Annotated in this window: 40 protein-coding genes and 5 pseudogenes (2 of these 45 cut by a window edge); 28 read left to right on the forward strand and 17 right to left on the reverse strand. The window is 40.4% G+C overall.

Features of this window, described 5'->3' with window-relative positions; translation table 11 throughout:
* Window positions 1–789 carry the 5' portion of a site-specific integrase gene (locus EL087_RS00725; protein WP_037606589.1) on the reverse strand. The gene continues 354 nt to the left of window position 1, outside the view, so the window shows 789 of its 1,143 coding nt (coding positions 1–789); its start codon is at window positions 787–789; its stop codon lies off the left edge, out of view.
* Window positions 790–842: 53 nt separating this feature from the next.
* Window positions 843–1,183 (reverse strand): annotated as a pseudogene (locus EL087_RS00730) (DUF771 domain-containing protein).
* A gap of 177 nt (window positions 1,184–1,360) precedes the next feature.
* Between EL087_RS00730 and EL087_RS09310 the strand changes: the two are divergent.
* Window positions 1,361–1,465 (forward strand): annotated as a pseudogene (locus EL087_RS09310) (IS982 family transposase); the annotation flags it as partial.
* 3 nt (window positions 1,466–1,468) lie between these two features.
* Here EL087_RS09310 and EL087_RS09275 read toward each other — a convergent pair.
* Both EL087_RS09275 and EL087_RS00750 read right to left on the reverse strand, forming a co-directional pair.
* A pseudogene (locus EL087_RS09275) lies at window positions 1,469–1,726 on the reverse strand (IS3 family transposase); the annotation flags it as partial.
* A gap of 79 nt (window positions 1,727–1,805) precedes the next feature.
* Window positions 1,806–1,916 (reverse strand): annotated as a pseudogene (locus EL087_RS00750) (type II toxin-antitoxin system prevent-host-death family antitoxin); the annotation flags it as partial.
* 512 nt (window positions 1,917–2,428) lie between these two features.
* Here EL087_RS00750 and EL087_RS00755 point away from each other — a divergent pair.
* Together EL087_RS00755 and EL087_RS00760 are read left to right on the forward strand one after the other, a co-directional pair.
* Window positions 2,429–3,856, forward strand: a complete 1,428-nt coding sequence (locus EL087_RS00755; protein WP_126406153.1) for a MucBP domain-containing protein — start codon at window positions 2,429–2,431, stop codon at window positions 3,854–3,856.
* Window positions 3,857–3,881: 25 nt separating this feature from the next.
* Window positions 3,882–10,229, forward strand: a complete 6,348-nt coding sequence (locus EL087_RS00760; protein ID WP_126406156.1) for an SspB-related isopeptide-forming adhesin — start codon at window positions 3,882–3,884, stop codon at window positions 10,227–10,229.
* Window positions 10,230–10,607: 378 nt separating this feature from the next.
* Here EL087_RS00760 and EL087_RS00765 read toward each other — a convergent pair whose 3' ends face one another.
* Both EL087_RS00765 and EL087_RS00770 read right to left on the reverse strand, forming a co-directional pair.
* A complete protein-coding gene (locus EL087_RS00765; RefSeq protein WP_126406158.1) occupies window positions 10,608–11,339 on the reverse strand; it encodes a hypothetical protein in 732 nt (243 codons plus the stop codon).
* 12 nt (window positions 11,340–11,351) lie between these two features.
* Window positions 11,352–12,026, reverse strand: coding sequence for a hypothetical protein (locus tag EL087_RS00770; protein ID WP_126406160.1), 675 nt, complete (start codon window positions 12,024–12,026; stop codon window positions 11,352–11,354).
* A 606-nt stretch (window positions 12,027–12,632) separates the two neighbouring features.
* On the opposite strand from EL087_RS00770, the gene EL087_RS00775 reads away from it, so the two are divergent.
* A complete protein-coding gene (locus EL087_RS00775; protein ID WP_126406163.1) occupies window positions 12,633–13,364 on the forward strand; it encodes a MerR family transcriptional regulator in 732 nt (243 codons plus the stop codon).
* 53 nt (window positions 13,365–13,417) lie between these two features.
* On the opposite strand, the gene EL087_RS00780 is transcribed toward EL087_RS00775, so the two are convergent.
* Entirely contained in the window at window positions 13,418–14,590 is a 1,173-nt protein-coding gene (locus EL087_RS00780; protein WP_126406165.1) for an NAD(P)/FAD-dependent oxidoreductase, read from the reverse strand.
* A gap of 144 nt (window positions 14,591–14,734) precedes the next feature.
* Between EL087_RS00780 and EL087_RS00785 the strand changes: the two genes are divergently transcribed.
* The 3 genes from EL087_RS00785 to EL087_RS00795 all read left to right on the forward strand — a co-directional run bounded on the left by EL087_RS00785 (window position 14,735) and on the right by EL087_RS00795 (window position 17,311).
* Entirely contained in the window at window positions 14,735–15,229 is a 495-nt protein-coding gene (locus EL087_RS00785) for a DUF536 domain-containing protein (RefSeq protein ID WP_003032083.1), read from the forward strand.
* Between the two features lie 48 nt (window positions 15,230–15,277).
* On the forward strand, window positions 15,278–15,466 hold the full coding sequence (locus tag EL087_RS00790) for a hypothetical protein (RefSeq protein ID WP_003041651.1): 189 nt from the start codon (window positions 15,278–15,280) through the stop codon (window positions 15,464–15,466).
* An 87-nt stretch (window positions 15,467–15,553) separates the two neighbouring features.
* Window positions 15,554–17,311 carry a glycerophosphoryl diester phosphodiesterase membrane domain-containing protein gene (locus EL087_RS00795; RefSeq protein WP_126408107.1) on the forward strand — a complete coding sequence of 586 codons (1,758 nt, stop codon included), beginning with the start codon at window positions 15,554–15,556 and terminating at the stop codon, window positions 17,309–17,311.
* Window positions 17,312–17,367: 56 nt separating this feature from the next.
* Here EL087_RS00795 and EL087_RS00800 read toward each other — a convergent pair whose 3' ends face one another.
* Together EL087_RS00800 and EL087_RS00805 are read right to left on the reverse strand one after the other, a co-directional pair.
* On the reverse strand, window positions 17,368–17,667 hold the full coding sequence (locus tag EL087_RS00800; RefSeq protein ID WP_021001211.1) for a YbaB/EbfC family nucleoid-associated protein: 300 nt from the start codon (window positions 17,665–17,667) through the stop codon (window positions 17,368–17,370).
* Between the two features lie 36 nt (window positions 17,668–17,703).
* The gene (locus EL087_RS00805; protein WP_126406167.1) at window positions 17,704–19,983 is read right to left on the reverse strand and encodes a Xaa-Pro dipeptidyl-peptidase; all 2,280 of its coding nucleotides are present in this window, start codon (window positions 19,981–19,983) and stop codon (window positions 17,704–17,706) included.
* Window positions 19,984–20,092: 109 nt separating this feature from the next.
* On the opposite strand from EL087_RS00805, the gene gla reads away from it, so the two are divergent.
* The 8 genes from gla to fni all read left to right on the forward strand — a co-directional run bounded on the left by gla (window position 20,093) and on the right by fni (window position 28,156).
* Window positions 20,093–20,944 (forward strand): aquaglyceroporin Gla, encoded by an 852-nt coding sequence (gene gla, locus EL087_RS00810; RefSeq protein ID WP_126406169.1) that lies wholly within the window; start codon window positions 20,093–20,095, stop codon window positions 20,942–20,944.
* Between the two features lie 216 nt (window positions 20,945–21,160).
* A complete protein-coding gene (locus EL087_RS00815) occupies window positions 21,161–22,426 on the forward strand; it encodes a DUF308 domain-containing protein (protein ID WP_126406171.1) in 1,266 nt (421 codons plus the stop codon).
* 81 nt (window positions 22,427–22,507) lie between these two features.
* On the forward strand, window positions 22,508–23,248 hold the full coding sequence (locus EL087_RS00820; RefSeq protein ID WP_126406173.1) for a CppA N-terminal domain-containing protein: 741 nt from the start codon (window positions 22,508–22,510) through the stop codon (window positions 23,246–23,248).
* Window positions 23,245–24,180, forward strand: coding sequence for a serine hydrolase domain-containing protein (locus tag EL087_RS00825; protein WP_021001215.1), 936 nt, complete (start codon window positions 23,245–23,247; stop codon window positions 24,178–24,180). The genes EL087_RS00820 and EL087_RS00825 overlap by 4 nt, the downstream gene beginning before the upstream one ends.
* A 165-nt stretch (window positions 24,181–24,345) precedes the next feature.
* Window positions 24,346–25,224 carry a mevalonate kinase gene (gene mvk / locus EL087_RS00830; RefSeq protein WP_126406175.1) on the forward strand — a complete coding sequence of 293 codons (879 nt, stop codon included), beginning with the start codon at window positions 24,346–24,348 and terminating at the stop codon, window positions 25,222–25,224.
* A complete protein-coding gene (gene mvaD, locus EL087_RS00835) occupies window positions 25,206–26,150 on the forward strand; it encodes a diphosphomevalonate decarboxylase (RefSeq protein WP_126406177.1) in 945 nt (314 codons plus the stop codon). The genes mvk and mvaD overlap by 19 nt, the downstream gene beginning before the upstream one ends.
* Window positions 26,143–27,147 (forward strand): phosphomevalonate kinase, encoded by a 1,005-nt coding sequence (locus EL087_RS00840; protein ID WP_126406179.1) that lies wholly within the window; start codon window positions 26,143–26,145, stop codon window positions 27,145–27,147. Before mvaD ends, EL087_RS00840 begins: the two co-directional genes overlap by 8 nt.
* Entirely contained in the window at window positions 27,140–28,156 is a 1,017-nt protein-coding gene (gene fni, locus EL087_RS00845; RefSeq protein ID WP_126406181.1) for a type 2 isopentenyl-diphosphate Delta-isomerase, read from the forward strand. The genes EL087_RS00840 and fni overlap by 8 nt, the downstream gene beginning before the upstream one ends.
* Before the next feature lie 28 nt (window positions 28,157–28,184).
* On the opposite strand, the gene EL087_RS00850 is transcribed toward fni, so the two are convergent.
* From EL087_RS00850 to pflB, 5 genes are all read right to left on the reverse strand, one after another.
* A complete protein-coding gene (locus EL087_RS00850) occupies window positions 28,185–29,465 on the reverse strand; it encodes a hydroxymethylglutaryl-CoA reductase, degradative (protein WP_126406183.1) in 1,281 nt (426 codons plus the stop codon).
* Between the two features lies 1 nt (window position 29,466).
* Entirely contained in the window at window positions 29,467–30,639 is a 1,173-nt protein-coding gene (locus tag EL087_RS00855) for a hydroxymethylglutaryl-CoA synthase (protein WP_126408109.1), read from the reverse strand.
* Window positions 30,640–30,772: 133 nt separating this feature from the next.
* Window positions 30,773–31,222: a threonine/serine exporter family protein gene (locus tag EL087_RS00860; RefSeq protein ID WP_106382352.1), complete on the reverse strand. Its 450-nt coding sequence runs from the start codon at window positions 31,220–31,222 to the stop codon at window positions 30,773–30,775.
* 3 nt (window positions 31,223–31,225) lie between these two features.
* The gene (locus EL087_RS00865; protein ID WP_126406185.1) at window positions 31,226–32,002 is read right to left on the reverse strand and encodes a threonine/serine exporter family protein; all 777 of its coding nucleotides are present in this window, start codon (window positions 32,000–32,002) and stop codon (window positions 31,226–31,228) included.
* Window positions 32,003–32,102: 100 nt separating this feature from the next.
* A complete protein-coding gene (pflB, locus tag EL087_RS00870) occupies window positions 32,103–34,418 on the reverse strand; it encodes a formate C-acetyltransferase (protein ID WP_126406187.1) in 2,316 nt (771 codons plus the stop codon).
* A gap of 229 nt (window positions 34,419–34,647) precedes the next feature.
* Here pflB and EL087_RS00875 point away from each other — a divergent pair, with 229 nt between their 5' ends.
* Both EL087_RS00875 and dinB read left to right on the forward strand, forming a co-directional pair.
* A complete protein-coding gene (locus EL087_RS00875; RefSeq protein ID WP_126406188.1) occupies window positions 34,648–35,307 on the forward strand; it encodes a hypothetical protein in 660 nt (219 codons plus the stop codon).
* An 18-nt stretch (window positions 35,308–35,325) separates the two neighbouring features.
* A complete protein-coding gene (gene dinB, locus EL087_RS00880) occupies window positions 35,326–36,393 on the forward strand; it encodes a DNA polymerase IV (protein WP_126406190.1) in 1,068 nt (355 codons plus the stop codon).
* A 265-nt stretch (window positions 36,394–36,658) separates the two neighbouring features.
* Here dinB and EL087_RS00885 read toward each other — a convergent pair.
* Window positions 36,659–37,760 (reverse strand): annotated as a pseudogene (locus EL087_RS00885) (IS110 family transposase).
* 332 nt (window positions 37,761–38,092) lie between these two features.
* On the opposite strand from EL087_RS00885, the gene EL087_RS00895 reads away from it, so the two are divergent.
* The 8 genes from EL087_RS00895 to EL087_RS00930 all read left to right on the forward strand — a co-directional run bounded on the left by EL087_RS00895 (window position 38,093) and on the right by EL087_RS00930 (window position 45,937).
* The gene (locus EL087_RS00895) at window positions 38,093–39,127 is read left to right on the forward strand and encodes a S66 family peptidase (protein WP_126406192.1); all 1,035 of its coding nucleotides are present in this window, start codon (window positions 38,093–38,095) and stop codon (window positions 39,125–39,127) included.
* 93 nt (window positions 39,128–39,220) lie between these two features.
* Window positions 39,221–39,664: a dUTP diphosphatase gene (locus EL087_RS00900; protein WP_126406194.1), complete on the forward strand. Its 444-nt coding sequence runs from the start codon at window positions 39,221–39,223 to the stop codon at window positions 39,662–39,664.
* Window positions 39,645–41,042 carry a DNA repair protein RadA gene (radA, locus tag EL087_RS00905; RefSeq protein ID WP_126408110.1) on the forward strand — a complete coding sequence of 466 codons (1,398 nt, stop codon included), beginning with the start codon at window positions 39,645–39,647 and terminating at the stop codon, window positions 41,040–41,042. The genes EL087_RS00900 and radA overlap by 20 nt, the downstream gene beginning before the upstream one ends.
* A gap of 237 nt (window positions 41,043–41,279) precedes the next feature.
* Window positions 41,280–42,737 carry a glutamate--tRNA ligase gene (gene gltX, locus EL087_RS00910; protein ID WP_126406196.1) on the forward strand — a complete coding sequence of 486 codons (1,458 nt, stop codon included), beginning with the start codon at window positions 41,280–41,282 and terminating at the stop codon, window positions 42,735–42,737.
* Window positions 42,738–42,850: 113 nt separating this feature from the next.
* Window positions 42,851–43,549 (forward strand): 2,3,4,5-tetrahydropyridine-2,6-dicarboxylate N-acetyltransferase, encoded by a 699-nt coding sequence (gene dapD, locus EL087_RS00915; protein ID WP_003039207.1) that lies wholly within the window; start codon window positions 42,851–42,853, stop codon window positions 43,547–43,549.
* Between the two features lie 12 nt (window positions 43,550–43,561).
* Window positions 43,562–44,692: an N-acetyldiaminopimelate deacetylase gene (locus EL087_RS00920; protein WP_126406199.1), complete on the forward strand. Its 1,131-nt coding sequence runs from the start codon at window positions 43,562–43,564 to the stop codon at window positions 44,690–44,692.
* 44 nt (window positions 44,693–44,736) lie between these two features.
* Window positions 44,737–45,264 carry a 5-formyltetrahydrofolate cyclo-ligase gene (locus EL087_RS00925; RefSeq protein ID WP_126406202.1) on the forward strand — a complete coding sequence of 176 codons (528 nt, stop codon included), beginning with the start codon at window positions 44,737–44,739 and terminating at the stop codon, window positions 45,262–45,264.
* A complete protein-coding gene (locus EL087_RS00930) occupies window positions 45,257–45,937 on the forward strand; it encodes a rhomboid family intramembrane serine protease (protein ID WP_003039281.1) in 681 nt (226 codons plus the stop codon). Before EL087_RS00925 ends, EL087_RS00930 begins: the two co-directional genes overlap by 8 nt.
* A gap of 57 nt (window positions 45,938–45,994) precedes the next feature.
* Here the strand turns inward: EL087_RS00930 and EL087_RS00935 are convergent, their stop codons facing one another.
* Window positions 45,995–46,831, reverse strand: coding sequence for a putative RNA methyltransferase (locus EL087_RS00935; RefSeq protein ID WP_126406205.1), 837 nt, complete (start codon window positions 46,829–46,831; stop codon window positions 45,995–45,997).
* A 245-nt stretch (window positions 46,832–47,076) separates the two neighbouring features.
* Window positions 47,077–48,333: a tyrosine--tRNA ligase gene (gene tyrS, locus EL087_RS00945; protein WP_126406212.1), complete on the reverse strand. Its 1,257-nt coding sequence runs from the start codon at window positions 48,331–48,333 to the stop codon at window positions 47,077–47,079.
* Between the two features lie 182 nt (window positions 48,334–48,515).
* Here tyrS and pbp1b point away from each other — a divergent pair, with 182 nt between their 5' ends.
* The 3 genes from pbp1b to rpoC form a co-directional block, all read left to right on the forward strand.
* Window positions 48,516–50,855, forward strand: coding sequence for a penicillin-binding protein PBP1B (gene pbp1b / locus EL087_RS00950; protein ID WP_126406215.1), 2,340 nt, complete (start codon window positions 48,516–48,518; stop codon window positions 50,853–50,855).
* 297 nt (window positions 50,856–51,152) lie between these two features.
* A complete protein-coding gene (rpoB, locus tag EL087_RS00955) occupies window positions 51,153–54,719 on the forward strand; it encodes a DNA-directed RNA polymerase subunit beta (RefSeq protein WP_126406219.1) in 3,567 nt (1,188 codons plus the stop codon).
* A gap of 38 nt (window positions 54,720–54,757) precedes the next feature.
* Window positions 54,758–57,671 carry the 5' portion of a DNA-directed RNA polymerase subunit beta' gene (rpoC, locus tag EL087_RS00960; RefSeq protein WP_003032220.1) on the forward strand. The gene runs 725 nt beyond the window's last position, so only the first 2,914 of its 3,639 coding nucleotides appear in the window; it begins with the start codon at window positions 54,758–54,760; its stop codon lies beyond the right edge, outside the window.

Genomic DNA, 57,671 nt, shown 5'->3' on the forward strand with positions numbered 1-57,671 from the left:
TTGTAAAATAGAGACTGTAGTATCGTCAATCGGGACGTCACGGATAGAAGTTTCTGTTTTAGCTTTTGTCCAGCGTTTTCTTGTGCAATCATAGCGTCTATATGTTTTAATGGTCTTATTTTCAATATTGATACAATCCCAAGTTAAGCCAAGAACTTCTCCAAACCGCATACCTGTTTTTAGTTGGATATATAAGAGGTATGGAATGACGGATTCTTGATAATCAAGGAGATATTCTAGGTACTGACAAAGTTTTTTATAATCTTCTAAGCTATGGATATATCTTTCATTCTTAGACTTTGGTGATTCTCTGCCAGATAGTACAACCCCTTCTGTGAATAAATCTATACTAAGCTTATCTTGTCTAGCAAAAATAAGGACACTTCGTATCTCTGCATTTAGGCGGCTGACATTATCACGACAATTTGTTTCAGCGTATTTATTGATAAATGCTTGATATTGGCTGGATGTGATGGATACAGCAGGTGAATCTCCAAAGTATTTTTGAATAAACTTTCCACGCAAGCGATGCTTGTTTTGTGTAGAATCCATTTTATTGAGTGGGATGATTTTTAAATGGTACCATTTTTCCCACAATTGGAAGAGACTGATGTTTTTATCAATGACCTTTCCTTGATGTAATTTAATTTCTTGGGTCAAACCTTCAATTTCAGCTTCTTTTTTGGTTTTAAATCCTGATTTTGATGTAATATAGTTCCCTTTTTTGTCAGTGATCCGATAAGACCACTTCCCTTTTTTCCCTCCGCGTTGCGTAATGTATAGTGACATGGTTACCTCTTTTCTAAGAAATCGATAACCAAGGTTTTATCTTGGTTATCTTGTCATAATTCAAAAATTTTTGCAAAATGATCCTCGAAAAATTCTTTGGTTTTGCTTGCCAGAAAGTAATAGCGTCCGCCTTGGCTATCTGGGTATTTCACAAAGCCATTGCTATTTTTATCAATGTCAATTTGCTTACGAATTTCAGGCTTATAAAGCACGTTTTCGAGTAACCATGGACGAGAGACGGAAAGAAGTTCTAAAACCTCAGAGAGCGTCAGATAACGCCCTTTTGAGGAGATTTTTTGAGTTCTTCATACTCGGAACGGTCAACGATAATTTTATCGGGTGGGAGTTGTATCGTAATATTTTTTAAGTCAATTTGTAGGGTGGTTGGTTTCATAGGTAGTTAGTCTGTATCCATTTCTTGGTCAATGATGGTCACATCTTTGATGTGTCTGCTTTCGCGATAGCGTTTTGATTTTATAAATTTTACCCGTGGTGCTAGTTCACTTCAAAATACCATAAAAACCCATTTGGACTGTACTGTAAGTGACAAAATCAACAGGAGGTCATCCAAATGAGTCATTTACAGAATACCGCTAATTCTCATTACTTGGAATGGAACATAGGTCAATTATCAAAAATTTGTCAGATGCTCTGTCGAAACTATTGCCCAGATTCGATACTTTTTTAGCAATTCCACCTGTAGGCGTAGTTGTTCCACTTCAGATAGCTGTTCCATTCCTTTACCGTAGGTATATTGTTTCCCCACGGGTTGATGGAAACGGTGCAGTTCATCATTCTGATACCATCGCCACCAGGTTTTGACCTGACTAACATTTTTGATGTCCAGGGTCTCCATGATAACCTTATTGGGCTTACCTGCTTTCTTCATTTCGATACAGGCTAACTTAGTTTCTACCGAATACGCTTTTTTGACCATAACAAAACCCTCCTGTTTCTAGTTTACTAGATTTCAACAGGAGGGTTTTTCTTGTGTCTCATTTTATGGGGCTAGTGCCGTTTTCATCAGGATTTTTATTGACAACCATTAGAGGTTCATATTCATCGTTGACTTTTTTCATGTAATTCTTCAAATTGTTTCTAAAATTTGAATAGACGACAGCTTCCATTTTATATCACCTCACTTTAAGACTATTCTTATTAGAACACTTGACAGGAACTTGTACAAGTATTATCAACTAGTTCTAAGACTATTATTTTAAAGAGTTGAAAATAAAAAAGATAGTTTACCGCTGTTGCATAACTATTCGTTACAGATATACCATTATCATTTTATACACCATTATTGAAGTGAAAAATAGTTGGATTTTGGCGCAAAAGCCCCGTATATATGCAAAATGTTGATTCATTCGATTGTCTAGACCAATTGGAATTTAAAAGTTATCAGCGCTTTAGATTACTTTTTATTAGACATCTGTAATTTATCTGTAATCAATCTACATTTATTTACAAAATGTTAAGAAATGTAGAATACCTCTGTAATGGGATTAAATAAATTTGTGAAAACCATGTAATTGGCTTGACATTCAAAAAAAAAATTACTATCATGAAAGTGAATAGTTTTTTTTAAAACTAGGACTTAACATATCCAATATGTTAAAATATTGAGAGGATATTTAGAATGAAAAAAAGCAGGTTCTTTTTAGCGTCAACGGCTGTATTGTTATCAGCCTTAGGTGCAAATCCTGTGTTGGCTAGGGATGTTGAGCGCTCTATCTCCACAACGATTGTTACACCGACTGTTGACAGCAATAAAAAGGCTTCTACTGAAACGCCAGAGTCTAAGCAAGGAAATGCAGGTGTCTCCGCGGATGTACAAAAATCGTCTGCTCCTGTGACTTCTGGTCAGGCTACATCGACTCTTCCTGATAAGGATAATCCGAGTATGCCAAGTGCGTCGGACAAGGTAGAGCCCTCAAGGGCGACACCGACAACACCAATTGTACCAGACAAGACTAAAACTGACTCACCAGATACCTCAAGTAAGGTAGAACCGACTAAACCGAAGATAGAACCAGTACCTCCAGCTATGCCAGAAAAGGATCAGTCTGGAACAGCAGGAACTGAGTCTTCAAAGCCAAAACAATCGGAACCAGAAAAGAAATACGGTGACGTAACGGTTGAGTATAAGAGTAAAGATGGTGCTTTGATTGCTCCAAAAGAGCTAGACACGCCGACTTCTGTGGTGGGGACGGATTATGATACGACTGACTACCGAAGAGAGACCATTATCAGCTCAGAGGGTAAGAAATATCGTCTTGATCTGAAAGCTACTCAGGGTTATGAAAAAGGGAAAGTTCTTGAGGGCAATACCAATATTACTTACTACTATGATCTGGTCACAGAAACGCCAGACTCTAATAAGGTAGTGCCACCGAAGCCGGAGCCAGATACCCCAGATAAGACTAAACCGAGTACATCGGATTCATCCGATAAAGGGGCAACTCCACAGGACAAACCACCAATTCCAAATCCTTCGGAGGATTCATCGGTTAGTCCAGATAGCTCCATAGCAGATACTGTGACGCCGATGGATACAATTCCTAGTGATGGGATGTTGGATACTCAGCTTGAACAGACGAATAGTTTAGAGGAGGGTATCAATCCGTCTATATTGACTGAAAAAAGTAAGGATGAACCGACAACTTCTGATGTGGACTTGAAAAAGGATGAAACATTCAGTCTTGACAATGCTTCATCTGTGACTACTAAAAAAGGTGACACGATTGACAATCCAATCAAATCAATCATCTCACCAGCTGATCCGCTTTTGACGGATAAGGGCTTTGAGATTATTGGTAATGATCAAGGAGAAGTCACTATCAAAAACGCAGATGGTTCTAAAACATCTGTACCAGCTGCGCAAGTAGGTGCTAGGGTAAATTCTGACGGAACGGTCACTGTCAAATCAAGTAATGGTAAGTTTACATTGTTGCCAGATACGGGGGAAGCAACCACGATTCTTGCAACGATTGGTTTATTTATCTTGGCTCTATTAGGCTTCAAAAAAGTCAAGCCTTTTGAGAAAGATAATTGGTTAATTGGGTAATTATTAAAAAGAAAAGAGGAATTTTATGTTTCATAATAGCAAAACGAAGGGTCATGGTTCGATCCGGAAAAACAAAGTTTATGGCACCATTGGTATCTTGACGCTTGGAACAATTGCAATCCTTAGCGCTCACCAAGGTGTAGCTGCTGATGAAGTAAAGGCAACGAAGCCAACAACGCCAGCTCCAGTGGCGGAAGCTTCTGATACAAGTCTTGCTGCACAATCAAAAGCAGCAGCAACTGAAGCAGCTAGCAGCTCTACAGCAGCAATAACCACTGCAAAAGCTGAAACAACAGCACCAGCAGGAGCTACTTCAACAGCTGACACTACAACAGCGTCAGCGACTACAACAACTGAAAGTGCAGCTACGCAACCAGCCACAGCACCAGTAGCGAGTACAACGCCAGCAGCAACAACTGCAACGCCTGAAACAACGCCCGCTCCTGCTACAACAGCAAAAGCTGAAGCAACTACTCCTGCGCCAGCAGGAGCAGTATCAACCTCAGACCCAGTAGCTACTCCGGTAGATCGTACGGAAGGTTCAAAAGTAACTGTCGAAAACCAAAAACTAAAAGATGCGATTTCTGAAGCAAATGGTTATAACATTGATGTTAAGCAAAATCAAAATGACAACATTGGAACAGCGAACAACCAAGTAGAGTCAGATGCTAAAAAGGACCTTGCCAACACTCTTGAGGAAACACAAGCAACTCGTATCAAGACGGGGGTAGATGCCTATAAACGCGACCTAAAAAAAGCGCAAGCAAACACCGGCACTCCAGGCTATCTAAGTGAAGTTGTCAGCCAAGGCTTGAAATTTGAACGGGAGCCTAATGCTAAATTGTCTATCACTGGTACCACTGAATTTGGTCAAAAAGATATGAATAATATGTCATATGAGGAGTATGTGAAATCTGGTGGAACGTTTGCAAACAATCCAATCCCAGCATTTACAACGAAACTGTCAGCTGGTGGAAGCCGGTTTGTCATCCCTAAAATTAAAAGCGGACAAACCATTACGGCTACTTATACGGGCCTCCAAAATTCTAAATATAATGGAGTAAGTATTTCAAAGGTTACTTATGAGGTAACGAATTTAAACCCTAAAACAGGTATCGTTGGTTTTGCTGAGAAGGATCCGACGAGAGGGATTTACACTTTTTATGACATAAATGTACCTTCTAGATATAAAGTTGTTGCTCGCTTCTATGATGCTGATGGCAATGTTATAAACTTTAAAAAAGATAACCCTGCAATTTTGGCTCTAACAAGTTTAACCAAAACAGAACCTAAGACTGGAAAATTGGCTGGTCTGAAGCACGAAGAAAGCATAACAGATTATAATTTCCGACCAGTAAAGATTACCGGTTCTTTGGTTGAAAAACAAACCGATGGACGTTTGGCAGCAAATATTGTCACTGACGGCATTAAAGACGACTATGATGATCCAAATTTCTATAAAATGGGGATTGCGGGTGTGGCAGAAAGCGGAGATTCAATTTCCTTTGTGATGCAGCGGACTACACAATGGGATAGAGGTTATTGGTTAGCTATTACAAGCAAATTACCATCTCGCTTTACTCTTGTAAAACCAGATCTTGAATACAATCTGGTTGAATACAATCTTGCAGGGAATGTCTTGCTGGATAACTATATTCAAGGGACTACTACTAAACTAACAAATACTCAAACAGTTAAACCTACAGGAACTCCTGTTGGTGAAGACTACACAACAACACACCAAGACAGAATCACAACAGCGGATGGCAAAATCTATAAATATGTGTCATCAACTAATAATACAACAGGTAAAGTTAAATTAGGTACAACAAATGTAGCAAACTACTATGCAGAAGTAAAAGGTAATGTTGTTGTTGACTACCAAGATAAGCAAGGCAACACTATTTCTCCACGTATTGTAGATACACCGGATACATCAGTAGGAACGGCCTACGATACAACTGACCACAAACCGTCTACGATTACAACAGCCGATGGAGTGAGTTACCGAATTGATCCTACAGCTACACAAGGTAAAGAAAGTGGTAGAGTTGTTGAAGGAACAACCCGCGTTATCTATGTTTATGATAAACTTGAAAAACCAGTAGAGAAATATGGTAACGTGGTTGTCGATTACCAAGACAAGCAAGGGAACACCATCTCTCCACGTATCGTAGATACACCAACTTCACGAGTTGGTACTTATTATGATACAACTGACCACAAACCAACTACAATTACGACGGATGATGGCACAACTTATCGTATTGATACCAATGCTACACAAGGTCACGAGAGTGGTCAGGTTGTAGAAGGAACCACCCGCGTTGTCTATGTTTATGACAAAGTTGAAAAACCAGTGGAAAAATATGGTAACGTAGTTGTCGATTACCAAGATAAGCAAGGGAACACCATTGCGGAACGTGTTGTTGATACTCCGACTTCAAAAGTTGGTACAGCGTATGACACTACAGACCATAAGCCAGCCACCATCACAACAGCAGACGGAACAACGTATCGAATTGACAGAAGCGCGACCAAAGGTAAAGAAAGTGGTCAGGTTGTAGAAGGAACCACTCAAGTTGTCTATGTCTATGACAAAGTTGAAAAACCAGTGGAAAAATATGGTAACGTAGTTGTCGATTACCAAGATAAGCAAGGGAACACCATTGCGGAACGTGTTGTTGATACTCCGACTTCAAAAGTTGGTACAGCGTATGACACTACAGACCATAAGCCAGCCACCATCACAACAGCAGACGGAACAACGTATCGAATTGACAGAAGCGCGACCAAAGGTAAAGAAAGTGGTCAGGTTGTAGAAGGAACCACTCAAGTTGTCTATGTCTATGACAAAGTTGAAAAACCAGTGGAAAAATATGGTAACGTAGTTGTCGATTACCAAGATAAGCAAGGGAACACCATTGCGGAACGTGTTGTTGATACTCCGACTTCAAAAGTTGGTACAGCGTATGACACTACAGACCATAAGCCAGCCACCATCACAACAGCAGACGGAACAACGTATCGAATTGACAGAAGCGCGACCAAAGGTAAAGAAAGTGGTCAGGTTGTAGAAGGAACCACTCAAGTTGTCTATGTTTATGACAAAGTTGAAAAACCAGCAGAAGAATATGGTAACGTAGTTGTCGATTACCAAGATAAGAAGGGCAATACTATCGCACCACGTGTTGTTGATACACCAGATAGCAAAGTTGGTACGAACTACGATACAACAGATCACAAACCAACTAGAATTACTACAGCTGATGGTAAGGTTTATCGCATTGATCCAAAAGCAACTCAAGGTCAAGAAAGTGGTAAGATTGTTAAAGGCACTACTCGTGTTGTCTATGTTTATGACGAAGTACTTGGAGATGTAACCGTTCATTATAAAGATGAAGACGGAAAAGTCATCAAAGAACCTGAAAAAGATACAACTGGTGCTCCAATCAATACTGTTTATGACACTCGTGATCACGCTCATAAGACAATTACCACAAAAGATGGTCGTACCTATGAAATTGTTCCTGAAAAGACTCAAGGACTTGAACAAGGTAGAGTTGTTGAAGGAAATACAGATGTTACTTATATTTATAAGCAAGTATTCGGTGATGTAGTCGTTCACTATGAAGACGAATCTGGCAAGAAGATCAAAGAAGATGTAACGGACACTTCTCATGCTAAAGTTGGTGAAAACTACGATACAACAGACCACAAGACAACAGCAATTAAGTCTGGTGATAAAGTGTACAATCTTGTTCCTGAAAAGACAAAAGGTAATGAAAAAGGTAAAGTTACAAAAGGCGTTACCGAAGTTACTTATGTCTACAAGGAAGTGAAAGCAGAGCCGACTAAGAAAGGTACAAATGCCAAAGGTGAAGATGTCAATGGTAAGACAATGTTGGCTGGTTCAACAGAAATCTACACTATCAACATCGACAACGACCAATACAAAGGTCTTACAGGCGTAACCGAAAAAGACAAGCAAGCTGGCTTGATGTTGGTTGAAAAATACTCTGGTAAGTATGTCACTCCTAACTTGGCAGGTGTTCGTGTAACAACAGAAGACGGTAAAGTTCAAAGTGGCTTCACAACCAAGATTTACAAATCTCTAGCAGAAGCTCCACAAAAAGTTCAAGATTACATCAAGGCAAAAGGATTGCAAATCGATGGTGAATTTGCCGTAACCACTTCAGACGATCCGGTTGCTTACACAAACAATTATGTCTTGAAAGGTATCAACCTCAAACTAATCTTCCCAACTACAGTTAAGAAAGACATCAAGGACGCTAGCAAGTACGATAACAAGGCTTATCAAATTGACTTTACTGGTATCCATGATACAAACCTTGTGACCAACAACATTCCGAAGATCAATCCGAAGAAAGATGTTGTAGCAACTGTTGAAGATGGTCAAAAAGACCAGAATTCATTGAGTGGTAAGACAGTTAAGGTTGGACAAGTTTACAACTTTGAATTGGAAACCTCTTACTTGCCAGCTAACCGTGGTCAAGCGATTGAAAAGATGGAAGTGAAGGACACTTACTCTCCATTAGTAGAATACAACGGTGTTCACAAATGGTTTGCGAAGACAGACCTTCTCTTGAAAGACGGTACAAGATTAGCTAAAGGTACTGACTTGACGCAATATGTCAGCCAAACGATTGATCACAAGTCAAGAACAGTTGTGTATTCATTCTCTAGTGACTTCTTGAGCAAGATTTCAGATAATAGTGAATTCCAAGCTACAGGTTACATGCAAGTGAAACAACTGAATACTGGTACCGTGAAGAACACCTTTACTGAAATTATCAACAATGTTGAACGTGATTCTAATACGGTAACAGTAGACTCACCTCAAGATTATGGTGATGTTGTGGTTCACTATGTAGATGAATCTGGTAAGAAAATTAAAGAAGATGTAACGGATACTTCTCATTCTAAGGTTGGTGAAAACTACGATACAACAGACCACAAGACGACAGCGATTAAGTCTGGTGATAAAGTGTACAACCTTGTTCCTGAAAAGACAAAAGGTAATGAAAAAGGTAAAGTTACAAAAGGCGTTACCGAAGTTACTTATGTCTACAAGGAAGTGAAAGCAGAGCCGACTAAGAAAGGTACAAATGCCAAAGGTGAAGATGTCAATGGTAAGACAATGTTGGCTGGTTCAACAGAAATCTACACTATCAACATCGACAACGACCAATACAAAGGTCTTACAGGCGTAACCGAAAAAGACAAGCAAGCTGGCTTGATGTTGGTTGAAAAATACTCTGGTAAGTATGTCACTCCTAACTTGGCAGGTGTTCGTGTAACAACAGAAGACGGTAAAGTTCAAAGTGGCTTCACAACCAAGATTTACAAATCTCTAGCAGAAGCTCCACAAAAAGTTCAAGATTACATCAAGGCAAAAGGATTGCAAATCGATGGTGAATTTGCCGTAACCACTTCAGACGATCCGGTTGCTTACACAAACAATTATGTCTTGAAAGGTATCAACCTCAAACTAATCTTCCCAACTACAGTTAAGAAAGACATCAAGGATGCTAGCAAGTACGATAACAAGGCTTATCAAATTGACTTTACTGGTATCCATGATACAAACCTTGTGACCAACAACATTCCGAAGATCAATCCGAAGAAAGATGTTGTAGCGACTGTTGAAGATGGTCAAAAAGACCAGAATTCATTGAGCGGTAAGACAGTTAAGGTTGGACAAGTTTACAACTTTGAATTAGAAACTTCTTACTTGCCAGCTAATCGTGGTCAAGCGATTGAAAAGATGGAAGTGAAGGACACTTACTCTTCATTAGTAGAATACAACGGTGTTCACAAATGGTTTGCGAAGACAGATATTCTTCTTAAGAATGGTCAAAAGATTGCCAAGGGTACAGATTTGACGAAGTTTGTCAACCAAACTGTTGATCACAAGACAAGAACGGTTGTGTACTCATTCTCTAGCGCTTTCTTGAATAGTATTTCAGATAATAGTGAATTCCAAGCTACAGGTTACATGCAAGTGAAACAACTTGACTATGGTACTGTGAAGAATACCTTTACTGAAATCATCAATGGTGTTGAAAGAAATTCTAATACAGTAACAGTGGTAACGCCAGACAAGCCTAAGACTCCTGATAAACCACAAACCCCACCAGAAACTCCTAAGACACCTGAAAAACCGCAAACACCTCCTACACCAACACCTACTCCAGTAGTGCCAACTACTCCAAAACAACCTGTAACTCCACAAGTAACCTTGCCTTCAACAGGTGAAGCTACAAATGATGGTGCAGCGTTGGTAGGATTAGCGTTTGCTGCTACAGCATTGTCAATGCTTGGCTTCAAGAAACGTAAAGAGGAGGAATAAGTCCTAACGATTATCCTAACTCTTGCTAGGTAATAGCGACAAAAAGAGGTTGAGACCGAGTCTCAACCTCTTTGCTATAATGTAATGTCGTTGTTGATTGTGTATTTGAATATATGATAAATAAGTCAAAAGTGCTTCGTTCTACTTCTATTTTAAAATTTAAGTCAATCCTTTTCAGATTGAAAAGAGGACAAAAGAGGCTGGGACAAAAGTCCGACCTCAAATATAAAAAGCGAACAAAACTAGTTTTCTGATAATCAGAATTCTGCTTTGTTCGCTTTTCGCATTTAATTATAGATTTGAAGGGCTTAATAATTAAGATTTTTAAAAATTGAAATCTTTTTGTCCCAAACTCTTTAATATTATTGAACACTGTTACTATCCAAGACTATCAATGGTTGCATTGATAATTTTAATGGATTCTTTTGTGTAATCTTTTTTTTGTTGTTGTCTTTCAGATTTTGTCATGGGACGTGGCTTTACTACTGGGTCTGGCTTTACCACAGGTGCTTTTTTTTGTTGGTTAATTCTGTTTGTTTCAACAGTAGGTGCTGGTTGAACAATTGGTTCAGGCTCAAGTTCTGGTTCTGTCTTTACATCAACAACTGCCTCTTCATCAACGGGCTGTACCTCTTCAGAAATGTCTTCTGAAGGTTGTTTTTCTCCCCATTCTTTGCGTGCATCTAGCTCTCGAATGACAAATGCTTTTCCACGATATTCTTTTGGAACAATGGTTGCGATTTGCTCGTCTGTGAAAAGTTCAGCTTCGTCAATGTCTACAACGTCCCAGACAATCTCACCATTAGAATTACGGACATAGTAGCCGTTTTCATCCTTTTGTCCAGCCAAGAAACTAGATACGCCAATGATTTCTGTAACGTTGACATAACGCATGCCAGTATCAACGTCCCAAACACCTGAAAATACAGCTTCAAACAGTGCTTTGTATTGTTCTTCTGAATCTAATGAGAAGCCATTGATTGTTTTCATGGCATTAGCGCTATAAGCTCTTGATAGCACTTCAAGTTTCTTTTTGTAAGTATCAAATGATTTGTTTTTTAAGAAGCGATCTTGCTCTAGTGTTAAAACGGGTTTATCTATTTCTGACATGATTGTAGACTCCTATTCATTATTATTGATATTAAAGTTTAAGGTGATCAGCATTAGTTTTGGCTGAGTGATTTTAAATAATTTACGAGCTAGTGAAATTTTGAAAATACCGATGATATTTCCTTTTGCATCTTGCCGGAAATTTTTTCCGACAACTTCTACATTTTCTTTGTGACCGTCCTTGACTGCTTCACGGACAGCTTCTAACATCGAGTTTTTTATCTCTTCAATACTTGAATACTCACTGTAAAAAGAGACAGAATGATGTTTTTTAAAGACAGCACGGTAAATCATTTTTCTATAAATTTTTTTATAAATAATGGCAATCAAAAATGGTATGGCTAAGCAGATATCAACGACTGGATTTTTTAAATAATCAAATAGTTGATTGTCAAAGTAGCTAATGACTGCTAAGTAACCAAGCGCCGATAGGATTTTAAAGTAGTTGCTAGCGATTACGATGTCTTCGGAACTATTTGCCACTAAAAATCCAACCAATATGTAGATGAAAGAAGCAATTAAAGCTGCAATGTGGATATAGTTTAGCGGTATATTGAGAATATTATATGTTAAGAGTAGGAGAGCTGTGCCGGCAACGAACACAATTCCTACAAAATAGATCAGTTCAGCTAACCACTTCAGCAAGACTAGAAAGACTAACGGTGTGTCTTTTTTCTTTTTTGACATTTTAATCCTTTCTATTCTTTGTTTATTTTTAAGGATAGCCAGACACTAACTTTCCTCATACAAGTACTCTTGTATTATTATATATATATTACCAAAATTTCACAAATAATACAATAAAATTCATATATTCTACGAGCGAAAATCCTTATTATTTCTATGTTTTCTTTCGTTTTGAGATGCAGTTGAAACAAGTGAAAGAAGAGATAGCTAACAGAGACAATAGGGACAAAAGAACTATTAACTTGCCGCCTCTGTTTATGTTAGTTATCATTACAGGGGGAGTTCGGAAAAACTTCGCTGTTTTTAGTCAGTTTAGAGTTTCCCAGGCACAATGGGAGCTGGTAGTCTCACCCCCGCAAGGGTGCTTAACAGTCCCTTAGACTGTTGAGGTGGTGGATAAAGAAAACAAAGTTTTCGTCAAAAGTGCTCTTTCGCACTTGAAAAGCGAATGGTGTTGAGATTTGCTTTGCAAGCAACATTAGCGATTTTTTGTACAAAGCAAGGGCGTACTTTGCGATAACTCTATTTGGGGGTAAAATATTTTTAAAAAAGTATTGACTTCAACCTAAGGGGAGGGTTTATAATGAGATTTGTAAGGAGGAAATGATGTATCAAATCAAAGAAGCTGCGCAGCTTTCAGGTGTTTCTGTCAAAACACTGCATCACTATGATAAAATAGGTTTGCTTGTACCGCAAAAGTCTGGAAACGGGTATCGCCTTTATAGTGAAGCAGATTTAGAGCGTCTGCAAATTATTTTATTTTACAAATATCTTGGATTTTCTTTAAAGAAAATAGCAGAGCTACTAGGTCAGAAAGAGCAGGAACTATTGCCTCACTTGAACAAGCAATTGCAGTTTTTGCAGCAGGAAAGGGAACATTTGGATACCTTGATTTTCACCTTGCAAAAGACAATTCAAGCTCAAAAAGGAGAAAGAAAAATGACGACACAAGAAAAATTTGTTGGATTTACCTACGATGAGCATGCAAATTATTATCATCAAGCGGTTGAAACATACGGTCAAGAAGTAATGGACGAGTCGCGTGCACGACAAGTTGGCAAAGAAACTGAGACGACGGAAGCATTTAACAAAGTTTTTCGCAATCTAGCTAACAATATGCAAAAAGGTCTAGCTGTAGAAGCACAAGAGAATTTATCAGAAGCCGAGCAGTTATTTCAAGCAATGAATACCTATGCCTTTGATTGTTCTCTGGAAGTTTTCGCTTTTATTGGAAAAGGCTACGTGGCAAATCCTGAATTTAAGAAAAATATTGACCAATTTGGAGTTGGAACGGCCCAATATGCAGCAGATGTTATCCAAGCATACGTTCACAAGTAAAATAAAAAATAGGGCAAATGCTAGTGTTCTGCATGGTAGCATTTGCTCTATTTTTAGTATTCCATACTTCCAGCAACCCAGCCAGTACAGAGAGCGACTGTAATATTAAATCCACCGGTATGAGCATTGATATCCAGCACTTCGCCAGCAAAATAAAGCCCAGAAACTAGTTTGCTTTCTAAAGTCTTGGGATTGATTTCCTTAAGACTGACACCGCCCTTGGTCACAAAAGATTTGGCTAGAGACATTTTGCCGGTAATAGGAATCGGTAGAGCTTTGAGCTGTTGAATGAGCTCTTCTTTTTCTTTTCCAGTCAATTGTTTGCCTTTTTCAGGGAATGGCTGCGCGAAAAAGTCTGCAAGACGTTCAGGAAGTAATTGTTTGAGGCTATTTTTGAGCGATTTTTCTCGGTTATTTTCTAAAAATGCTGCCAAATCTTCCGCAGAAAACTGTGGTAAGACATCTAAATAAATGGTTTCACCACCTTTGAGGAAACTGGACATCCGTAGAGCAGCTGGACCAGATAAACCAAAATGAGTAAAGAGCAGGTCGTGGGTAATGATGTGTTTATTATAACGAAGGGTGACGTTGGCTAATGCAATCCCCTGTAAAGCCTTGTGTGGAAAATCTGTCAAAAGTGGGCTTTCTGCAGCTTCTAACTCTGTTATTGTATGGTTGAAATGGCGGGCAATCTCATAGCCAAAGCCAGTAGAGCCAGTCGAAGGATAGGATTTACCACCTGTGGTGACAATCAATTGGTCGCTGCTCCAAATGTGCTCACTTGACTTGATGATAAAGCAATCCGCGTTTTTCTTTACAGAAACCACTTCTGTCTGTGTCTTGATTGTAGCACCCAGCTCTTTTATTTTTTGTTCCAAGGCTTCAATAATTGTAGAAGATTTATCTGTTGTTGGGAAAACGCGCCCGTGGTCTTCCACTTTAAGTTTCACGCCATTCTCAGTGAAAAAATTCATAATGTCATGATTGTCAAACTGGGAAAAAACGCTGTAGAGGAAGCGACCGTTGCCTGGTATGCCAGCTAATAAATCCTCTAAAGTGCCATTATTCGTCACATTGCAGCGTCCGCCACCTGTTCCGGCAAGTTTCTTACCTAAGCGTTTATTTTTTTCTAAGAGGAGAGTTTTTTGTCCATGAAAGGAGCTGGAAATAGCAGCCATCATACCAGCAGGTCCTCCGCCTATAACGATTGTATCAAAATGGTTCATTGTACTTCTTTCTTTAAATGAATAGGTCAAATTTATTGTATCATAAATGTGACGAAATTCCTTGAAATCCAGAGCAAATTTGACAGTTAAGCCTTGATATGATAAGATTTAGGTATATATCTAGAAAAAGTTTCAGAGGAAATTATGGCAATTGAAAAGACAGTCAGCGAGCTAGCCGAGATTTTAGGGATTAGCCGTCAGGCGATGAACAATCGGGTTAAAACTCTTGCGCCCGAAGATACCGACAAGAATGAAAAAGGGGTCACCGTTGTGACACGCAGCGGTTTGATAAAGCTGGAAGAAATCTACAAAAAGACGATTTTTGAAGATGAACCGGTCAGTGAAGATGTCAAGCAACGTGAGCTCATGGAAATTTTGGTAGATGAGAAAAATGCAGAAATTGTGCGTTTGTATGACCAGTTAAAAGCAAAAGATGCTCAATTAGCTAAAAAAGATGAGCAATTGCGCGTGAAAGATGTGCAAATTGCTGAAAAAGATAAGCAATTAGATCAACAGCAACAACTGACTGCAAAGGCCATGAATGAGCGTGAAACTTTGCTATTAGAATTGGACGAAGCTAAAGAAAAAGTTCAAGCACAAGAGCAGAAAGGCTTCTTTGCAAGATTGTTTGGACGATAGAGAGAATCTCGGTTGAAGAAACTGAGATTTTTTTATAGAATGAAAGGTATGATGAAAGAAAAAGTCGCAAAAGATATCAATATTCTTGCTTCTTTTTGTGGGAAGCGCGATTTGCCAGAATTAACACAGAAAGCTTTAGGAGATAAATATAGCCTAAAACAGGCTGATGTTATGGTGCTGTTTGGTGGGAGTATTCTAGCGGGTGGAGATTCCGACAGAGGTCAGAATAGTTTTTGAAGCATTAAAACAAGATTATGCTGACTTAATCCGTCTAGCAAATCCTCTCTATGCTTTAGTTGATGAAAAATAAGTTAAAGGAGAATGATGAAACAACAGCGTTTAGGTTTTCAAAAACTCTATCAAAATCTTGATAAAATTCTATTTTTGTTTTTTATTATTTTTATGCTGACAGAATATGCTTGGTTGCCTTTTAATTCGTGGGCGGCAGGTACTTTGCTTCGTCAGACGGGCTATCAATTTCTATCGTATAACAATGTAGTTGGAGTGTTATCTAGTCATCCTCTAGTTACTCTGGCTTTTATCCTCTTGTTTTTAGCCAATCTGTTGGTCGCTTATGTTCAAATCACACTTCTTTTTTTAGGAGCGCACAATCTATTGACTCAAGAAAAGCGAACACTCTTGAAATTTACCAAGAAAACCATAGCAGACAGTTTGCTCACCTTAAAGCAGGCACGTCCTAGTAAAATCTTGTTTGTCTTGCTCTACATCGCTCTGCTCTTTCCTTTTCTCCGAAAAATCCTCAAAATTTACTATCTAAACAAAATTTTAGTTCCAAATTTTATCTTAACTTATTTGAAAGAGACGTATTTTTGGGGTGCTGTCGTCCTGACCCTGCTTGTATGGCTGATGTTATTGATTGCGGTCAAGCTGATGTTTGCCTTGCCAAAAATCTTTTTTGAAAATTCTTCCGTAAGAGAAGCGGTGCAGTTCAGCTTAGAAAAAACTAAGAAACGAACTTTCTTTTATTCTTGGCAGTTGTTTTGGATTGTGACAAAGACTTTTCTCTTCTTTTTTGGAATGGCTCTGCCTCTCTTTCTTTTACAGCATGTTGCAGACGGTCATTCCAATCAAGTGGCAACGATTGCTGGTGTGATGAATTATGTGTTGCTGAAAAATGCTCACTATCTGATGTTGAGCTATTTCTTGATTAAATTTGTTTCTTTTCTGACTGAGCAAGGTTTGGTGGATTGTCCGCGGCGGAAGTTCGATCGCGTTTTGCGCTGGCTTGTGATTTCCATTGCTTCTGTATTCTTTGCTGTGGAAGGTTATATGTATCTCATTTTTCCATTGGAAACGGTTCCTGTTACGATTTCTCACCGAGGAGTGTCGCAGGAAAATGGTGTACAAAATACGATTCAGTCATTGGAAAAGACAGCTTTGCTGAAACCAGATTACATAGAAATGGATGTACAAGAAACAAAAGATGGTCAATTTGTCATGATGCACGATGCTAATCTTTTAAATTTGGCAGGTGTTAATGCGAGTCCACAGGATTTGACCTTGGCAGAATTAACTGCTTTAGATGTTTCAGGAAATGGCTATCGGACAAAAATTTCCAGTTTTGATGCGTATCTCAAACGTGCCAACGAATTGGGACAGCGGCTGCTCATTGAAATCAAAACCAGCAAAAAAGATTCTTCGGATATGATGGAGCGCTTTTTGAAAAAATATGGTCCAACGATTAAAAAGTACGGGCATCAAATGCATTCATTGGACTATCGCGTGATTGAAAAGGTTGTGAAATACGATGCCAGCATTAAAAGCTTTTTTATCTTGCCTTATAATACAATCTTCCCACGAACCAAAGCTAGCGGTTATACTATGGAATATTCCACACTGGATGAAAACTTTGTTTCTAAGTTGTGGCAAGCCGATAAATTGCTCTATGATTGGACGGTCAACGATGTAAACAGCATTGCAAAATCTTTCCGCTTGAATGTTGACGGTATCATAACGGATGATGTTCAACTGGTGCAAAGTTCCATTAAAGAGCTGAGAGACAATCCAAAATATACAGACTTACTCCTCAATAAAGCCTTTGATTTCTTTAATTTTACATAAAATAGCCCCCTCTTAGTGGAATTGACTAGGAGGGGGTGAGTTTTTTGAGATTTGTTTTAAAACGGCATTTTGCCTGCAAAGGCACCTAATTTTTTCTTAGTTGCAGCATCAATTTCTGCGAGGGCAGCGTTGATAGCTTGGGTTGTCATGTCAGATAAAGTTTCTAAGTCTTCTGGGTCGACAACAGCTTCTTGGAAGTCGATTTTGACGACTTTTTTATCACCTGTAAGAGTTGCGACCACGAGGCTTTGGGCAGATTTGCCAACAAATTCTGTCGCAGCAAGCTCGGCTTGCCCTTTTTCCATTTGTTTTTGTAATTTTTGTGCTTGTTTCATCATTGATTGCATATTCATCATTGTTTTGGTTCTCCTTAATTTTCAAACATTAACATCTTATTTTACCATATCTGGCACATCTAAGCTAGAGTTTGCTAGGTCAATGGTCAAATGATAGTCGGTATTATCGCGGACGGTGTGCTCAAAGTCGGTTGTGTAAAGGGCGAGGCGAAGTGTATCGCCTATTTTCATTTTGTAAATGGTTGGCTGCAATTCAAAAGAAAATTCCAACCATTGGTCTGGTGTGACTTCTTCGACGGTTAGCAGATTATTGCGGTTTTGCAGATTGAGAAATCCTTTTGTCACAACGCGATGCGGTGTCTCTTTGAAAGGCAATTCCATTAAATGATCCAGCATATAAAAGCGACCATTGTCCATGACTTTTGGTGCAAGGACGCCAGGAATTGGGGTGAGACGTTTAGCTTGTCCAAGATCTAACAGCTGTGCGGAAATCAAGCCTTTATCGGTGCTGGATTTAAGGTGCAGATTGAGCTTGACGGGGCCGTTAAGGAAAAGGTCTTTTTCTAAGGTGAAGTCAACGGTCACTTGATTGACTTTTCCGTCAAAGAGTTCATTTTTGAAGGTTTGATAGGTCTTGCTGAAACGCTTGTAGTCCGTCTCAGAGTAAGCATTTTGAATATCTTGAGTAGTACTACCTAGATTGAAATGAGTGTAGTGTTCTGGATTGCCGAAAGTCTCTAGTGACAACCAGCTTTGTGCTTGACTATTGTCTTGCCAGATTACGGTTGGCAATTCAAAGTGAGAATTGTAGCCTAGCAGTTTCTTGCTGAGAAGTGCATTCATGGATTCACGAAAGTCAATGGATTGCCAATTGTTCATGTAAACGTGAGCGCCGTTGTGGAAAAACAAATGCTTTTTGATGTTTTGTGGCAGGGCGTGGAACATGTTGTACACATTGAGCGGCTTGACATTCCAGTCTTGGGAGCCATGAGTGAAGACGACTTCGGCTTTGACCTTGTGCGCGTGAAGCAGATAGTTTCTGTCATGCCAAAATTGATTATAATCACCCGTTTTGCGGTCGAGATTTTCTTTTAATGTTTTCAGACTTGATTGATACTCGGTGTTGTGGCGAAGGCGTTCGCCGGCTAGAAGATTGCGTGAGTAAGTTAATTCTGTCAAAGAGTCAAAATCTTCACCAGGATAGCCCCCAGGACTTGTCACCAAACCATTTTCACGATAATAATTGTACCAAGAAGAAATGCCAGCTTCAGCAATAATGACCTCAAGACCATCTACGCCAGTTGTAGCTAGCCCATTTGACAGAGTTCCGAGGTAAGAGATTCCTGTTGTAGCAACCTTTCCATTGGACCAAGTGGCTTTGATTTCTCGTTGTCTGGTATGGTCTGTGAACGCACGGCAGCGGCCATTGAGCCAATCAATAACGTTTTTATAGGCTTCGATTTGATAATAATCTCCGCTCGTCATGAGACCGTCAGAGTCCTTTGTTCCCACACCTGATACATATAAATTAGCAAAACCACGAGTAAGAAGGTAGTCATTGAGTGTATAAGTTCCGATATGACCGAGTGTTTCTTCTGCTTGCTCCGCTAATACAGCTTCCTTTTGCGTTTCAATCAAGTGAATTTCTGGGTCACGAACAGTGATTTTTCCAGCTTCTTTTTTAGCCAAATCCACATTCATGTTATAGAGCGCTTTGTCGCTGGCTTTGTCGTTGGTTCCTTGGTGATAAGGGCTAGCAGTCATGACAGCAGGAATTTGTCCGTCAAAATGAGGACGAATGATGCTGACCTTAATCAAATCAGGCAGCCCATCTTCGTCGGTATCCACGCGCGATTCCACATAGACCACTTCGCGGATAGCATTATGGCTAGTAAAGGTTGCAAGACTTTTACCATTGAAATAGTGGTAGGTATTGTCTTCAGGGATCAAGCCGTCGCTCACTAGTTTATCAATCAAGAGATTGCCGTTTTTGGTGCGTGTGTTGAGCAATTGATAGAGGTTTTCGAGCAAATTTCCATAGGTAATGGGAAAGTTTACGTCCTTGCGGAATGTTTCTACATCGTCAAAATCAACAAAGGGCACAAATCCCAGCAATTGAAAAATAATGGTATAAAAAATCTCTGCTGTCAATTCCTGATTGGACGTAAAAAAGCTGAGTAAGTCTGTATTTGAATTGGCAACCAAAGACTTTAAAGCATAGTCTGTATGTTTATAATTAAAAAGAGTTCTACGTACAAAAGTCTCTAAATTTTCTTTATCAGAATACTCTGGGTGGAAAGAAAATCCAATGCTTTCCATTTCAGCCAGCATTTTTTTGTTTGTTTCTGGTGTATAACTATACTGATTATAGCGCATATTTTTACTCCTTTTTTACACTTTGTCAAAAAATAACCTTTACATTATCCATTGTAACTGATAAAATAGGATTTGTCTAAAATTTTTTTAATTAAAGAGGAGAATAAAAATGGATGTCACATGGACTGTGAAATATATCACAGAATTTCTTGGAACGGCAATTCTCATTATTTTGGGGAACGGGGCTGTTGCCAATGTTGAATTAAAGGGAACGAAAGGTCATCAAAGTGGCTGGTTAGTCATTGCAGTTGGTTATGGTATGGGGGTTATGATTCCTGCTCTTATGTTTGGGAATGTATCAGGAAACCATATCAATCCTGCATTCACACTAGGACTTGCAATTAGCGGATACTTCCCTTGGGCACAAGTTGTGCCTTACATTATTGCACAATTATTGGGGGCGATATTTGGACAAGCATTAGTAGTAGCGAGTCACCGCCCTTACTATTTACAAACAACAAATCCTAATTCGATTTTGGGATCATTCTCAACTATTGTAAATACGGATGATGGAAGCAAGAAATCACATGGTGCTTCTATGATAAATGGTTTTGTCAATGAATTTATTGGTTCATTTATCTTGTTCTTTGCAGCAATGGCCATGACCAAAAACTATTTCGGTGCAGAAGTTGTTAAATATGCTGCTACTCGTGGAGTGGATGCTACTCAAATCCAAGGAAAAGTTGCAATTGGTTCTCACATCAATGCCGGACTTGCTGTTGCCCACTTAGCACTTGGTTTCCTTGTCATGGCATTGGTAACGTCACTTGGTGGTCCTACAGGTCCAGGTCTGAACCCTGCACGTGACTTAGGCCCACGTATTCTTCATTTCCTTCTTCCAAAATCAGTTCTTGGTGAGCACAAAGGAGATTCAAAATGGTGGTATGCTTGGGTACCAGTTGTATCTCCAATCCTTGCCGGTATTGCTGCAGTAGCACTTTACAAGATGATTTATGGATAAGTTGTCAAAAAAGAAACGGTTCATTACGAGCCGTTTTTTGATAACGAAGAGATAAGATTGAGCGAAAAAATAGATAAGTGACTAGACGCTTGCCAATATAAAATGCTATACTAAAGAGTAAGGATAACAACAATAATGGGAGTGAGACAGCAAAACTGATTTTTTGCAAAGTAGCAATTTTTGTCTCATTCCTACCTTTTGTTTGGGAGAGATGAAATGGAATTAGATAAACTAAGTGGGAGACGGACTCTATTGTTCGGTATTTTGGCGATTCTTTTTGGCGCTATTATTATTGCAAACGGTGTTGATTTTACAAAATTTGCCCTAGATTTATTGGTCATTTACTTTTTATTTGTCGGAGTTATCAATCTTTTTTTCCGTTTCTTAGTGAAGAAAAATCGTATCAGTCTTGGTTCTGCCCTCCTCCATGTTTTGGTGGGACTGGTTGTTGGCTTTCTTAACCGTGCCAGCAATCTGCCAGTCAATATTGTCATTATTATATTGGGCTGTTATCAGCTGTGTACAGCGGCAATCTATGGTATTACATATCTTCTTTATCGACAGAATAAGTTAAAAGGTGGTTTTCGTTATCTTTTTGATACCTTGCTCTATAGTGGGATTGGACTGACAACTGTCTTTTCTCCTAGCACGGATGGTAGGATGCAATTTTTGATTGTTGGTATTTATCTGATATTACTAGGCTTTTCTAATGTTCGAGATGGTCTTATGTTCAACACCGATGTGGAGAAAAAACAACTTCGACGCCGTATTCGGATTAACCTGCCTATCATTATCGCTGCCTTTTTCCCAGCAGAGCAACTGAATCGCTTTAATCGTTTTTTACAAGGTGAAAAAAAGAAACCACAAAAGGTTTATAGTAGTATCCGAGACGAAGAAAAGCCCATTGACTTAGAGGTGCTAATCCATACGTCAGACCAGAATCTTTTTGGGATGATTGGACACGTTGATATTTGCTATAAAGGAAAAGTTATTTCCTATGGTAGTTATGATGTTTTTTCAGAGCGTTTATTCGGCACGATTGGAGATGGTGTCTTGTTTAAAGTAGATAAAGACGCTTATATTGACTTGTGCAAAGAAGAAAGCAAAAAAACCTTGTTTGGTTATGGGTTATCTTTGACAGATGAGCAAAAGCTAGCTGTGGAGAAACGGTTGGCTGAGATTGATGAGTTGTTGGAAGTGTGGGATCCACCGGCGGATTTGAAAGATGGTAAGCGCACGTATGCTTATAAATTGAAACATGAGTTGAATGCTCGTTTATATAAGTTTAAAACAAGTCGTTTTAAGACTTATTTTATCCTGTCTACCAATTGCTGTCTGCTAGCCGATAGCATTATCGGACAGGCTGGAACAGCCATTTTAGATATGCGTGGGATTATTGCGCCGGGAACTTATCAGTCTTACCTTCAATATGAATTTGAGTCAGCAAATGAGCTGGTAGTGGCACAAAATATTTATCAGTAATAGCATAATTTTTTCTATTTTTACATAAATATTTGTAAAATACACAAAAATTATTTAAAATAGAAAGGCTTGGAGGAATTTATGTGTTCAACAAATAAAATTGTAAATACGATACCAGTATTAAAAATCAATAATCGAAAAAACAATCTCGCATTTTATTGTCAAACTTTGGGAATGAAAAATTTGCTAGAGGAAGGAGCTTTTGTCAGTCTTGGAGATCAGACAAAAGTTGAAAAATTGCAGCTAGAAGAGTCGCCTAGTATGCGCACTCGTAAAGTTGTTGGAACTAAGAAATTAGCGAAAATTGTCATCAAAGTAGCTAATCCACGAGAAATTGAAGCACTTTTGGCGCGTGGTAGCAAAGTCGATTATCTTTACCAAGGTGACAATGGCTATGCTTTTGAAGCAACTTCGCCGGAAGGAGATACGTTTTTACTGCATAGCGAGGAAGATTGGACAACCTTACAGAGAATAATGATCGCACCAGCATTCGCACCGCTAGAGGGTTTTGTAGGGCTCAGCCAATTTACTATAGAGCAGATTCACATCAATGTTCCAGATGAGAAAAAAGCAGTCACTTTTTATCAGGAATGGTTAGGAAATCAGCCTGTTCTAACATTCTCACAAGCAAGCGGAGCAGATTTATTGACGGAGAGTACTCAAACTTGGGATTTGGCAATGATTAAATTTACAGTTGAGCAATTTGATGTGGAAGCGTTGCGCGATTTATCTCAAGGAAGAGAAATTTTTGTTCCTAAATCGGGCAAATTTTTCCTGACCAAAGATGAGAGCCAAATTGAAGTTTGGATTGAAGCGGTATGAGTTCAAGCAAGATTCTCTCAAAAGTCGAAGAACAGATAGCACAACAAATCTATCCTGGAGCTAGCTTAGCTTTGTATACTCGTGGAGAGTGGCAAGAATATTATCTTGGTGAGAGCAATCCTGAGCGCAGTGAGAAAAGCCGAGCAGGACTGGTCTATGACTTAGCAAGTGTCAGTAAGGTTGTAGGTGTCGGAACGATTTTGGCTTTTCTATTCCATGAGAAAAAACTCGATTTAGATGCGCCTCTGACACAATATTATCCCGCTTTTCATGACAATTCTGTCACGGTAGGTCAGCTGGCTACTCACACATCAGGGCTAGATCCCTTTATCCCCAATCGAGATGCACTCAATGCGGCTGAATTGAAAGAGGCGCTAAATCATTTGAAAGTGCTTGATAGCAAGCGTTTTCGTTATACTGATGTGAATTTTTTATTGCTGGGTTTTATGGTAGAAGAAATTTTTCATTCTGCTTTGAGTGACATTTTTGAACAGAAAATTTTTCAGCCTTGGGGTATGAAAGAAACAGCGTTTGGTCCTGTCGCACAAGCGGTGCCAACGGTTCGCGGTGTGAAAGCAGGGATTGTACATGACCCCAAAGCGCGTGTGTTGGGCAGACACGCTGGTAGTGCAGGCTTGTTTTCGACAGTTCGGGATTTGAAGCTCTTTTTGGAGCATTATTTACAGGATGACTTTGCAGCAACTTTGACAAAAAATTTCTCAAAGGAGATTGGAAAAACACGCAGTCTTGCTTGGGATTTAGACAAAGAGTGGTTGCAACACACAGGCTACACAGGAACATTTATTATGTTTAATCGTTTGCAGCAGAAAGCGGTCATCTTCCTTTCCAACCGAACGTATGAGAAAGACGAACGTGCACAATGGATTTTAGACCGCAATGAGCTCATGGATTTGATTAAACAAAATCTGTAAAATGAAGACAGTTAGGATAAGAGCTGGATTTCCTGCTCTTTTTCGCTGTTTTAAAAGTTGAAATAAATTAGTTTGGAATATAAAAGGAATTGACTACTAACGATCGCTTTTTTCTATGAATTATATTAAAATAATAGATGAAGTATTGTGATGTAGAGAGAGAATATGACAAAAAAAGTAGGTGCCGGTCGGGCACATAGTAAGATTATTTTGATAGGGGAGCATGCCGTTGTCTATGGCTACCCTGCTTTGTCTCTACCTTTAACTAATATTGAAGTGACTTGTCGCATTTTGCCGTCAGATCATGCGTGGATTTTGTATGAGGAAGATACCCTTTCTATGGCGGTTTTTGCTTCTTTGGAATTTCTAGGGGTGCAAGAGGCTTATATTCGCTGTGAGATTGAGTCCATGGTGCCTGAAAAGCGCGGAATGGGTTCTTCTGCGGCAGTGAGTATTGCTGCGATTCGAGCTGTTTTTGACTATTATAAACAGGAGTTGGATAGGGAAACTCTGGAGATTTTAGCCAATCGGGCAGAGATGATTGCCCACATGAATCCGAGTGGTTTGGATGCTAAGACTTGCTTGAGCGATCATGCTATTAAATTTATTAAAAATGTTGGTTTTTCAGAGTTTGAGACGAATCTTGGAGCTTATCTTTTGATTGCAGACACAGGGATTTATGGGAATACGCGCGAGGCCATTCAAAAAGTTGAGCAGCTAGGAATGACCGCTTTGCCTTACCTTCATCAGCTTGGAAAATTAACCACTGAAGTTGAAGAAGCTTTGAAAGTAAAAGATTTAGAGAGAATCGGGATAGCTATGTCAGAAGCTCACCTCAGCTTAAAAAATCTAGGCGTGAGTTGCCCTGAAGCCGATCGACTTGTTGCCACAGCGCAAGAAAATGGAGCGCTTGGTGCGAAAATGAGTGGTGGTGGTCTAGGTGGCTGCATTATCGCTCTAGTGGCGAGCAAAGAAAAGGCTGTCAGTTTAGCCGATTTATTGAGGGAGAAAGGAGCGGTGAACACATGGATCGAAAGCCTGTAAAGGTGCGGTCTTATGCCAATATTGCCATTATCAAATATTGGGGTAAGAAAGATACTGTCAAGATAATTCCTGCGACGAGCAGTATTTCTTTGACCTTGGAAAATATGTACACAGAAACAACTCTGTCTAGCTTACCAGCGAGTGCCCAGTCAGATGAATTTTACATCAATGGTGTTCTGCAAGATCAAGCCGAACATAAAAAAATGAGTAATATTGTAGATCGTTTTCGTCCTCAAGGAGCTGGTTTTGTACGAATTGATACCAACAATAATATGCCGACAGCAGCAGGACTTTCATCTAGTTCGAGTGGTTTGTCTGCGCTCGTTAAGGCTTGTAATGATTTTTTTGAATTGCACTTGTCCACAAAAGAACTAGCACAAAAAGCAAAATTAGCTTCTGGATCTTCTTCACGGAGTTTTTATGGACCGATTGCAGCTTGGGACAAGGATAGCGGAGAGATTTATTCAGTAAAGACAGATTTGAAATTAGCGATGATAATGCTGGTTTTGTACGATCAGAAAAAGCTGATTTCAAGTCGTGAGGGAATGAAACGCTGTGCAGAAACCTCCACGACATTTGAGGATTGGGTGAGACAGTCAGAAGAAGATTATAAAGCTATGCTGACTTATTTGTCTAACAATGATTTTGCTAAGGTGGGAGAATTAACAGAAAAAAATGCGCTTGCCATGCATACTACCACTAAGACAGCAACGCCAGCTTTTTCTTACCTGACCGAAAAAAGCTATGAAGCAATGGACTTCATCAAACAATTACGCAGTCAAGGAGAGCGTTGTTATTTCACTATGGATGCAGGACCAAATGTAAAAGTGCTGTGTTTGGAAGAAGATTTGGAGCATTTGGTGCCGATATTTGCAACAAAATACCGCCTCATTGTCTCTAAAACGAAGGAATTGCCAGATGACTAAAACAGTAAGAACATGTGGGAAATTGTATTTGGCAGGGGAATACTCTGTATTGACAGCGGGACAAGGCGCGATTCTGAAAAATATTCCGATTTATATGACGGGAAAAATTCATTTTTCTGAACGTTATCAGTTGTTTTCAGATATGTTTGACCATGCTGTGGATTTGACACCTGATAATGACTATTGTCTGATTCAAGACACGGTTGCCGTCATGGACGAGTTTTTGCAAAGTCGATCCATTTCACTGCGTCCCTTTTCCTTAACCATTACTGGAAAAATGGAGCGAGGTGGGAAAAAAATTGGTCTTGGTTCTAGTGGGAGTGTCGTAGTTTTAACCATACGCGCGATAGCAGTCTTGTATGACCTAGCTTTATCTGCTGATGAAACTTTTAAGCTAGCAGCCTATGTTCTTCTTAAACGTGGTGACAATGGCTCAATGGGAGATGTGGCTTGTATCGCTTATGAAGATTTGATTTATTACCAATCTTTTGACCGCAAAAGAATAGCGGAGCAGATCAATGAGTCGCCCTTAAAACAGGTAATATCCCAAGATTGGGGATACGTCATTCGGAGGATTCAACCACAACTTACGTTTGACTTTCTTGTAGGCTGGACAAAAGAACCAGCTATTTCTAGAGATCTGATCAATCAGGTCAAATCAGCAATTTCATCCAGTTTTCTAACACAAACACAAGAAGAAGTTCTTCGACTGGAGAAGGCGCTGCTTGCTGGTGAGAAGGAAATTATGAAAGAAAGCCTAGAAAAGGTTAGCTACCTATTGGCGGAACTTAGCCCCGCTATTTACAATGAAAAACTGAGAGCTTTAAAAAGAGCCAGTCAAGGATTGGACTGTGTGGCAAAGAGTAGCGGTGCTGGCGGTGGTGACTGCGGCATAGCATTGTCATTTAGCGAGACAGATAGTCAAATCTTAGTGGAACGTTGGCGGGGGGCAGGAATTGACCTTTTATATAAGGAAAGGTGGGGAATGGATGAATAAAAATCGCAAAGACGAACACATAAGATATGCGCTTGAGTACGATTCGCCTTATAATAGTTTTGATGACATGGAGCTTATTCATTGCTCGCTTCCTAAGTATGATTTGGACGAGATTGATTTGACGACGCAGTTTGCAGGCAGAGATTGGGAATTTCCGTTTTACATCAATGCTATGACAGGTGGAAGTGAGAAAGGGAAGGGCATCAATCAGTGCTTGGCACAAGTTGCAGAAGCTTGCGGTATTCTTTTTGTCACAGGCTCTTACAGTGCTGCCTTGAATAATCCAACAGATGACTCATATACTGTCAAGCAAGATAAGCCAAACCTGCTCCTTGCAACGAATATTGGACTGGATAAGCCGTATTCCTCAGGGCAGCAGGCAATCACAGACCTTCATCCTCTTTTTTTGCAAGTGCATGTCAATCTCATGCAAGAATTGCTCATGCCAGAAGGAGAACGTTCTTTTAAAACTTGGCGAGCACATTTAAAAGACTATGCAGAGCAAAGTTCAGTTCCAGTAGTATTGAAAGAGGTTGGCTTTGGTATGGATTTGGCAACGATCGAAACTGCTTATGACCTCGGTATTCGAACGGTTGATCTTTCTGGTCGTGGCGGAACGAGCTTCGCCTATATTGAAAACAGGCGCGGTGGCAATCGAGACTATCTCAATGATTGGGGGCAATCGACACTCCAAGCCTTACTAAATGCTCAGCCGATGATGGATAAAATGGATATTTTGGTGAGTGGTGGCGTACGGCAGCCGCTTGATATGGTGAAGGCTTTTGTGTTAGGAGCTAAGGCTGTAGGACTTTCACGCACCATGTTAGAATTGATTGAGACATATTCAGTGGATGAAGTCATCACGATTGTAAACGGTTGGAAAGAAGATTTGCGCTTGATTATGTGTGCACTTGGTTGCCAAAATTTGCCGGAATTAAGACAAGTACCGTATCTTTTGTATGGACGTTTGCGAGAAGCACAAGGTCAACTAAATAACGAAATCCGATGAGTTTTTTCACTTATCGGATTCTTTTTGTCTATGATTTTTGACGAATATTTTCTAAAATTTCTTGTGCTCTTTTGAGACTAAAATGTTTCTCAGAAATGAGCTGAGAAACCAGAGGAGCGATTTCTGTATCCTTAGCTCCTGCTAAAAGAGCGAGAGATTTGGCTTGTAGCTTCATGTGACCGTGCTGAATACCGGTGCTGACCAGCGCTTTTAGAGCTGCAAAATTTTGCGCTAAGCCGATAGACGCAATAATACTGGCTAACTCTTTGGCGGTTGGTTGTTTTAGCAAATCGAAGCTAACTTCCACCGTAGGGTTGAGCCCAATGGAGCCCCCTTTGGTAGCAATGGGAAGAGGAAGCGTAATCTCTCCGCAGAGCGTTTGAGTGGCTTCCTTGATTGACCAAGTAGTCAATCCTTGATAGGAACCATTTCTACTAGCATAGGTATGCGCGCCTGCTTCAATCGCCCGCCAATCATTTCCTGTTGCTAATACGACAGCATCAATCCCGTTGAAAATGCCTTTGTTGTGGGTACTGGCACGGTAAGGATCTTGTTTGGCAAATTGGCTTGCCAGCACGATTTTTTTAGCAATGTCAATGGCTTCTGATTTATTTCGACTAAGAAAACGAAGATCAATTTCACAAGTGGCAGTTACCAAGGCTTCTGTCGCATAATTTGATAGAATTGCCATCAAGCTTTCACCGCCAGTCAACTCTTCTAATGGTGTTTTCAACGCTTCTAGCATGGTATTGAGGATATTGGCGCCCATAGCTTCTTGGGTGTCAACTGTTAGATAAACGACTAAAAATTCAGCTTCGCCATTTAGCCATTCTACACGTAAATCACGCGCACCACCTCCGCGGTTGACAATCGACGGGTGTGCTTGATTGGCCAGCTCTAGCAATTCTTGCTTGTGATTTTGGATATTTTTTATAGCCACTTCAATATTTTCTACTTGATAAAGAGCAACCTGTCCAATCATTTGACGATTGTGAATAGTCGTTTTGAAGCCTCCAGAGCGCTTAATAATTTTTGCTGCAAAGCTAGCAGCCGCAACGACAGAGGGCTCTTCTGTTACGAAAGGTACCTGATAAACTTGCTCGTCTACCACAACATCAGGAACGAAAGAGTAGGGCAGAGCAAATGTCGCCAAAACATTTTCGCTCATTTGGTCGGCTGTTGATAGAGGGAGCATGTGATTATGCTCAAGGTTTGTTTGATTATCCTCGTTTAGTAAGTGATAGTCTTTTAAAATTTGCAAACGTTCTTGCAATGATTTTTTGGAAAAGCCCGTCCAACTTATCTTCATATTATTTTTCCACCTTGATGTATGTACGTTGGTGTTCTACGATTTTTGCTAAGGCAAAGTCTTGATTTTCATAGCCTGTGAAGCTAGCAGAGCCATTTTCATCTAGTTTTGCTTCTTCAAAAAATACCTTCTCATAATCTGGAATGCTCAGAGGCGTTCGGCTGTCAAGTTTTTCCATACGATTGGTTTCAAGCTGTTGCTCAAAGCCTGCTACGAGCTGCCCACTAAAGATTTCTGATACAGCTCCACTTCCGTAGCTAAAGAGCGCAATGCGGTCACCTGCTTTGAGTGTCGTACTATTTTCAAGTAGGGAAAGGAGACCTAAAAAGAGGGAGCCCGTGTAGATATTCCCTACCTTTTGGCTGTAAAGAATGGATTGCTCAAAATTCGCTTGTAGTTGCTCTTGCTGCTCAATTGGCAAACTCTTATCCATAATCTTTTTCATACCCTTTAAAGCTAATTTAGGATAAGGCAAATGGAAGCAAACTGCTGCAAAATCTTTTAAGGACACTTGATTGTGCTTTTGGTACTCTGCCCAAGTTGTTTTTAGACTGTCTAAATACTGTTGCGTAGAATACATGCCATTGACAAACGGCGTTGTCGAATAATTTGGCCGCCAAAAGTCCATAATATCTCGTGTTTGAGCAACATTGTCTTCATTAAAACTGAGAATCCGTGGATTACTTGTGATGAGCATAGCCACTGCTCCAGCTCCTTGTGTTGGCTCCCCTGGTGTCTCAATACCGTATTTGGCAATATCGCTTGCAATGACCAACACCTTTGAGTTAGGGTGTTTTTCGACGTGCAACTTCGCATAATCCAGTGCGGCAGTAGCGCTGTAGCAAGCCTCTTTCATTTCAAAACTGCGTGCAAATGGCTGAATTCCAAGCAAACCATGAACAAAAACAGCAGAAGCCTTACTTTGGTCAATCCCAGATTCGCTGGCTATGATGACCATGTCAATAGCCTGTTTATCTTCTTCGGTCAAAATAGATGCTGCTGCACTCGCTCCCATGGTTACAATATCCTCTGTGACAGGGGCAATACTAATTTCTTTTAGTAAAAGTCCCTTGCTTAGTTTTTCCGGGTCAATGTTACGCGCTTCTGCCAAATTTTCTAATTTTAATACGTAATTGGCTGTCGCAAAGCCAATTTTATCAATTCCAATGTTCATCATTACCTCTATATATTTTTCGGTTTGATACCAAACTTATTCTATTCCATTTTATCATAATTAAAGTGGAAACTGAGAAAAAAGCCTTCTTGCGAAAAGAAAGACTTGGGACATTTTCAGGAGTTATGTCGAATTATGAGGAGCGATGCTTTTGCAGATAATGGTAGAGTCTGAGCACCACCGTACCACTTGCCATTCCAATTGAAATGACCAAGGCTAAAATCACCACCAAGGTAGCATTAACCATAGCATGACTATAATCTCCAGTGACAAAATAGGCCGTTGTACGATAAGAAAGATAGCCCGGAACCAATGGAGCTAAAATGGCTAAGATAAAGACGACAGCAGGGGTTTTATAAAGAATGCTCAAAACTTGACTAATGCAAGATCCGATAATAGCTGCGATAAACGTAGCAATAATCACATTTGTTGGACCTTTTAATACATAATACAAAAGCCAGATGAACATTCCAAGGATTCCTCCTGGAATGAGCATTCTTTTTTGAACATTTAAAACGATTAAGAACATTACAATTGCAAGAAAACTTGCTGCAGCTTGTAGTAAGACAGTCAATGGATTCACCTTTTATTTCATTAAGACGAGAGCTACGGAAGTGCCAGCTCCGAGTGCCAAAGTGATCAACAGCGTTTCAAAGATTTTGCTCATTCCGGAGTTGAGATGATTGGTCATCAAATCACGCACGGCATTGGTCAGAGCAATACCGGGAACAAAAGGCATGACAGCACCAGCGATGATTAAGTCCGCACTGGAAGGAAAGCCAGAATAGCGCGCCCAGATCTGTGCCAGCAGACCAAAAATAAAAGCTCCTGCAAAAGCTGTGATAAAAGGAATGCGCACGTATTTATTGACCGAAAGAGAAAAGGTAAAGCCAAAGAAGGTCGCAAGAGCAGCGCCGAGTGCATCATAGAGATTGCCACCAAACATTATAGAGAAAAAAGGGGCACTAATAGTAGCAGCAAATGTCAGTTGCCTGTTTGTGTAAGGTGTCTTTTTCTTTTTTAGCTGAGTTAATTTCTCAAAAGCATCTTCAAGACTGATGTCCCCGCTAACCAGTTCACGCGATACTTGATTGACATCGCACACTTTTTCGATATTGTAATTTGAATGAGTAATGCGTTTCATACGCGAAATATTGGTGTTTTCAATTGAAAAGAAAATGGCAACTGGCATTGCGAGTGCATTACAATCCATAATTCCTTGAGAATGAGCAATCCGAATCATGGTATCTTCAACCCGATAAATTTCAGAACCACTTTGAAGCAGAAGCGTACCTGCTAACATCAGGACATCAACAGTTAGATTAAATTTGTCTTCCCTTTCTACATCTCTTTTCTCCACCATTTTTACACCCTTTTCTTTTAACTAACAATACCTCTATTATAGCATAAAAAAGAAGAAAACCAGCTGGAATTTCCAACTGGTTTTTGAGAATAGAATTGAATTAGCTAAGGGCATCATCCATTGAAAGCACTTCGTGGAAGACACGTTGAGTCAATTCAGTTTTTTGTTCTTTAGTAAGGTATTTGGTATTGACACAGTAACCTGAGATACGAACGATAACATCTTCACCATTCATAATCTTATCATAGACATCTTTAAGATCCATAACGTTCAAGTTGACGTGTTGTCCTCCATTTTCAAAGTAACCGTCAAGAATTGTGACCAAGTTATCCACTTGTTCTTCACGAGTCTTACCAAGAGCACGAGGTGAAACTTGTGTAGTGAGAGAGATACCATCTGCTGCATAGCCAAAGTCAAGGCTGGCTAGTGAGTTGAGATTTTGCAACCAACCACCACGAGCTTTGTTAGATGGGTTCGCACCTGGTGAGAAGAATTCCAATTTAGATAAGTTCACTGAACTATCTTCGTTGAGGTATACCCCTTTGTGGACCGGTGAGTTACCAGTTTGTTTAGAGTAAGCAACGTTGGAAGTGATCGTCAAGAGTGATACAGTTGCTTCAGCGTTCTTGTAAAGTCTGTGGCTACGAAGACGAGTTGTGTAGGCTTCAATCAGCCATTCGGCCAATTCGTTTGAGCGAGGATCGTCTTCACCCCAACGTGGATATTCGCCAGTAGTTTCGTAGTCGTAGATATAACCATTTTCGTCACGGATTGGTTTGACAGTAGCATATTTGATAGCAGCTAATGTATCAACAGTATTGGCAAATCCACAGATACCAAATCCCATGTTAGCACGTTGATGTGTAGGCAAAAAGGCCATTTGAACAGCTTCGTAGTTGTACTTGTCTGTCATGTAGTGAATGATGTTCAAAGCATCTACATAAGTGTCTGTCAACCAATCAAGTGATTTTTCAAAGTTTGCCTTAACAGATTCAAATTCAAGTACTTCGTCGCGGATAGGGTCAATATCAAATACTTTGTAATCTTTGTGAACATCATCGTAACCACCGTTAAGACCTGTAAGAAGAGCTTTTAATACGTTTACACGAGCACCGAAGTATTGGATGTTATGGCGTTGTTCTTCATTTTCTGGGTCAAGTGGTGACACACAGCAAGAGATACAGCTCATTTCACCATAGCCATCTTTCGCCATTGTTGTTACACCTTCGTATTGGATAGAAGAGTGTTTGTGACTCATGTGCATGCAGTAATGACGGAATGCATATGGTAATTTATCTGTCCAAAGAACTGTCAAGTTTGGCTCTGGTGAGTTACCGATATTGTCAAGTGTATTCAAGAAACGGTAGTCCATTTTTGTCACACGGTGACGACCATCATTTCCCATACCCGCCATAGACGTTGTGATGAAGGTTGGGTCACCTGAGTAGAGTTGATCGTATGCTTTTGTACGAGCAAATTTTACAGTACGAAGTTTCAAGACGAAGTCATCAACAAATTCTTGGATTTCTGATTCTGTGAAAGTACCACGAGCAAGGTCGCGTTCTGCATAAATGTCAAGAACGATTGGCACACGTCCAAGAGAAGTAGCAGCACCATTTACGACACGGCAGACAGCCATGAAAGCGATATTCACCCATTGGATAGCTTCTTTTACATTCATTGCAGGTCTACGAACATCAAGTCCGTAAAGGTCACCCAGGCGGACAACTTCTTTCAATGATTGGTATTGAAGGTTGACTTCTTCGCGGAGACGGATTGTTTCTTCGTCAATTTCAGTTAAAGCATTCCAATCTTCGACTTTTTCTGCCATCAAGTAATCTGCACCGTAAAGAGCAAGACGTGCGTAAACACCAATGATACGTCCACGTGAATAAGCATCTGGTAAACCTGTTACAGTGTGTGCGTGACGTGCACGACGGATATTTGTTGTGTAGGCACGGAAAATACCGTCATTTACAGTTGTTACGTATTTTGTGAAGATTTCATGCATTTTAGGATCTGGTTCATAGCCATGTTCCTTCAAAGCAGTTTCCGCCATACGGATACCACCTTTTGGCATGAAGTTTAATTTGAACAATTCATCATTTTGGATACCATAAATCAATTCATTATCTTTGTCAATATATCCAGCTGGAATATCAGCGATTGAAGTAGCACGTGTATCCATTGGGAAACGTGTTTCTTCATAATGTGCTTTTGTATCTTCGATAATTTTTTTAATGTGAAGAGAGCGTTCAGTTGGACCAGCTAAGAAACTTTCATCTCCGTCATAAGGAGTGTAGTTTGCTTGTACAAAACGAGATACGCTAGCTTTTTCGCGCCAATCTTCCCCTTTGAAGCCTTCCCAGGCTTTGTCAAAAATATCCTGTGCTTCGACAACAGTTTTAACAACCATGTTTTTTTCCTCTTGTATCTTTCTAGTAACACAAATCTGTTACATTTATAAACCAAGTATACCACACAGTAACCGATTTCAACAAGGAGAAAACAGGCTTTTTAGCGCTTTCTTTTATAATACAGTTTGACAACTAGAGTTAACTGTGTTATAATTTTGAAAAGTCAAATGAAAACAGGAAAAGAATCTAATAAACTTAGATAGTTTACAAAGTTAAGGGGGACTTATCATGAACAAAAGTAAAAATATTACAGGCTTTGATTTTCTGTGGTTAGCTTTGTATACTACTGCTGCCTTTTTATTTGAATTATTACTGGTGACAGTGGAAGGATTTTGGGGGATTTCAATTTATCACGCAACAAAGTTTCAGATGATTGCTCACTGGATAGTGACTAGTTTGGGCTGGTTTGGTTTCGGTTTCGGTATTATTGCTCTGGCTAAAAAACAAACTGGCTTTGACCTTTTGAAAACGGAGAAAAAAACTGTATCTGTTTGGCAATGGTTGGCAATTGTCTTGAGTTTTATCCTTATTACACTTGTCCAATACTGGGATTGGAAGGGTTTCAAAATTTCGATTGAATTTCAGCATTTAGGTTGGTTGAAGTTTCTATTTCAATATATCTACTATGCTGCTGAAAGTTTCCTGATTTCTCTGGTACTGGTTTTCGGACAAAAAGCTTTTGAGACTTGGTTTAAAAATGATAAAATTCCCTATGGCGGTATTCTCTTAGGTTTGACATGGGGCTTGATGCATATCTTGTCAAAGGGAGGTGTCTTGACAGGAATATTAACTTGTTTGGCTGGTTTTCTATTCGGCAGTGTTTATCTCCTAGTGAATAAAGATTACAAGAAGACTCTCGTCATTGTGACTTGCTTATTTATGCTTTAAAAGATTCTAGGAGACGGTATGTTAATTTTTCCGCTTATCAATGACACATCGCGAAAAATCATCCATATCGATATGGATGCCTTTTTTGCTTCGGTGGAAATCAGAGATAATCCTAAGTTAAAGGGTAAACCTGTCATCATTGGGAATGACCCCAGACAAACAGGTGGGCGGGGAGTCGTTTCTACCTGTAGCTATGAGGCACGAGCTTTTGGTGTTCACTCAGCTATGAGCTCCAAAGAAGCTTATGAGCGTTGTCCACAGGCGGTTTTCATTTCGGGAAATTATGAAAAATATCAGGCAGTCAGCCAGCAAATTCGAGCCATTTTTAAACGATATACAGATATGATTGAGCCAATCAGTATTGATGAAGCCTATCTGGACGTGACCAAAAATAAGCTGGGTATGAAATCTGCTGTCAAGATAGCCAAGCTAATCCAGCACGAGATATGGACAGAGCTTCATTTGACCAGTTCAGCTGGTGTGTCCTACAATAAATTTTTGGCAAAAATGGCTAGTGACTATGAAAAGCCTCACGGCTTGACAGTTGTTTTGCCAGAAGAAGCAGAATCTTTTCTCTCTCAAATGGATGTGGCAAAGTTTTACGGTGTTGGAAAAAAGACGGTGGAAAAATTGCATGATATGGGCGTTTACACAGGAGCAGATTTGTTAGAAATTCCTGAGATGACCTTGATTGATTTGTTCGGTCGGTTTGGATTTGACCTTTACCGCAAGGCAAGAGGAATCAGCAATTCACCAGTAAAAGTCAACCGTATTCGTAAGTCTATCGGCAAGGAAAGAACTTATGGGAAATTGCTCCATAACGAAGATGACATAAAAAAGGAGCTGACCCTTTTATCACAAAAGGTAGCTCGTAGTTTAAAAAAGCATGGAAAGTCTGGTAGGACGATTGTTCTAAAGATTCGCTATGCGGATTTTTCAACATTGACAAAAAGGCGTAGTTTGATGACTAGGACGCAAGACGCAGAGCAGATTGAGCGCATTGCGCATGAGATTTATGATAGCTTGGACGAGCAGACAAAGGGTGTGCGTCTTTTAGGAGTGACAGTGACAGGATTTGGGATGTAAAAAAGTTTGGAATGGGGAGTTCCAAACTTTTTTGGCTCTATAATTTCTGTAGTGGGTAACACCACTGCAGAGATTATGGAGCCATTTTTCTACCATTTGTCAAGCAATTCAATGTTTTTCAGTCAAAGAATTGATGATTGATTTGATTTTAATAGTTTATCCTATCCCTTTTCGGCTCTTTTGATTGGAAAAAGAGTACACAAAATCAACACCTTATCTAGCTATTTTTTTCATAAGGTGTTACAATGATAGAGCATAGACGGCTTTAATGATTTTGGGTTAAAGTGTAATCGTAAAGTTTGTTATGCGTAATGAGGTAATACATTGTCCTTATGAGGCGATGCATTGAGGCAATCGTATGAGGCTTAGTTGAAGTCGTCTGCGATTGTCTTTTTCGTTTCTCATAAAAGTCCGCAATGTGGCAAGGATTGGTATGACTGGCCGAAGCAATGTTGTGAATGGTCTTGAAGAGAATCTTTCTGGCATAAGGATTGCCCCGCTTGATGATATGTTCTTGGGCTAAATAGTTCCCTGATTCATAGTGTCTCAGATCAATCTCGATAAAGTCGTTGATTTGATTGGGAGACTGAAAACGACGGATATCTCCTAATTCGCCTATGATAGAGGTGGCGGTTGTTTCAGCGATACCAGGGATGGAGAGAAGAATCTCGTATTCTGGTAGAGGTTTTCTTGGTAGCACAATAAGACTGTTTGGCTAGTTCAATGAGTTTCCTCACCAGATAAGCGACACGCTTGTCAGAGATGCGTTTGGCTGTAGACTGCCGAATGATGGTAGTCAGTTCCATCTCAGATCCCTTCGGGACGAAAGCTTTGCATGGGAATGCCCTCACCAGCTGCCAGTATTGTTCACCTGTTGGTGTTGACAAGATGGACTCCAGTTCGGGGAAGGTCACTTGCAGTACTTTGTGAAGGCGGTTCTTAGTACGAACGGTATCCTCTGTCAGATTCTGATAGAAACGACTCAAATCCCGCAAGTCTTGATAAACCTCCTCTTGCACATAGCTTGGCTTACGGTTTAAGACGAATTGTGACTGTGCCAACTTCTCTGCATCGATTTTATCCGTTTTACGGACACGCAAGCTGTCTAGCTACTTCTTAGCTTCCAAAGGATTGAGCCGTGTATAAGCGTAGTTATTCTCCTCCAGAAATGCCTGAAGGCGCCGAGAATAGACCCCAGTCGCCTCAAAGATGATTTCAGGGTGTTGGACGGTTTTTAAATCGCTCAAGAGACGTGCAAATCCGATGGTATCGTTGGGCATGGTGTAGCCATGAACTTTCTCACCATTCACTAAAATAGCCACCTCTGAACTTGCCTTACTCACATCAATTCCAAACACAGTCCGCATGATAAATCCCTCTTTGTCTTGAATGATACCTTGTTTTAGTGATGTCATTTTCAATACACGACGTCAAGCGTCCCACATACTTTGATAACATTCTTCCTAAAACAGGTGTCTTGCCAGTTTTGTGTACGACATCAAGCGTCAAAAAGACCCTCGACTTAACAAGACACCTCTACTTTAACATAAAGAAAAAGCAGTGAGTACTCTCTCCCGTCGGAGATTTCTTCACTACTAATCTTAGTATGTTTTGTTTTGTGAATATTGGCCATTTAGCATTTTAGTTGATTGTATTTTGTGATATAATGATTCAAATTATCAGTAAGGGAGGAGATTAGATGATAAAGACGGTTGGAATCGTTAGTCTATCAAGTGGGATTATAGGAGAAAATTTCGTTAGACATGAGGTTGAGCTGGGATTGAAGCGCTTGAAAGACTTGGGACTTGAAGTGACGTTTTTAGAGCACGCACAAAGAGGAATGGATTATCTGAAAGACCATCCTGAATCGAGAGCGCAAGATTTGATTCAAGCTTTTGAAGATCCTTCAATTGATATGATTTTATGTGCTATTGGTGGAGATGATACGTATCGATTGCTACCCTATTTGTTTGAAGATAACCAATTAAAAAAGGTTGTGAATCAGAAAGTATTTTTAGGCTTTTCAGACACTACTATGAATCACCTCATGCTCCATAAGTTGGGAGTGAAGACTTTTTATGGACAATCTTTTCTTGCTGATGTTTGTGAGTTAGAGGAAGAAATGCTGCCTTATACGCTTTCATATTTTAAAGAACTGATTGGAACAGGGACTATCTCTGAAATCAGACCGAGCAATGTCTGGTATGATGAGAGGATGGATTTTAGTGAAAAAGCCTTAGGAACGAAGCGGACTCGCCATGAAAATCAGAGATTTGAATTGCTGAAAGGAAAAGCAACATTTGAAGGGGAAATTTTAGGAGGCTGTTTAGAGTCGCTCTATCAGATATTTGATAATACAAGACATGAGGATACGATTGAACTGTGTGCTCACTATCAGCTCTTTCCCAGTCTTTCAGAGTGGAAAGGAAAAATTCTTTTGTTAGAAACCAGTGAGGAAAAACCAGAACCAATTTTATATCGAAAAATGCTAGAAGCCTTAAAGGCGACAGGGATTTTTTCTGTTTTAAATGGTGTACTTGTTGGAAAGCCAATGGATGAAACTTACTATGATGAGTACAAGCAAATTCTGCTGGATGTCATTGATACGGATATTCCTATTTTGTATAATTTAAATGTTGGACATGCTACCCCAAGAGCAATTGTTCCTTTTGGGATGAAAGCTGAGGTGGATGCCAACGAGCAAGTCATTCGATTTTTGAATGAATTGAAATAACTTAAAAAGTGCAGGTTGAAGGATGACCTGCATTTTGCGTGTTTTTTACGAATTTAGTATAATAGGGGAAGCAAAAGTAGAAAAGAGAAAAAGATGCGAATTCGTGGTTTTGAGCTTGTTTCAAGCTTTACAAATGAAAATTTACTGCCAAAGCGTGAGACGACTCATGCGGCTGGTTATGACTTAAAAGTGGCAGAACGCACAGTAATTGCGCCCAAAGAGATTAAATTGGTGCCAACAGGTGTCAAGGCCTATATGCAGGCTGGTGAGGTGCTTTATCTTTATGATCGTTCATCTAATCCACGTAAAAAAGGATTGGTGTTGATTAACTCTGTGGGCGTTATTGACGGGGATTACTATGGCAATCCGGGAAATGAAGGGCACATTTTTGCGCAAATGCAGAACATTACAGATCAAGAAGTGGTTTTAGAAGAAGAAGATCGTATCGTTCAAGCTGTCTTTGCACCATTTTTGCTTACTGATAATGATGAAGCAGACGGTGTACGGACAGGTGGTTTTGGAAGTACTGGGCATTAAGAAAGAGGAATCTATCATAGCCAATAAAAAAGCGACATTTGTTTGTCAAAATTGTGAATATCATTCCCCCAAATATCTAGGGCGCTGCCCTAACTGTGGGGCTTGGTCTTCTTTTGTGGAAGAGATCGAAGTTGCAGAGGTTAAGAATGCGCGTGTTTCTCTGACAGGTGAAAAAAGTCGACCGATGAAGTTAGCGGAGGTGACTTCTATCAATGTCAACCGTACCAAGACAGATATGGATGAATTTAATCGCGTCTTGGGCGGCGGTGTGGTGCCAGGAAGTTTAGTTCTAATCGGAGGAGATCCCGGCATTGGGAAATCTACCCTTTTATTGCAGGTTTCGACCCAACTCTCTCACAAGGGAACAGCATTGTATGTCAGTGGGGAAGAGTCAGCCGAGCAGATTAAGCTGCGCGCGGAACGTTTAGGCGATATTGACAGTGAATTTTATCTCTATGCGGAGACCAATATGCAGAGTATTCGTGCTGAGATTGAAAAAATCAAACCAGATTTTTTGATTATAGATTCCATTCAGACGATTCTATCGCCAGAAATTTCCAGCGTGCAAGGGTCGGTTTCGCAAGTGCGAGAAGTGACAGCGGAGCTGATGCAGCTGGCAAAAACCAACAATATTGCCACCTTTATTGTCGGACATATGACCAAGGAAGGTACCTTGGCTGGACCTAGAACTTTGGAACATATGGTGGATGCGGTACTTTATTTTGAGGGTGAGCGGCAGCATACTTTTCGTATTTTGCGGGCGGTCAAAAACCGCTTCGGCTCCACGAATGAAATCGGTATTTTTGAAATGCAGTCAGGTGGTCTGGTTGAAGTACTCAATCCTAGCCAGGTTTTCTTAGAGGAGCGTTTAGATGGGGCGACAGGCTCTTCTATCGTGGTGACTATGGAGGGGACGCGTCCAATCCTTGCGGAAGTGCAGGCTTTGGTGACGCCGACCATGTTTGGCAATGCCAAGCGGACAACGACAGGATTGGATTTCAATCGTGCTAGTCTGATTATGGCTGTTTTGGAAAAGCGAGCAGGGTTATTATTGCAAAATCAAGATGCCTACCTCAAGTCAGCAGGCGGTGTCAAATTAGATGAGCCAGCTATTGACTTAGCTGTTGCCGTTGCAATTGCTTCGAGTTATAAAGATTTGCCAACGAATCCACAAGAATGTTTTATTGGTGAAATCGGTCTGACGGGTGAAATCCGCCGTGTCAATCGCATTGAGCAGCGCATCAATGAAGCTGCTAAGCTGGGCTTCACCAAAGTTTACGCTCCTAAAAACTCTCTGAACGGATTGAACATTCCCGAAACTATTGAAGTTATTGGTGTAACAACGATTGGTGAAGTATTGAAGAAGGTGTTTGGGTAAATTAGTGTAACTGAGCATTGAATTGATAGGTGAGCCAGACAACGGACTCTACATTGCTAAGGAATTCTGTATCGAAAGTTTTCCTTTCGCCCACCTTCTGTAAATGATTGGAAGAATAATAAAGTTTCATCGTTTCTGTTATTTCTTTTCGACAACTATGTGGTATAATAGTAACGTTTGAAATAAAAACAGGTTTTTCCTGTTGAAAATATAAGATAAAAATTAGGAGACATACAATTGGCGAATCAAATTCGTGTGCGTTATGCACCAAGTCCAACGGGACTGTTACACATCGGAAATGCGCGGACTGCGCTCTTTAATTATCTTTACGCTCGTCACTACGGCGGAACTTTTATCATTCGGATTGAAGATACTGACCGTAAACGTCATGTGGAAGACGGGGAGCGTTCGCAGTTGGAAAATCTGCGTTGGTTAGGAATTGATTGGGATGAGAGTCCAGAAACGCATGAAAAATATCGCCAATCTGAACGCTTGGACATTTACCAAGGTTATATCAATGAGTTACTTGAAAAAGGCTTGGCTTACAAGTCATACGTGACGGAGGAAGAGTTGGCAACAGAGCGTGAACGTCAGGAAGCTGCTGGAGAAACACCTCGTTACATCAATGAATATCTGGGAATGTCTGAAGATGAAAAAGCGGCTTATATCGCAGAACGTGAAGCTAAAGGAATCGTTCCAACAGTCCGTCTTGCAGTCAATGAATCTGGTATTTACAAGTGGAACGATCTTGTCAAAGGTGAGATTGAATTTGAAGGTGGTAACATCGGTGGTGACTGGGTTATCCAGAAAAAAGACGGTTATCCAACTTATAATTTTGCGGTTGTGGTGGATGACCACCTGATGAAAATTTCTCACGTTATCCGTGGAGATGACCACATTGCTAATACACCTAAGCAGCTCATGGTATATGAAGCACTTGGTTGGGAAGCGCCACAATTTGGTCACATGACCTTGATTATCAACTCTGAAACGGGTAAGAAATTGTCCAAACGTGATACAAACACCCTTCAATTTATCGAGGATTACCGTAAGAAAGGCTACTTGCCTGAAGCTGTTTTTAACTTTATCGCTCTGCTTGGCTGGAATCCTGGCGGTGAAAATGAAATCTTCTCTCGCGAAGAATTGATCCAACTCTTTGATGAACATCGTCTCAGCAAGTCACCAGCAGCTTTTGACCAAAAGAAATTAGACTGGATGAGTAATGAATACATTAAAAATGCGGATTTTGAAACCATTTTTGATATGGCGAAACCTTACTTGGAAGCGGCTGGTCGTTTGACTAACAAAGCTGAAAAATTGGTTGAACTTTACAAACCACAAATGAAGTCTGTAGATGAAATCGTACCGCTCACAGACCTTTTCTTTGAAGATTTTCCAGAGCTAACGGCAGAAGAAAAAGAGTTTATGGCAGGCGAAACAGTACCAACTGTTTTGAAAGCATTCAAAGAAAAATTGGAAGCTATGAGTGATGAAGACTTCAAGTCAGAAAATATCTTCCCACAAATCAAGGCAGTGCAAAAAGAAACGGGTATCAAAGGCAAAAATCTCTTTATGCCAATTCGTATTGCTGTTTCAGGCGAAATGCACGGTCCAGAATTACCAGACACCATTTACCTGCTTGGACGTGAAAAATCTATTGAGCACATCGAAAATATGTTGAAAAACATCCAATAAATTTAACGAAAACATCACATGTGTTAAGCTTGTGGTGTTTTTGCTTTATATGATGAAATGCTTGATTTTATGTTATAATAACTCTTAATACTAAATCGAAGTGAGGAATGCTTATGCCAGCTACTAAAATGACCGCACAGGAAATTATTCAGTTTATAGCGGATGCTAAGAAAAAGACAAATGTAAAAGTGACTTTTGAAGGAAAATTAGCGGGCGAAGTGCCGGATTCTGTTGTCAAATTGGGCAATGTTCTCTTTGGTGACTGGGAGGAAATTAAACCTCTTTTGGTTAACCTAGAAGAGAATAAAACCTATGTGGTGGAGCAGGATGCTCGAAATTCTGCCGTGCCGCTGTTAGACAAGCGCGAGGTCAATGCTCGGATTGAGCCAGGAGCTATTATCCGTGATCAGGTGGAAATCGGTGATAATGCTGTGATTATGATGGGAGCTGTTATCAATATCGGAGCTGAAATTGGTGCTGGAACGATGATTGATATGGGAGCCGTTTTAGGTGGTCGAGCTATTGTTGGAAAAAACAGTCATGTGGGTGCTGGGGCTGTTCTTGCCGGTGTTATTGAGCCAGCCAGTGCTGAGCCAGTTCGCGTGGGAGATAATGTTTTGATTGGAGCCAATGCTGTCGTTATTGAAGGAGTGCAGATTGGCAATGGTTCTGTCGTCGCTGCAGGGGCTATTGTGACGACAGATGTGCCAGAAAATGTTGTTGTAGCTGGTGTGCCAGCGCGTGTGATTAAGAAAATTGATGAACAAACCCAGCAGAAAACAGCATTGGAAGACGCTCTTCGGACACTTTAAAGAGGGAAATGTATGATTGATTATCAAAAAATTCGCCGAGACTTGCATCAAATTCCGGAAATTGGGCTGGAAGAGTATAAGACTCATGCCTATCTGATGAGAATAATTGATGAGTTGACTGCTGGCTTGGATTTTGTTGAGATTCGGACCTGGCGTACGGGAATTTTGGTCTTTGTCAAAGGCAGTACACCTGCTAAGACGATTGGCTGGCGGACAGATATTGACGGTTTGCCGATTGTTGAGGAGACAGGGTTTGCCTTTGCTAGTCAACATGAGGGACGTATGCATGCCTGTGGGCATGATATGCACATGACAATCGCTCTGGGTTTGTTGGAGCAACTAACTACTGAGCAGCCTAAGAATAATCTACTTTTTCTTTTCCAGCCAGCTGAGGAAAATGAAGCTGGAGGTATGCTGATGTATGAAGATGGAGCCTTTGGCGATTGGTTGCCAGATGAATTTTATGGGCTTCATGTGCGACCTGACCTCAAGGTAGGAGATATTGCTACGAATACTAGTACACTCTTTGCAGGGACTTGTGAAGTTAAATTAACTTTTAAGGGCAAGGGTGGTCATGCTGCATTTCCACATAATGCTAATGATGCTTTGGTAGCAGCTAGCTATTTTATCACTCAGGTTCAGACCATTGTGAGTCGCAATGTAGATCCGATTGAAGGAGCTGTCGTCACCTTTGGTGAATTCCATGCTGGAACAACGAATAATGTGATTTCTGAAACTGCCTTTCTGCACGGAACCATTCGAACATTGACGCAGGAGATGAATTTGCTCACTCAAAAACGCTTGCGGGAAATCGCTGAAGGAGTAGTGCAGTCTTTTGGTGTAGAGCTTGAGTTGGAGCTGAAACAAGGTGGTTATCTTCCTGTGGAAAATCATCCTGAATTAGCTGCTCAATGTATGAACTTTTTCCAAAAAGAAAGTGACGTGCACATGATTGATATTTCACCCGCAATGACCGGTGAGGACTTTGGTTATCTGCTCAGTAAAGTCAAGGGTGTGATGTTCTGGTTGGGAATTGATAGTCCTTACGCGCTTCATCATCCTAAAATGGCGCCAGATGAAGCAGCCTTGCCTTTTGCCATTGAAAAATTTGGGAAGTTTTTAAGTGCAAAAGTTAATGAATAACGGGCTGGGAATGTTGATAATATTTCTGATCGAGGAGAAGATAAATGAAGGCAGATTTGCGCAAAACTATAGTCAGGAAAATGAAAGAGCAGGAATTGATAGTAAAACAGCAGAGAGATGCTTTGCTCACTCAGTACTTGCTGGAATCTTCTGCTTATCAACAAGCTAGAACAGTTGCGACTTATTTATCTTTGCCACACGAGTTTGACACAAGGCTTTTCATCAGGCAGGCTCAAGCAGATGGCAAGCGGTTTTTGGTCCCTAAGACTTATCCCCAAGGGCGCATGATTTTTGTGGATTATAATCCAAATGACTTGGAATTGACTGCTTTTGGTATCTGGGAACCAAGAAGTGAACGAGCGGTGGAAAAATTTCATATTGATTTGATTCATGTTCCGGGTATTGCTTTTAACAAAAAAGGCTATCGTATTGGCTATGGAGGCGGCTATTATGACCGCTATTTGGCTGATTTTAAAGGGATGACAGTCAGTACAATTTATCCTTACCAGTTAGTTGATTTTCAACCAGATGATTGTGATATTCCCGTTCAGGAGGTATTGATTTGTGAATAAAATTTATGATAAACGTTATCCAGTGACGAGCTTATTATTGCTTATCACGACAGGAGTTTTCCTAGCAATGTTTCTGTTGCGTGGTTTTGCTTATGCTAGTACCCAAACGATTTACGAATTTGGAGCGATGAATGGTCGAACGATTCAATATTTCCCAAGCCAGATTTGGCGCTTAGTATCGGCGATTTTTGTTCATATCGGCTTGGAGCATTTTGTGATGAATATGATTACGCTGTATTTTATCGGACGACAAGCCGAGGACATTTTTGGCTCGTGGAATTTTCTGTTTCTTTACTTGATGTCTGGCATTTTAGGAAATGTATTTGTCTTCTTTTTCACTCCAAATGTTGTGGCGGCAGGTGCCTCTACATCTTTGTTTGGGATTTTTGGCGCTATTATTACTTTGCGCTATGCAGTTCGCAATCCCTATATTCAGCAACTCGGTCAGTCATACCTAGTTCTTCTAGTTATGAACTTGGTGTTGAGCTTGACACCGGGAATTAGTCTGGCAGGTCACTTAGGTGGTGCAGTCGGGGGCGCTTTGTGTGCGGTTATTTTTCCAGTTCGAGGGGAAAGAAGAGCTTATCAAGTGGGACAACGGTTATTGGCGTTGATTGCTTATGTTGTTTTAGCTTTGGGAATGATTTGGTTAGCTTTTAATCGAAGCATATAAAAATAGGTTAGATAGACTGCTGTATCTCGCAGCAATCTGTTTTCACCTCTTTTTGCTTTATATTTGTTGACCAACTAAAATCTTTGCAGCAATCGTGATGTCAGTTAATGGTGACCAATCTATTTTATCAATGTCAATATTAAAAAGAAGCGGTGTCATGTGAAGAAGTGCCGCTTTCTCATTTTCTCTCAAGCTGAAAGTGGCTGCAACGTCATAAGAATTCGTAATGGTAAAGGCTTCTTCAAAATGCTCAATGATTTTGTGATTGGAATAATTTGTGTTTGTTAATTGCTCGGCAACGATACTACGAATTTCTTGCAAGTGTTGGCTGCTAGGAATAACCTTAATGAGCAAGCCGTTTTTCTGCAAGACACGCTGAAATTCTTGGTAATTGGCGGGAGAGAAGATGTCTAAAATCACATCCATGCTAGTATCTTGAATAGGGATGTGCGCCAGATCTCCAACAAACCAATTTACCGCCAGACTGTGGTCACTTTTGGCTGCTAGTTGAATAGACTCTTTTGATAAATCGAATGCATAGATATGTTTATCTGGCAATTGTGCTTGCAAATTTCGAGCATAATAACCCTCTCCGCAGCCAATGTCCAGCAGATTGTCGTGTTGTGGTAAAGATGATAAAATTTCTAGTAATTTCTTCAAAATTGGTTGGTAAAATCCTGCTTCGAGAATCAATTTTCGATTTTGAAAGTTGGATTTATCGTAGTCTTTTGATTGCTTTACTTGTGGAGCCAAGTTGACATAGCCGAGTTTTGCCAGATCAAAGGAATGCTTATTTTTGCATTTGAGACTATTTTCTGATAAAAACAAGGCTTGCTGGCAAAAAGGGCAAGCAAAGAAAGTAGCTGTTTCAAAGCGTTTAAGTTTGGGATTCATGCGTTTTCTCTTTCATCAATTTCTGTGTCTAGTGTAACATGTGAGAAATGCTTTGGCAAGCAGATAAAGAAAGGGACATTTAAAATGAACCACACTTTTAAAGCGGTTGGAGCTAAAACAAGCACTATGGTAATATGCTTTTTGCTAAGTGAGAATGAAAAGAAGCTGGAGCGAAAAGTCTCTAGCTTCAAAGTATATAGCGCAATAAACCAACGATGTAGTAGTTGATTGCTCTCTTTCCTATTTTAGTAAGTCAAAACAAAATATTTTTTCTTACCACGACGAATAACGGTGAGTTCGTTTTCCAATTTGTCAGCGTCAGTTAATGTATAGTCAAGGTCTTGAATGCGATCGCCATTGACATAAATAGCACCGTTTTGGACATCTTCACGCGCTTGGCGTTTAGAATTGACAACGCCAGCCGTTACCAAAAGTTCTACGATATTGAGATTGTCATCTGCGTTCACTTGATAATTTGGCACACCACGGAGACCTTGTTTCAGCTCTTTGACAGAAAGATTTTTGATATTTCCGGCAAAAAGCTGCTCGGTGATATTGAGTGCTTCTTTGTAGGCTTTTTCACCGTGCACGAGTGTAATGACTTCTCGTGCTAAGATTTTTTGTGCCAAACGTTCATGTGGAGCTGCTTCAAATTGTTTTCTGATTTCTTCGATTTCATCAAGTGGAAGAAGTGTAAAGATTTTTAGGAAACGTACGGCATCAGCGTCCATGACATTCATCCAGAATTGATACATTTCGTAAGGGCTGGTTTTATCGGCATTGAGCCATACAGCATTGCCTTCTGACTTACCAAATTTCTTACCAGTTGCGTCTGTGATAAGAGGCACTGTAATAACATGACCTGTTTTATCTGCTTTGCGGCGAAGTAATTCTGTACCAGCAGTCATATTGCCCCATTGATCAGAACCGCCGATTTGCAAAGTGACACCGTATTGTCGATTTAGCTCAAAAAAGTCATAGCCTTGCATGATTTGGTAAGCGAACTCAGTATAAGAAATCCCTGTTTCAATTCGTTTTTTTACGGACTCTTTACTCATCATGTAGTTGACGGTGAAATATTTTCCAACATCGCGTAGAAAATCAATAAAGCTAATATCGGAGAACCAGTCGTAGTTGTTGACCATTTCAGCCTTGTTGTCGCCATTTTCAAAATCAAGAAAACGAGATACTTGCGCTTGAATGCTTCGTACCCAGCCCTCAACGGTGTCTTTTGTTTGTAAACTCCGCTCTGTATCTTTAAATGATGGATCGCCAATTAAGCCAGTTGCACCGCCGACGAGAGCGTAGGGTTTGTGACCTGCCAACTGTAAATGTTTCATGACAAGGATTGGTACAAGATGACCGAGGTGCAGGCTGTCAGCTGTTGGATCGTAGCCAGAATAAAAACTAACATTTCCTTCCGCTAGGGCTTTGCGCAACGCTTCTTCGTCAGTTGTTTGAAAAACCAAACCACGTTCTTTTAACTCATCAAAAATGTGCATATCTGTCTCTCCTTTATAAAATTTCTAGTTATTGTAACATTGTATCACAAACAGCCATTAGAATGTAGTGAAATTGCAAAAATAATTTAAAAAAACAATGATTCCAGCCAAGGATTGCCTTTCCTGTTGTCAGAAGTTTCATAAATTTGCTATAATAGGCAGAGAAAGTTCAAGGAGAAAGAATGAGTAAACAAGTTTTTGAAAAGATCAAACGATTGTTTGAAAAACTTTTTCAAACGAATCGTCCTAGCAAAAATGAAAAAGAAAGCTGGACAATTTGGAGTATTGGTGGGACTGTCCTTCGTACTCTAAAGTTATTGTCAAATATCTTTTTTGTGCTTGTTTTTTTAGGTTGCTTGTTTGGTGGAGGTATTGCATTAGGTTATGGTGCTAGAATCTTTAACAACGTTGAAACTCCTAAAAAAGAAGAGCTCATTAAAAAAATTCAAGATATTTCAACTATTTCTGAATTAAAATATGCTGACGGCAGCTCCATTTCAGCCATTGATAGTGATTTATTGCGAGTGCCAATTAAGAGTAAAGATATTTCTGACAATGTGAAAAAAGCGGTCATTGCGACAGAAGATGAGAATTTTAGGAAGCACAATGGGGTTGTCACAAAAGCTGTTTTGCGGGCGACGCTAGGCTCTGTTGCAGGGATTGGTTCCTCAAGTGGAGGTTCTACCTTAACTCAACAGTTAATCAAGCAACAAGTTGTTGGTGATGCACCAACTTTCAAGCGTAAAGCGACAGAAATCATTGATGCGCTGGCTTTAGAACGCTACATGAGCAAAGACGATATTTTAACGACTTATTTGAATGTGGCACCGTTTGGGAGAAATAACAAAGGGCAAAATATCGCTGGTGTGGAAGAAGCGGCACAAGGAATTTTTGGAGTTTCTGCCAGCAAATTGACAATTCCTCAAGCAGCTTTTATTGCTGGTTTACCACAAAGTCCAATTGTTTACTCTCCTTATGCAGCTGACGGTAGCCTGAAAAGTGCTAAAGATATGACTTTTGGTCTCAATCGTGCGAAAAATGTTATTTACAATATGTACCGGACAGGTGCGATTAGTAAAGACGAGTACCAATTGTATAAAGATTATGATTTAAAACGAGACTTTTTACCAAGTGATACGACTTCGACAAGAACACATGATTATCTATATTACGTTGCTATGAAAGAAGCTCAAAAAGCAATGTATGATTACTTAATCAAACGTGACAATGTTTCACAGCAAGAGTTGAAAAATGATGCAACGGTGAAAGCCTACAGAGAACTAGCTACGAAAGAGTTGAGCGAAGGTGGCTATACTGTCACCACAACCATTAATAAGAATGTGCATAATGCAATGCAAAATGCAATAGCTAATTTTGGTAGTGTCTTAGATGATGGAACAGGTGCAGTCGAAGCTGGAAATGTCCTCATGGATAATCGTACAGGAGCTATTTTGGGGTTTGTGGGAGGACGTGATTATGCTTCTAACCAGAACAACCATGCATTTGATACAGAGCGCTCACCAGGTTCAACCATTAAGCCGATTTTAGCCTATGGTATTGCCATAGACCAAGGGCTTATGGGAAGTGCCAGCATGTTGTCTAACTACCCTGCAAATTTCTCTAGCGGCGAACCCATTATGCACGTAGATAGCCGTGGTACAGCCATGATGGATTTGCAGGAGGCTTTAAATACTTCTTGGAACATTCCAGCTTATTGGACTTATAAATTGCTTCGTGACAAAGGAGTTAATGTCCAAGGGTACATGGAGAAAATGGGCTATCAAATTGAAAATTACGATATTGAAAGTCTGCCAATGGGAGGAGGTGTTGAAGTATCTGTCGCCCAACACACCAATGGTTTCCAAACTTTAGCCAATAATGGGGCATACCAAGAGCGCTATATGATTGAAAAGATTACGACAAAAAACGGGAAAGTTGTCTATGAACACAAAGCAAAACCTGTTCAGGTTTACTCTAAGGCAACAGCGACGATTATGCAAAGTCTTATGCGTGGGGTATTGAGTTCGGGTGCTACGACGACCTTCAAATCTCGTTTAACGCAGATCAATAGCGGTTTAGCTAGTGCTGATTGGATTGGGAAAACGGGTACGACTAACAGCAATGGTGACATGTGGCTCATGGTATCCACTCCTAAATTAACGTTGGGTGGCTGGATTGGTCATGACAATAATGCTTCAATGGCACCTTTGACGGGTTACAACAACAATGCTCAGTATATGGCTCAACTAGTAAATGCAATTTATCAAGCCGACCCAAGTCTCTGGGGAGTTGGTGACAAGTTCAATCTAGATTCTAGTGTCATTAAGTCCAATGTTCTTAAAGCAACAGGTGAACGAGCTGGCACAGTAACAGTCAATGGTCGCAGTATGAACCTGGCCGGACAGACAGTTACTAGCTATTGGGCGAAAAACGGTGCTCCGATGACCACCTATAAATTTGGAATCGGCGGAACAGACAGTGATTATCAAAAAGCTTGGGCAGCACTTTTAGGCGGACGCTAAATAAAGGTAAATAAAAACATTTTCATAAGTAAAAAACTTGAAAAGCAGAGTTAAATAAGGTATAATATTGCTAATAATTTGTCGTCTGCTTTATTTGAAATATTGTCCATATAAAGCTTACAGCAGTTAAATCATACTTTCAGAGTCAGATTTAGCTGCTCTTTTTGTGCCTATTTTTGGGATTTTTATTGTTTGTCATTAAAACTTAAAGATTCTGAAAATTACTCAAAAAGGACAAATGAAAATTGCTACTCTATCATGTAATAGAGAATGTAGAAAGAAGAAGGAGTAAAAAACTTGGCAGGACATGAAGTTCAATACGGGAAACACCGTACTCGTCGTAGTTTTTCAAGAATCAAGGAAGTTCTTGATTTACCAAATTTGATTGAAATCCAAACGGATTCGTTCAAAGATTTTCTTGACCATGGTTTGAAAGAAGTATTTGAAGATGTACTTCCTATCTCAAACTTTACAGATACAATGGAGCTAGAGTTTGTTGGTTATGAAATCAAAGAATCCAAATATACCTTAGAGGAAGCACGTATCCATGATGCCAGCTATTCAGCACCTATTTTTGTGACTTTCCGTTTGATTAACAAAGAAACTGGTGAAATCAAGACCCAAGAAGTGTTCTTTGGCGATTTCCCAATCATGACCGAAATGGGGACCTTCATTATCAATGGTGGTGAGCGGATTATCGTATCACAGCTCGTTCGTTCTCCGGGTGTTTACTTCAACGATAAAGTAGACAAAAATGGTAAAGTTGGTTATGGTTCAACTGTCATTCCTAACCGTGGAGCTTGGTTAGAGCTGGAAACAGACTCAAAAGATATTGCTTATACTCGGATTGACCGTACTCGTAAGATTCCATTTACAACGCTTGTTCGTGCACTTGGTTTCTCTGGTGATGATGAAATCTTTGATATTTTCGGTGATAGCGATCTCGTTCGCAACACGATTGAAAAGGATATTCATAAAAATCCAATGGATTCACGTACGGATGAAGCGCTTAAAGAAATCTATGAACGTCTTCGTCCAGGTGAGCCTAAAACAGCTGATAGCTCACGTAGTCTATTGGTCGCTCGTTTCTTTGATCCACATCGTTACGACTTGGCGGCAGTTGGTCGTTATAAAATCAATAAAAAATTAAACATTAAAACACGTTTGTTAAATCAAACAATTGCAGAGCCTTTGGTAGATCCAGAAACAGGTGAAATCTTGGTTGAAGCTGGAACTGTTATGACACGTAGTGTCATTGATAGCATTGCAGAATACTTGGACGGTGATTTGAATAAAATTACTTATATTCCAAATGATGCAGCTGTATTGACGGATCCAGTCGTTCTTCAAAAATTCAAAGTGGTGGCGCCAACTGATCCAGATCGTGTGGTAACTATTATTGGTAATGCTAACCCAGGTGATCGAGTTCATACGATTACGCCAGCAGATATTTTGGCTGAGATGAATTACTTCTTGAACCTCGCTGAAGGGCTGGGTCGTGTGGATGATATTGACCACTTGGGAAATCGTCGGATTCGTGCCGTTGGTGAATTGCTTGCTAACCAAGTACGTCTTGGATTGTCTCGTATGGAGCGTAATGTTCGCGAGCGCATGAGTGTGCAAGATAATGAAGTGTTGACACCGCAACAAATCATTAACATCCGCCCAGTCACAGCGGCGATTAAAGAATTCTTTGGTTCCTCTCAATTGTCTCAATTTATGGATCAACATAACCCACTGTCTGAATTGTCTCACAAACGTCGTTTGTCAGCCTTGGGACCTGGTGGTTTGACTCGTGACCGTGCTGGATATGAAGTGCGTGACGTGCACTACACCCACTATGGACGTATGTGTCCGATTGAAACACCTGAAGGACCAAACATTGGTTTGATCAATAACTTGTCTTCTTATGGTCATTTGAATAAATATGGTTTTATCCAAACGCCTTACCGTAAAGTGAATCGTGAAACAGGTCTGGTCACTAATGAAATCGTTTGGTTGACAGCGGATGAAGAAGATGAATTTATCGTAGCGCAAGCAAATTCTAAATTAACAGAAGATGGTCGTTTTGCAGAAGCGATTGTCATGGGACGTCACCAAGGGAACAACCAAGAATTTCCTTCAGATCAAGTAGACTTCATGGATGTATCGCCTAAGCAGGTAGTTGCGGTTGCGACGGCTTGTATTCCTTTCCTTGAAAACGACGACTCAAACCGTGCTCTCATGGGTGCCAACATGCAACGTCAGGCGGTACCGTTGATTGATCCGCATGCACCATACGTTGGTACGGGAATGGAATACCAAGCAGCTCATGACTCTGGTGCTGCGATTATTGCCCAACACGACGGTAAAGTTGTGTATTCTGATGCAGCCAAAGTTGAAGTTCGCCGTGAAGACGGTTCACTTGATGTCTATCATATTACGAAATTCCGCCGTTCTAACTCAGGTACTTCTTACAACCAACGCACGCTGGTAAAAGTTGGCGATACAGTTGAAAAAGGTGACTTTATCGCAGACGGACCTTCTATGGAAAAAGGTGAAATGGCACTTGGCCAAAATCCAATCGTTGCTTATATGACATGGGAAGGTTACAACTTTGAAGATGCCGTTATCATGAGCGAACGTCTAGTAAAAGATGACGTTTATACCTCTGTTCACTTGGAAGAATTTGAATCAGAAACACGTGATACAAAGCTTGGACCTGAAGAAATTACGCGCGAAATTCCAAATGTTGGGGAAGATGCTTTGAGAGACCTTGACGAAATGGGAATTATCCGCATTGGTGCTGAGGTAAAAGAAGGCGACATTCTTGTCGGTAAAGTAACACCGAAAGGTGAAAAAGACTTATCTGCTGAAGAACGCCTGCTTCATGCAATCTTCGGTGATAAATCTCGTGAAGTACGTGATACCTCCCTTCGTGTACCACATGGTGGTGCAGGTGTTGTCCGTGATGTGAAGATCTTTACTCGTGCGAACGGCGATGAATTGCAATCCGGTGTCAACATGTTGGTGCGTGTTTACATCGCTCAAAAACGGAAAATCCGAGTTGGAGATAAGATGGCCGGACGCCACGGAAATAAAGGGGTTGTTTCTCGTATCGTTCCAGTTGAAGACATGCCTTATCTTCCAGACGGAACACCAGTTGACATCATGTTGAACCCACTTGGGGTGCCATCCCGTATGAATATCGGACAAGTTATGGAACTGCACCTTGGTATGGCTGCTCTCAACCTTGGTATTCACATTGCAACGCCAGTCTTTGACGGGGCTAGCTCAGATGATCTTTGGGAAACCGTTCGTGAAGCTGGCATGGATAGTGACGCCAAGACGATTCTTTATGATGGACGTACTGGTGAGCCATTTGATAACCGTGTATCCGTTGGTGTCATGTATATGATTAAACTTCACCACATGGTTGATGACAAGCTCCATGCCCGTTCAGTTGGTCCTTATTCAACCGTTACGCAACAACCTCTTGGTGGTAAAGCGCAGTTCGGTGGACAACGTTTTGGAGAAATGGAAGTTTGGGCTCTTGAAGCCTACGGTGCTTCTAACGTCCTTCAAGAAATCTTGACTTACAAGTCAGATGATATCAATGGTCGTTTGAGAGCTTATGAAGCCATTACCAAAGGTAAGCCAATTCCAAAACCAGGTGTTCCAGAATCCTTCCGTGTCCTTGTGAAAGAATTGCAATCACTTGGTCTTGACATGCGTGTCCTTGATGAAGACGACAATGAAGTCGAACTTCGTGACTTGGATGAAGGTATGGATGATGATGTGATTCATGTAGACGATCTTGAAAAAGCACGTGAAAAAGCAGCGCAAGAAGCAAAAGCCGCTTTTGATGCTGAAGGGAAAGAATAAGAACTGATTCAATAGATAATAAAGAAAGGTAAGAAATAGTGGTTGATGTAAATCGTTTTCAAAGTATGCAAATCACCCTAGCTTCTCCTAGTAAAGTCCGCTCTTGGTCTTATGGGGAAGTGAAGAAACCTGAAACAATTAACTACCGCACACTAAAACCAGAACGCGAAGGGCTTTTTGATGAAGTCATCTTTGGTCCTACGAAAGACTGGGAATGTGCGTGTGGAAAATATAAACGGATTCGTTATAAAGGAATCATTTGTGACCGTTGTGGTGTTGAAGTAACTCGTACTAAAGTTCGTCGTGAACGTATGGGACATATTGAGTTGAAAGCACCTGTCTCTCATATTTGGTATTTTAAAGGAATCCCAAGCCGAATGGGCTTGACCTTGGACATGAGCCCTCGTGCCCTTGAGGAAGTCATCTATTTTGCAGCTTATGTGGTGATTGATCCTAAAGATACACCACTTGAGCACAAATCCATTATGACGGAGCGGGAATATCGTGAACGCTTACGGGAATATGGTCAAGGCTCCTTTGTTGCAAAAATGGGTGCTGAAGCAATTCAAGATCTCTTGAAACAAGTAGATTTGGAAAAAGAAATTGCAGAGCTCAAAGATGAATTAAAAACGGCAACTGGACAAAAACGTGTCAAGGCTATTCGTCGTTTGGATGTTTTAGATGCCTTCCAAAAATCTGGTAACAAACCAGAATGGATGGTCTTAAACATCTTGCCAGTTATTCCGCCAGACTTACGTCCAATGCTTCAGTTGGATGGTGGGCGCTTCGCTTCTTCTGACTTGAATGACCTTTACCGTCGTGTTATCAATCGGAATAATCGTTTGGCACGTCTTTTGGAACTAAATGCTCCTGGAATCATCGTGCAAAATGAAAAGCGGATGTTGCAAGAAGCGGTTGATGCTTTGATTGACAATGGTCGTCGTGGTCGTCCTATTACTGGACCAGGTAGCCGCCCGCTCAAATCATTGAGTCACATGCTCAAAGGGAAACAAGGTCGTTTCCGTCAAAACTTGCTGGGTAAACGGGTTGATTTCTCAGGACGTTCGGTTATTGCAGTTGGTCCGACACTCAAGATGTACCAATGTGGTGTGCCACGTGAAATGGCTATTGAGCTTTTCAAGCCATTTGTCATGCGTGAAATTGTCGCGCGTGATATTGTGCAAAATGTCAAAGCTGCTAAGCGCTTGGTAGAACGGAATGATGAACGCATCTGGGATATTTTAGAAGATGTGATTAAAGAACACCCAGTGCTCCTTAACCGCGCACCGACGCTTCACAGATTAGGAATTCAAGCGTTTGAGCCAGTTTTGATTGACGGAAAAGCTCTTCGTTTGCACCCACTTGTGTGTGAGGCTTATAATGCCGACTTTGATGGAGACCAAATGGCGATCCACGTGCCCTTGTCAGAAGAAGCCCAAGCAGAAGCACGGATTCTCATGCTGGCAGCTGAGCACATCCTCAATCCAAAAGACGGGAAGCCAGTAGTAACCCCTTCACAGGATATGGTCTTGGGGAACTACTACCTAACTATGGAAGAAGCTGGTCGTGAAGGAGAAGGAATGGTCTTTAAAGACCGTGATGAAGCTGTAATGGCTCTCCGTAATGGCTATGTTCACTTACATACGCGTGTTGGGATTGCGACGGATAGTTTAAACAAACCATGGACAGAAAATCAAAAACACAAGATCCTCTTGACAACAGTGGGTAAGATTCTTTTCAATGATATCATGCCAGATGAATTACCATATTTGCAAGAGCCAAATGCCTCAAACATGGCAGAAGGTGTGCCAGCTAAGTATTTCTTAGAACCTGGTCAAGATGTCAAAGCAGCTATCAGTAAGCTGGAATTAAATGTGCCATTCAAGAAGAAAAATCTTGGAAATATCATCGCTGAAATCTTCAAACGCTTCCGTACAACTGAAACATCTGCTTTCCTTGACCGTTTGAAAGATCTCGGCTATCATCATTCAACGTTAGCAGGCTTGACAGTAGGAATTGCTGATATTCCGGTCGTTGAAGATAAGGCAGAAATTATCGAAGAGTCCCACAAACGTGTAGAACAAATCACCAAACAATTCCGTCGTGGTATGATTACAGACGATGAACGCTACAATGCAGTTACTGCTGAATGGCGTGCAGCTCGTGAAAAATTGGAAAAACGTTTGGTTGCCAACCAAGATCCTAAGAATCCAATCGTTATGATGATGGATTCTGGAGCCCGTGGTAACATTTCTAACTTCTCACAACTTGCTGGTATGCGTGGTTTGATGGCCGCTCCTAATGGCCGCATCATGGAATTGCCTATTCTATCTAACTTCCGTGAAGGTTTGTCTGTTTTGGAAATGTTCTTCTCTACTCACGGTGCTCGTAAAGGGATGACTGATACAGCCCTTAAAACAGCTGACTCAGGTTATCTGACTCGCCGTTTGGTTGATGTGGCGCAAGATGTGATTATCCGTGAAGACGACTGTGGAACCGATCGTGGTCTTGTTATCCGCTCAATTACTGATGGTAAGGAAATGATTGAGCCATTAGAAGAACGTTTGATTGGTCGTTATACGAAGAAATCGGTTAAACATCCTGAAACAGGCGAAATCATCGTTGGTCCAGATGTATTGATTACAGAAGATATGGCGCATGAGATTGTTAGCGCTGGTGTCGAAGAAGTCACTATTCGCTCTGTCTTTACATGTAATACACGTCATGGGGTTTGTCGTCGTTGTTACGGTATCAACTTGGCAACGGGCGATGCGGTTGAAGTCGGTGAGGCAGTCGGAACGATTGCTGCTCAATCTATCGGTGAACCTGGTACACAGCTTACAATGCGTACTTTCCACACGGGTGGTGTTGCGTCTAATACCGATATCACACAAGGTCTTCCTCGTGTCCAAGAAATCTTTGAAGCCCGCAATCCGAAAGGGGAAGCAGTTA

This window comes from Streptococcus milleri (assembly GCF_900636525.1).
Lineage (GTDB): Bacteria > Bacillota > Bacilli > Lactobacillales > Streptococcaceae > Streptococcus > Streptococcus hominis.

Excerpts from the sequence above, each read along its gene's own strand:
- EL087_RS00760 (WP_126406156.1), top strand. The coding sequence starts at position 3,882 with ATGTTTCATAATAGCAAAACGAAGGGTCATGGTTCGATCCGGAAAAAC.
- EL087_RS00920 (WP_126406199.1), top strand. The coding sequence starts at position 43,562 with ATGATTGATTATCAAAAAATTCGCCGAGACTTGCATCAAATTCCGGAA.
- EL087_RS00770 (WP_126406160.1), bottom strand. The coding sequence starts at position 12,026 with ATGTCAAAAAAGAAAAAAGACACACCGTTAGTCTTTCTAGTCTTGCTG.
- EL087_RS00840 (WP_126406179.1), top strand. The coding sequence starts at position 26,143 with ATGACTAAAACAGTAAGAACATGTGGGAAATTGTATTTGGCAGGGGAA.
- dapD (WP_003039207.1), top strand. The coding sequence starts at position 42,851 with ATGCCAGCTACTAAAATGACCGCACAGGAAATTATTCAGTTTATAGCG.
- EL087_RS00780 (WP_126406165.1), bottom strand. The coding sequence starts at position 14,590 with ATGAACCATTTTGATACAATCGTTATAGGCGGAGGACCTGCTGGTATG.
- pbp1b (WP_126406215.1), top strand. The coding sequence starts at position 48,516 with ATGAGTAAACAAGTTTTTGAAAAGATCAAACGATTGTTTGAAAAACTT.
- EL087_RS00755 (WP_126406153.1), top strand. The coding sequence starts at position 2,429 with ATGAAAAAAAGCAGGTTCTTTTTAGCGTCAACGGCTGTATTGTTATCA.
- EL087_RS00850 (WP_126406183.1), bottom strand. The coding sequence starts at position 29,465 with ATGAAGATAAGTTGGACGGGCTTTTCCAAAAAATCATTGCAAGAACGT.
- mvk (WP_126406175.1), top strand. The coding sequence starts at position 24,346 with ATGACAAAAAAAGTAGGTGCCGGTCGGGCACATAGTAAGATTATTTTG.
- EL087_RS00875 (WP_126406188.1), top strand. The coding sequence starts at position 34,648 with ATGAACAAAAGTAAAAATATTACAGGCTTTGATTTTCTGTGGTTAGCT.
- EL087_RS00895 (WP_126406192.1), top strand. The coding sequence starts at position 38,093 with ATGATAAAGACGGTTGGAATCGTTAGTCTATCAAGTGGGATTATAGGA.
- EL087_RS00935 (WP_126406205.1), bottom strand. The coding sequence starts at position 46,831 with ATGAATCCCAAACTTAAACGCTTTGAAACAGCTACTTTCTTTGCTTGC.
- EL087_RS00805 (WP_126406167.1), bottom strand. The coding sequence starts at position 19,983 with ATGCGCTATAATCAGTATAGTTATACACCAGAAACAAACAAAAAAATG.
- EL087_RS00790 (WP_003041651.1), top strand. The coding sequence starts at position 15,278 with ATGATGAAAGAAAAAGTCGCAAAAGATATCAATATTCTTGCTTCTTTT.
- EL087_RS00900 (WP_126406194.1), top strand. The coding sequence starts at position 39,221 with ATGCGAATTCGTGGTTTTGAGCTTGTTTCAAGCTTTACAAATGAAAAT.
- EL087_RS00825 (WP_021001215.1), top strand. The coding sequence starts at position 23,245 with ATGAGTTCAAGCAAGATTCTCTCAAAAGTCGAAGAACAGATAGCACAA.
- EL087_RS00800 (WP_021001211.1), bottom strand. The coding sequence starts at position 17,667 with ATGATGAATATGCAATCAATGATGAAACAAGCACAAAAATTACAAAAA.
- EL087_RS00865 (WP_126406185.1), bottom strand. The coding sequence starts at position 32,002 with ATGGTGGAGAAAAGAGATGTAGAAAGGGAAGACAAATTTAATCTAACT.
- fni (WP_126406181.1), top strand. The coding sequence starts at position 27,140 with ATGAATAAAAATCGCAAAGACGAACACATAAGATATGCGCTTGAGTAC.
- EL087_RS00795 (WP_126408107.1), top strand. The coding sequence starts at position 15,554 with ATGAAACAACAGCGTTTAGGTTTTCAAAAACTCTATCAAAATCTTGAT.
- mvaD (WP_126406177.1), top strand. The coding sequence starts at position 25,206 with ATGGATCGAAAGCCTGTAAAGGTGCGGTCTTATGCCAATATTGCCATT.
- EL087_RS00855 (WP_126408109.1), bottom strand. The coding sequence starts at position 30,639 with ATGAACATTGGAATTGATAAAATTGGCTTTGCGACAGCCAATTACGTA.
- EL087_RS00815 (WP_126406171.1), top strand. The coding sequence starts at position 21,161 with ATGGAATTAGATAAACTAAGTGGGAGACGGACTCTATTGTTCGGTATT.
- EL087_RS00765 (WP_126406158.1), bottom strand. The coding sequence starts at position 11,339 with ATGTCAGAAATAGATAAACCCGTTTTAACACTAGAGCAAGATCGCTTC.
- EL087_RS00925 (WP_126406202.1), top strand. The coding sequence starts at position 44,737 with ATGAAGGCAGATTTGCGCAAAACTATAGTCAGGAAAATGAAAGAGCAG.
- tyrS (WP_126406212.1), bottom strand. The coding sequence starts at position 48,333 with ATGCACATTTTTGATGAGTTAAAAGAACGTGGTTTGGTTTTTCAAACA.
- pflB (WP_126406187.1), bottom strand. The coding sequence starts at position 34,418 with ATGGTTGTTAAAACTGTTGTCGAAGCACAGGATATTTTTGACAAAGCC.
- dinB (WP_126406190.1), top strand. The coding sequence starts at position 35,326 with ATGTTAATTTTTCCGCTTATCAATGACACATCGCGAAAAATCATCCAT.
- EL087_RS00820 (WP_126406173.1), top strand. The coding sequence starts at position 22,508 with ATGTGTTCAACAAATAAAATTGTAAATACGATACCAGTATTAAAAATC.
- EL087_RS00785 (WP_003032083.1), top strand. The coding sequence starts at position 14,735 with ATGGCAATTGAAAAGACAGTCAGCGAGCTAGCCGAGATTTTAGGGATT.
- gla (WP_126406169.1), top strand. The coding sequence starts at position 20,093 with ATGGATGTCACATGGACTGTGAAATATATCACAGAATTTCTTGGAACG.
- EL087_RS00775 (WP_126406163.1), top strand. The coding sequence starts at position 12,633 with ATGTATCAAATCAAAGAAGCTGCGCAGCTTTCAGGTGTTTCTGTCAAA.